The sequence below is a fragment of the Ectothiorhodospira sp. PHS-1 genome (assembly GCF_000225005.1).
In the GTDB taxonomy this organism is placed as follows: domain Bacteria; phylum Pseudomonadota; class Gammaproteobacteria; order Ectothiorhodospirales; family Ectothiorhodospiraceae; genus Ectothiorhodospira.
Genome location: NZ_AGBG01000020.1, coordinates 1 through 53,676, shown reverse-complemented (window position 1 = coordinate 53,676; position 53,676 = coordinate 1). Strand labels below are relative to the sequence as shown.

Sequence of the window (53,676 nt, the reverse complement as noted above, 5' to 3'; positions counted from 1 at the left end):
CTCCGGATAGGCATGCAGCCGATGCAGAAAAGCCTCGCCGGTGCCAGACTGATGCTGCTGGGCATCGATCTGGTAGGCGAGCATCTGCATCAGTAGGCGCTCCCGATCGCTACCGGGTGGATAGCCTGCCTTGCTCTCTCCCACCTTGAGCAGCAGATCGATGCGCTCGGGATCATCAAAATGCAGCAGATCGGAGAAACGACGCCCGAAATAGGCTTCCTCAGCACCCGTATCCTGGTTCAGCAACCCGGCATCACGCTTGAGATGGGTCCAGCCGGAGCGGCCACTTCGGCGATAAATATCTTCCAGTTCGATGGCTTGCTCCCGCAGGAAATCGACCAGACGGATATTGTTTCGGCCACGCAAGGCAGCATAGGTCTGCAATTCGGTGCGCAGGCGTCTCCAGTTTTGCTGCACCAGCCTTCTCAGGCTGTCTAGCACCTGTTCACGCGTTTTGCGTTGCAGATGCAGGTGGCAGCCTGGGGGGAGGGAGCCAAAGCCTTTTTCCACCGCGTCAATCAGTTCCCCACGAGGCAAACCGGTGAGGGAGGAAAGCAGTTGATCGAACCGGAATTCCTGACGGTGCCGCCCCACAAAATCCAGGATCAGACAGCTTTCCTTGCCGTGGGCCAGCCGCAAGCCCCTGCCAATCTGCTGCTGGAACAGCACGGGGCTCTGGGTAGGGCGCAACAGTAACAGGGTGTCCACCAGCGGTAGGTCAACACCCTCGTTGTACAGATCGCAGGTCACGATGGCGGAAACTTCGCCCCGCGCAAGAAGCTCCGGTGCACGCCGCCGCTCATCCGGCGCCGTGGCGCCGACCACACAGACGGCCTTGATGCCGGAAGCGTTGAGCCTGTCCGTCATGTATTGCGCATGGGCCACGGAAACGCAGAACACCAGGGTTCGGCCCCGCGCCGGGTCACCGGCCAGACGACGCCATTCATTCAGCACCAGCCGTGCACGCACGTCATTGCCGGTAATCAGATTGTCGATAGCCGCCAGTTCCCCGGGCTGATTCCACGGCACAGTGGAAAAGTCCGTGTCGTCGTCACAGGCGTAATACTCAAAGGGACAGAGCAGTTGCAGATCCAGGGCGTGCCAGAGCCGCAGCTCCACCGCCGGTGAGCCGTCGGGCCGATTATCAAAATAGTGCAGAATCGGCTGGCCGTCACTGCGCTCCGGGGTCGCAGTCAGGCCCAACAGGATATTGGGCTTGACTGCGCTGACAAAGTCGTGAAATCGCTGCGCCGCCAGGCGGTGGCATTCGTCCACGATCACCGTGTGCCAGTGCTCGGGACCAAACCGGTCCACTATATTCCTGGCAGTCACGCTGTCGATGGTGGCAAAGATGTGGTCGAACTGCTCGGGCTCGCGGCCACCGGCCAATATTTCACCAAAGCTGTGATCCCGCAGGACCTCCCTCCAGGTGCGCAATGCCTGTTTAAGGATCTCTTCCCGGTGCGCCACGAACAACAGCCGAGGCAAGCCTCCAGCCTTTGTGCAGGTACGTTTGTAATCGAACGCAGCCACCACAGTCTTGCCGGTGCCCGTGGCCGCCACTACCAGGTTGCGCCGGCGCCCGTGGTCCCGCTCGATCTGCAACTGATTGAGCATCTCCTGCTGATAGGTTTTCGGTTCGAGGTCGAAATAAGTGGGGCGAGCGATGATATCCTCGCCTGATTCCCGTTTCAGGGCCTCCCCCAGCGCTTCCCTATGCTGCTGATTGTACGGATCAAAGAGCTGAAACTCCCGATCCTCCCAAAGTGTTTCGAAATGGGCCTTGGCCCGTTCGAACAGATCGGTCTGCCCGCGCTCGGTGAACTTAACAGTCCACTCCAGGCCACCCATCAGCGCAGCGCCCGAGAGGTTAGCGCTCCCCACATAGGCTGTGCCGGAACCTGATCTCCGGTGGAACAACCACGCCTTGGCGTGCAGGCGGGTACGGCGACCGTCCAGGGAGACACGGATTTCGCAACCTGGCAGCCGGGCCAGTGCATCCAGGGCCTGGACTTCTGTGGCGCCGGTGTAGGTGGTGGTGAGGATACGCAGCCCGGTTCGCGGTCGGCCATCGGCCCCTACTGCAGTCGCAGACTGGAGGATATCCAAAAGCTTGCGCACCCCGGAAAGGGTGATGAAGCTGACCAGAATATCCACCTGATCGCAGGCAGAGAGTTCTCGGCGCAGTTCGGACAACAGGGATGGCGAGCCCTTGCCGGCTGTGAACAACCAGGGCAGGGCCAACCCCGTATCCGGCAACACGGGGGCAGAGGAATGCCGATGGACGGCCTGCAACAGTTGCAATGGCTCAACCAGGGCATCCCCCCTACCCTCATGACCATCAAGATGCTGGCGAGCATGTAACAGCACGGCGTTGGCAAGCGCCAGTTGGCGCTGGATTTTCTCCTGTCCGTCACCTTTCAGGTCGTCCAGTATGCGGCCAAGCTGGGATGTGATCGCTTCAACCAGCCGTTCAGAAGCATCCTCAGTGGACAGCCCTTTGAGTGTACGGCTCCGCTCGTCCGCAACACTGACGAGAGCATCCCTTAACGACTCAGTGAGCAGCCGGTCGTAGAGACCATCCGGCAATTCCATCGATTTTGCATTCCTGTTATTGATGGGTTTCGTAGATGGCTTTGCGTCATCTGTTAGCCCCCGAACACTACCACCTACTGAGGTAGGATGCCGCCCTCACTCCAGGGAACATTGATTGATTCCGCGCCTGCACTCAACCCAAGACGCGGCAGCGCCACTGAAAATATCTTTTGGCTAGCCTTTCACAGGCATGCATAGTGCTTTGAAGGAGGGCGCGGGGATAGGCACACAGCACCAATCCCATGTGACCAGGCAACAAAAAAGCCGCCCAGGATATCCTGTAAGCGGCTGTTTTGTTGTCTACTTTATGGCGCGCCCGACTGGATTCGAACCAGTGACCCCTGCCTTCGGAGGGCAGTACTCTATCCAGCTGAGCTACGGGCGCGTGAAAAAGGATGTTAGCACGTTTCAGGGCGAATGTGCGCCGGGAAACATCGCCTGCCGATGCGGGAAATTTCGACTGCGGCAAGGTGGCGCAGGATAGCCTAAACCGGGTCAGGTTCCAAGGGGGTGGCCTGAGAGAAGGGGGATCCGCGTTGGATCCCCCCTGGTACGGAATCACCGGGCGGCGGGAACCGCGTCGATGGCAAAGACCGTCGTTGTACAGGCGCGGATATACCCAGGAATATGCACAGCACGGGAAATACCTGATGCAGCGACATGACAACCCTAAGCTCTGCTCGGGTAGAACCGTAAACGAAATTAAAAAACTTCGAAATCAATCAATTAAAGACCTGGTCATTTCATGACCAATTCAGCCGCCCCCTGCTCTCATGCGCTCTTGACCCGGTTTCCGACATGCTCTCCACAGACTTATCCACAGCTTTTGTGGATAGTCGGCATTTTCCCTCTGACGCCGAGCAGTTAGCCGCTTCGCGGGAGAAATCCCGTGAGCTGTCGCCGGTAAGTGGGATATCGGCACGCATGGCTTCCGATCCGGGCTGGAAATTGAGATAGTTCCCGGGTGCGAAAATACCCGTCCAAACCCCGTCGCCGGTCCCTGTGGGGGCGCTTGCTGCGCTGGCTCCTGGCGAGCCTGGCGGCGCTGGTGCTGCTCAGCGCCCTGATCGTGGGCAGCCTGCGGTGGGTGGATCCCCCCACCACCGCCTTCATGCTGCAGCATCAGTGGTCTTCCCGCCCCGCCATCGGCACCATCCCGGTCAACCACGAGTGGGTGCCCCGGCAGCAAATTTCCGCCCATGCGGCCCTGGCCATGATCGCCGCGGAGGATCAGCGTTTTCTGGATCACCGGGGATTCGACTTTCGCTCCATCCGTGCCGCCATCGACGAATACCGGGACGGGGGGCGTCTGCGTGGCGCCAGCACCCTGTCCCAGCAGGTGGCCAAGAACGTGTTCCTGTGGCCCGAGCGCAGCCTGACCCGCAAGGTGACCGAGGCCTACCTGACCGTTCTGATCGAGGCCCTCTGGCCCAAGGAACGCATCCTGGAGGTGTATCTGAACGTGGCCCAGTTCGGACCCAACGTCTATGGGGTGGGGGCTGCCAGCAGGATCTATTTCGACAAACCGGCGGCGGAGCTCACGGCCGGGGAAGCGGCACTGCTGGCGGCAGTACTGCCCGGACCGGTGCGATACCGGGTGGCCGCCCCCTCGGATTACGTCCGTGCCCGGCAGGCCTGGATAGAACGCCAGATGGGGTATCTGGGCGGCACCGGCTTTCTGCAGGAGGTCTGGGACACCGCACCCTGAGCCGAAACGGTCTTACCCGGCGGCCCGATGACCACCACCACCGCCGCCGTCCGTGGGCGGTGTCCAGACATTGCGAAAGGGCTGGTGTACATGGGCCGGGATCTCCCGGGAGAAGCGCAGTTGCACCCCGTGGGCGGTCCGGACGCCGCTGATGCGCCCTTGGGTGAGACGATACATTCGCGCCACCTCATCGCAGCCACGCAGGAAACCGGGTGGCGCGGTCCCCCGCAAGGTCCGCGCCCTGCCCTTCTCCAGCGTGATGACGAAGGCGGTACGGGCATGCCATAGCAGCAGTACCAAGCCCAACAACAGGATCAACAGCATCACGGCAAGGGTCAGCAGCATCGTTTTCTCGTTCGGTCGTATTGGCTCAACATCATCAGAGCGGCAGCTCCATCTGCATGCCCCCGTCGGCCGGCGCGTCCTCGTCACCGAAACTCAGTCCCGACACACGCACTCCCAGCAAGCGAAGCCGCTGCTCCAGGGGCACCCGGCGCAGGCATTCCCCTGCCGCCCGGCGGATATCCATCGCCGCGGACACCGGACGCGCCAGGGTAATGTCACGGGTCAGGGTGCGGAAGTCCTCGTAGCGAAGCTTGATACCCACCGTGCGGCCCCGGCAGCCCTTGCGGGCCAGATCCTGGGATACCCGCATGCACAGGGCGGTGAAGATCTCCGACAGCTCGGCCCGGTCCTGACGAGGATGCAGATCCCGCTCGAAGGTCGTCTCCCTGCTGACCGAACGGGGTACCGAAACGGTTTCCACCGGCCGATCATCGATGCCCCGTGCCGCCTGATGCAACCAGGCCCCGTAGGTGGGGCCGAACTGCTCCCGCAACAGACCGGGGCCGCAGGCGGCCAGATCTCCCACCGTGAGGATACCCAGGGCTTCCAGCCGGGCGGCGGCCTTGGGTCCGATGCCGTTGACCTTTCCCACCGGCAGAGGCCAGATACGGGTCGGCACATCATCCGTGGTCAACAGGGTGAGACCATCCGGTTTGTCCAGCTCGGAACAGAGCTTGGCCAGAAGCTTGTTGGGGGCGATGCCGATGGAGCAGGTCAGGCCGGTAGCATCACGCACGGCCTGCTTGAGCCGCTGCCCCAGAGGTCCGGATGCGCCGGGAACGTGGGTGAGGTCGATATAGATCTCGTCGATGCCCCGGTCCTCGATGCAGGGGGCGATGGCGGCCACCGCCGTCTTGAAGCGACGGGAATAGTCCCGGTAGGCCTCGAAGTCAGGCGGCAACAGGATGGCTTCAGGGGCTTTCCGGGCCGCCTTCATCAGCCCCATGCCCGAAGACACACCCAGCGCCCGGGCCTCGTAGGTGGCCGTGGTGATCACTCCGCGTCCGGCATATTCTCCCAACCGCGCGGCAACGGCCTGCCCGGGTTCCCCCAAGGCGCGACGGCGGCCGCCGATCACCACGGGCCGGCCACGCAGCTCCGGGTGACGCAGCAGTTCCACGGAAGCATAGAAGGCATCCATGTCCAGATGGGCGATGCGTCGGGACAGGTCAGAGCGCGTATTCATGGGATGGGGCTCCCATGGCACGGGTCAGTAAAGATCACTCAGGGCCAGCCCGAAACCCAGGGTGTTCTGGCGCCAGTTATAGTCGATCATGCTCTCCCCGTAGCCGCTGAAAACCTGGGTATAGGCCCGTAGCGGCCCCAGTATCGGGGGACTCATCCAGGTGGCCTGGACGGCGCCCTTGCCGGTGGCGGGACGCCCCCTGAGCATCAGGGTGTAGCTGTGGCCGCCCTGCTGCCAGAAGGCGGTGAGGTCGCCGTACCCCAGATAATCGGTGATATCCGGATTGTCGTCCCGGGTGTCGCTTTCCTGAATCCGGTGCCAGACCCGGGCATTGAGGACAAGATCACCCCGCTCCACGCCTACTTCGGCAAAGAGCCGGTCCCAGCTGCGGGACAGGGGCTCGGCCCGGCCGTTGGACTGGTGGGTGTAACCCATGTTGAGCAGGCGCCAGTGGAAGCCCCCCAGGGACAGATCCGGCCGGTAGCTCAAGATCAGCTCCGGCATGTAGTTGGTTTCACGGAAAGGTCGCGACACCCCTTCCCGGTCGTTATAAACCTGCCACTGACTCTGCTGGGTATAGGCACCCCACAGACCCCAGCGGCGGTCATCCGTGGTCCAGAGCCGGGTCTTGAAACTGAATTGGAACCTGGCCTCCACCGAGTCCAGCTCCACCCGATCGGCATCGGCCAGTTCCGCCAGGGGCGAGAAGGGCTGTTCGTTGGGCCGGTCGCTGTAACGGGCCGGCAGCAGATAACTGGGGCGGTGGGAGGCGATCACGTAACGGCTGCTGTCCGGGGCAAACCCCCAGACGGCGTCGATGCGAGAGCCGGACCAGCGGGCCGGGTCGGAGCCCCGTGCCTCAGCCCCTCCGGGCAGTGCCAGGGTTCTGGCCCGTGGCGTTGTTGCTGGAATGTCACCATCCGCGCCGGGCTGTTCCGCCAGACGGTCGTAGCAGGCCAGGCGAGCATCGGCATCGGTGATGCCGGCGCAGGACTGCAGGGCTTCAGCCAACGGGGTCGCCGGCGCCGTGGCGGGCAGGAGCAGCAGAAGGGAAACAAGGGCAAGGAGACGGGGATTGTGTGCATGCATGGGAGAGGGAGGGGGTGGTGTGCCGGTTGTGAGCACTTTAGCAGAACCGCGCCCCCTCACCCCAACCCCTCTCCCGCAAGGGGAGAGGGGCGTGTTGGCGTTTACCTTACTGCACTTTGGGCGCCAGCTCGCCGGACTTGTAGCGCTTGACCATGGCTTCCAGGCTCACGGGCTTGATCCGGGAGGCCATGCCGGCGCAGCCGAAGGCCTCGTAGCGGGCCTTGCAGATGTCCTTCATGGCGGCGGTGGAGACCTTGAGGAACTTGCGGGGATCGAATTCCTTGGGGTTTTCCGCCAGGAACTTGCGAATGGCACCGGTGGAGGCCATGCGCAGGTCGGTATCGATGTTCACCTTGCGCACGCCGTGCTTGATGCCTTCCTGAATCTCTTCCACCGGCACGCCGTAGGTCTCGCCCATGTCGCCGCCGTGCTCGTTGATGATCTTGAGCCAGTCCTGGGGCACGGAAGAAGAGCCGTGCATCACCAGATGGGTGTTGGGGATGCGGGCATGGATCTCCTTGATGCGCTTGATGGCCAGGATGTCGCCGGTGGGCGGACGGGTGAACTTGTAGGCGCCGTGGCTGGTGCCGATGGCAATGGCCAGGGCATCCACTCCGGTCTTCTTGACGAAGTCGGCGGCCTCGTCCGGGTCGGTGAGCAGCTGGTCATGGGACAGCTGGCCTTCGGCGCCGGAACCGTCTTCCTCGCCGGCCATGCCGGTCTCCAGAGAACCCAGGCAGCCCAGCTCACCTTCCACGGACACGCCCAGCCAGTGGGCCATCTCGGTCACCTGGCGGGTCACTTCCACGTTGTACTCATAGGTGGAAGGCGTCTTCATGTCGGCCATCAGGGAGCCATCCATCATCACCGAGGTGAAACCGGACTGGATGGAGGACAGGCATACCGCCGGTTCGCTACCGTGGTCCTGGTGCAACACAATGGGGATGTGGGGATACTGTTCCGCCGCGGCAATGATGAGATGCCGCAGGAAGGGCTCGCCGGCATATTTGCGGGCGCCGGCGGAGGCCTGGATGATCACCGGGGCATCCACCTCGTCGGCGGCCTGCATGACCGCGTGCACCTGCTCCATGTTGTTGGCGTTGAAGGCGGGCATGCCGTAACCGTGCTCGGCGGCATGGTCCAGCAACTGTCTCAGAGAAATCAGGGCCATGAGGGACCTCCTGTGGGTTGTGGTCTTCGAATCGCGATGCGGTTCGGTATCGTTGTCGTTATGGGTTCGAGAATCAAGGGCGCGCCTATGGGGCAAAGTCCTGCAACGCCCCCACCTGGACGATCTTCATGGCGTTGGTGCCGCCCATGACGCCGGTGAGATCTCCCTTGGTGATGATGACCAGATCGCCATCCCTGACAACACCGGACTCCTGCAGCATGGCCACCACCTGACGGTTGTTGGCTGCGTGACTGGTATTGTCGCTCTCGAACAGAACCGGATAGACCCCCCGGTACAGGGCCATCCGGCGGCAAGTGCTTTCGTGACGGGTCATGGCGAAGATGGGGATGCCGGAACTGATGCGGGACATCCACTGGGCGGTGGAGCCGGATTCGGTCATGGCGGCGATGGCGCGCACATCCAGGTGGTTGGCGGTGTACATGGTGGCCATGGCAATGGCTTCGTCCACCCGTTCAAAGTAGCTGTCCATGCGATGGGTGGATACCCGGGCACTGCGCTGGCGCTCCGCTGCCTCGCAGATCCGCCCCATGGCCTCCACCGCCTTGTGAGGATAATTGCCGGTGGCCGTCTCACCAGAGAGCATGACCGCGTCGGTGCCGTCCAGCACCGCGTTGGCCACGTCGAACACCTCGGCCCGGGTGGGGATGGGGTTCTGGATCATGGACTCCATCATCTGGGTGGCGGTGATCACCACCCGGTTGCGGACGCGGGCCTGATGAATCAGGCGCTTTTGCACCCCCGGCAGTTCCGCGTCCCCGATCTCCACCCCCAGGTCGCCACGGGCAATCATGATCACATCGGTGGCGGTGAGGATCTCGTCGATGGCGTCCACCGCCTCGGCCCGTTCGATCTTGGCGCAGATCCCTCCCTGCCCGCCAGCCTCCCGCAACAGTTCCCGGGCGCGATTGACGTCGGCGGCGCTACGGGGAAAGGAGATGGCCAGAAAGTCCACGTCCAGCTCGGCGGCCAGGCGGATGTCCGCCCGGTCCTTGTCGGTGATGGCGGGGGCGGACAGGCCGCCCCCCTGACGGTTGATGCCCTTGTTGTTGGACAGGGTGCCGCCCACGGCCACGCGGGTATGGATCCGCGGCCCGTCCACCCGTTCCACCGTCAGCACCAGGCGACCGTCATCCAGCAGCAGGCTGTCGCCGGGGCTGACGTCGCCGGGCAGTTCCTTGTAAGTGATGCCCACCCGCTCCCGGTTGCCGGCATTGGAGTCCAGGTCCGCATCCAGCGTGAAGTCATCGCCTTCCTTCAGTTCCACGCTGCCCGAGGCAAAGCGGGCGGTGCGGATCTTCGGGCCTTGCAAATCCCCCAGCACGGCGACGATGCGGGAAGCTTCCCGGGCGGTCTCCCGCAACAGGGCCACCCGCTTGCGGTGATCGTCCGGATCGCCGTGGGAAAAGTTGATGCGCACCACGTCCACGCCGGCCTTCACCAGCGCGCGCATGGCGGACGGGCTGTCCGTGGCCGGTCCCAGGGTTGCTACGATCTTGGTTCTACGCATGTCAGGCCTTGTCCTTGCTCGGTAGGTACCGAAGATGGTGGGTGATGATCGCTCAGCCCTTGGCCCGGGCCTCCAGCATGGCGACGGCGGGCAGGGTCTTGCCTTCCAGGAACTCCAGGAAGGCACCTCCGCCGGTGGAGATATAGGAAATGCGGTCCGCCAGACCGTACTTGTCGATGGCGGCCAGGGTGTCGCCGCCGCCAGCGATGGAGAAGGCGTCGCTGGCGGCGATGGCCTCGCCCATGGCCTGGGTGCCGGCGGCAAACTGGTCGAACTCGAACACGCCCACGGGGCCGTTCCAGACGATGGTGCCGGCCTTCTTCAGCAGTTCGGCATAGCCGGCGGCGGTGTCCGGCCCCACGTCGAAGATCATGTCGTCATCGGCCACCTCCGCGACACCGCAGGTGGTGGCCGGGGTGGATTCGGAGAACGCCTTGCCCACGGTGACGTCGGTGGGAACGGGAATATCACCGCCCTTGGCCCGTGCCGCTTCCATCAGGCGCTTTGCCTCGGGGATCAGGTCGTTTTCACACAGGGATTTGCCCACTCCGTGACCCTGGGCGGCGATGAAGGTGTTGGCGATGCCGCCACCGACGATGAGCTGATCCACCACCTTGGACAGGGATTCGAGCACGGTCAGCTTGGTGGACACCTTGGAACCGCCGACGATAGCCACCAGCGGGCGCTTCGGATTGTCCAGGGCCTTGCCCAGGGCTTCCAGTTCCGCCGCCAGCAGGGGGCCGGCACAGGCCACCGGGGCGAACTTGCCGGCACCGTGGGTGGAGGCCTGGGCCCGGTGGGCAGTGCCGAAGGCGTCCATCACGTAGATGTCGCAGAGGGCGGCGTATTGCCTGGACAAGGCTTCGTCGTCCTTTTTTTCGCCCTTGTTGAAGCGGACGTTCTCCAGTAACACCACCTCGCCCTCGGCCACCTCCACCCCGTTCAGGTAATCGCGTACCAGGCGCACTTCCTTGCCCAGCAGACCGGAGAGATGGGCGGCCACCGGTGCCAGGGAGTCGGCCTCGCTGAACACGCCTTCCTCCGGGCGGCCCAGGTGGGACATCAGCATGACCCGGGCGCCGGCCTTCATGGCGTGCTCAATGGTGGGCAGGCTGGCGCGGATGCGGGCATCCGAGGTGACCTTGCCGTCCTTCACGGGGACGTTGAGATCCTCGCGGATCAGCACCCGCTGACCCTTCAGGTCCAGATCGGTCATCTTGATGACGGACATGCGCAACTCCTTGGATGGTTTTCGGATTGTTGTTCTGGGGGACTTGCAAAGTGTTCTGGCAAACCAAAACTTGCCGGAAAACTCTGGTTTTCTCTCCCTTCATCCCTGGCCCATCTCCCCCCGGGGGAGATGGGCTGGGGTGAGAGTTGACCGGTTACTGGCCGCCCACTTGCCGCGCCAGACGCAGCATGTTGCAGGTGTAGCCGTACTCGTTGTCGTACCAGGCCACCACCTTGACGAAGGTCTCGTCCAACTGAATGCCGGCTTCGGCGTCGAAGATGGACGGCAGGTTCACGCCGCGGAAGTCCGTGGCCACCACTTTCTCGTCGGTGTAGCCCAGCACGCCCTGCAGGTCACCGCTGGTAGCGGCGGACTTCATGGTCTGGCAGATGGTCTCGTAAGAGGCACCCTTTTCCAGTTCCACGGTCAGGTCCACCACGGAGACGTCGGAGGTGGGCACGCGGAAGGCCATGCCGGTGAGCTTGCCGTTCAGGGCGGGCAGCACCTTGCCCACGGCCTTGGCGGCGCCGGTGGAGGACGGAATGATGTTCTCCAGGATGCCGCGGCCACCGCGCCAGTCCTTCTGGGAGGGGCCGTCCACGGTCTTCTGGGTGGCGGTGGCGGCGTGGACGGTGCTCATCAGGCCGCGCTTGATGCCGAAGTTGTCGTTGAGCACCTTGGCCACCGGCGCCAGGGCGTTGGTGGTGCAGGAGGCGGCGGAGATGATGGCCTGACCGGCGTATTCCTTGTGGTTCACGCCGTACACGAACATGGGGGTGGCATCCTTGGACGGGGCGCTCTGGATGACCTTTTTGGCACCGGCGTCGATATGCTTCTGGCAGGTTTCCTCGGTGAGGAAGAAGCCGGTGGATTCGATCACCAGTTCGGCGCCGGCCTCGTTCCACTTGAGGTTGGCGGGGTCGCGCTCGGCGGTCAGGCGGATCTTCTTGCCGTTGACCACCATGTGGTTGCCTTCCACGGAGACTTCGCCGTCGAAGCGGCCGTGAACGGAGTCATAGCGCAGCATGTAGGCCAGGTATTCCGGATCCAGCAGATCGTTGATGGCCACCACTTCCAGTTCCGGGAATTCCTTGGAAATGGCCCGGAAAACCATGCGACCGATGCGGCCGAAACCGTTGATACCGACTTTGATTGTCATCGTTTGTTGTCTCCAGCTTTTGCTTTGAAAAATTCAATATCGGGCAAGGATTCAGCCCAGTACGGCTTCCACCGCACTGATCACATTGTCCGCCGTGAAGCCGAAATGTTTCATCAACTCGCCGCCGGGGGCGGATTCGCCGAAGCGGTCCATGCCCACCACGCGACCATCCAGACCCACATATTTGAGCCAGCCGACAGTCACGCCGGCCTCCACGGCCACGCGGGCGCGCACGGCGCCGGGCAGCACGGATTCTCGGTAGTCCGCATCCTGGGCATCGAACACTTCCTGGCAGGGCATGGACACTACCCGGACACGCTTGCCCCTGGATTCCAGCGCCTTGGCCGCCTCCATGGCAATCCCCACCTCCGAGCCGGTGGCCAGGATGATGGCATCCGGCTGACCGCCGGCATCGTGCAGCACATAGCCGCCCCGGGCGATGTCGGCCAACTGGGCCTGGGTACGGGTCTGGTGGGGAAGGTTCTGGCGGGACAGGCTCAGCAGACTGGGGCCGTCGGTGCGCTCGATGCCCGCTTTCCAGGCCATGGCGGTCTCCACCGCGTCGCAGGGACGCCAGACATGCATGTTGGGAATCAGCCGCAGGCTGGTGACCTGCTCCACCGGCTGGTGGGTGGGGCCGTCTTCACCCAGACCGATGGAATCATGAGTCATCACGTAGATCACCCGTTGCTTCATCAGGGCAGACATGCGCAGGCCGTTACGGGCATAGTCGCTGAAGATCAGGAAGGTGCCGCCGTAAGGGATGAAGCCGCCGTGCAGAGCGATCCCGTTCATGATGGCGGCCATGCCGAACTCCCGCACCCCGTAGAACAGGTAGTTGCCGTCGCCGTCCTCCTTGCTGATGCCCTTGGAGCCCTTCCACAGGGTGAGGTTGGAACCGGCCAGGTCGGCGGAGCCGCCCAGCAGTTCCGGCAGGGCCGGGGCATAGCCGCCGATGGCGTTCTGGGAGGCCTTGCGGCTGGCGATGGTCTCGGCCTTGGCCACGGTCTCCTCGATGAAGGCCTGGGCCTTCTGCGCCCAGTCGGCGGGCAGTTCGCCGCTCATGCGGCGGGTGAATTCGGCGGCCAGTTCCGGGTGGGCCTCGGCATATTCGGCAAAGCGGGCCTGCCAGGCGCTTTCGGCCTGGGCCCCCTTGTCACGGGCATTCCAGCCGGCGCGGATCTCGTCCGGGATCACGAAGGGTTCGTGGGACCAGCCAAGGGTCTCGCGCACCAGCGCGATCTCGTCCTGGCCCAGGGGCGCGCCATGGCACTCTTCCTTGCCCTGCTTGTTGGGGGAGCCAAAACCGATGATGGTCTTGCAGCAGATCAGGGTGGGACGATCCTTCACTGCCCGGGCCTGCTCGATGGCCTGCTTCACCGCCTCGGCATCGTGACCATCCACCCCCGGCACCACATGCCAGCCGTAGGCCTCGAAACGCTTGGGGGTGTCGTCGGTGAACCAGCCTTCCACCTCGCCGTCGATGGAGATGCCGTTGTCGTCGTAGAAGGCCACCAGCTTGCCTAGACCCAGGGTGCCGGCCAGGGAGCAGGCCTCGTGGGAGATGCCCTCCATCAGGCAGCCGTCGCCCAGAAAGGCATAGGTGTAATGATCCACCACTTCATGGCCGGGGCGGTTGAAGTGGGCCGCCAGGGCCTTTTCGGCGATAGCCATGCCCACCGCGTTGGTGATGCCCTGGCCCAGGGGACCGGTGGTGGTCTCGACACCGGGGGTGTAGCCGTATTCCGGGTGGCCGGGGGTACGGGAATGGAACTGCCGGAACTGCTTGAGCTCTTCGATGGGCAGGTCGTAGCCACTCAGATGCAGGAGGGAATACACCAGCATGGAACCATGACCATTGGACATCACGAAGCGATCACGGTCCGCCCACTGGGGATTGGCCGGATTGTGCTTGAGATAATCATTCCAGAGCACTTCGGCGATGTCGGCCATGCCCATGGGCGCACCGGGATGACCGGAATTGGCCTTCTGGACCGCGTCCATGGAAAGCGCACGAATAGCATTGGCTAGCTCTTTGCGGGAAGGCATGCAGATCTCCTGACAAGGGTGGAAATAAGGGTCTTCATGGTCTGCCGCGCTGACACCGTTTGGCGGTGTTCTGGTTATTCGGACGACTGGGAAAGACGCGGCACACCTCAAACTGGTCGCTGAAAAAGTCTTAGGGGGCAGCAAGTTGAGTCAACCCCGGGCATATCATGCCGGTCATGAATACCACATGGAATATGCATTGACCACAGCGTTATCGGCCTGCATTTTCCCTGACAGGGGGGCTTGTCGCAAGCCCGAGCGAAACGAAGGGCTTTTTGCTGCACTGCCCCATAAATCATTCAGATACAACGATAAATCGAATAAAGAAAGGCGAAATATATAAATAATGAGATTTCTCAAGCCGGCTCGACGCACCACAAGCACTGCATTCAGGGTAAAATCCGGCGCGGATCACCATCATCAATCCGTGGGTGGGCCGCCAGGCGGGCACCCGAGAGCCGGAGTAGCTGAAAAACATGAAAGATTCCCATCTGTTTACTTCCGAATCCGTGTCCGAGGGTCATCCGGACAAGATGGCCGACCAGATCTCCGATGCCATCGTGGACGCCATCCTGGCGGAAGACCCCCACGCCCGCATCGCCTGTGAAACCCTGGTGAAGACCGGCATGGTAGTGCTGGCCGGCGAGATCACCACCCCGGTGCACGTGGATTACGAGAACCTGGTCCGCGACGTGGTCAACGACATCGGCTACGACAACTGCGACACCGGCTTCGATGGTCACACCTGCGCCGTCATCAACGCCCTGGGCAAGCAGTCCCCCGACATCGCACAGGGGGTGGATCGCGACGTCAGCAACCGTCTGGAACAGGGCGCCGGCGACCAGGGCCTGATGTTCGGCTATGCCAGCAACGAAACCAGCGCGCTGATGCCCGCCCCCATCCACTACGCCCACGAACTGGTGCGCCGTCAGGCCCACGTGCGCAAGTCCGGTGAACTGGCCTGGCTGCGCCCCGACGCCAAAAGCCAGGTCACCTTCCGCTATGAAGGCGGCAAGCCAGTGGGCATCGACGCCGTGGTGCTGTCCACCCAGCACGCCCCGGAAATCGATCAGAAGGCCCTGCGCGAAGCGGTGATGGACTGCATCATCAAGCCGGTGCTGCCCGCCGAATGGCTGGCCACCTGCCGTGACGAGAACATCCACATCAACCCCACCGGCAAGTTCGTCATCGGCGGCCCCGTGGGCGACTGCGGCCTGACCGGGCGCAAGATCATCGTCGACACCTACGGTGGCATGGCCCGTCACGGCGGCGGCGCCTTCTCCGGCAAGGACCCCTCCAAGGTGGACCGCTCCGCCGCCTATGCCGGCCGCTACGTGGCCAAGAACATCGTCGCCGCCGGCCTGGCGGAGCGCTGCGAGATCCAGGTCTCCTACGCCATCGGCGTGGCCCGCCCCACCTCCATCAGCGTCGACACCTTCGGCACCGGCAAGATTTCCAACCAGCAGATCGTCGACCTAGTGCGCGAGCATTTCGACCTGCGCCCCTGGGGCATCATCAGCATGCTGGACCTGCTGCGTCCCATCTACCGGCAGACGGCGGCCTACGGTCATTTCGGCCGCGAGGACGTGGACCTGCCCTGGGAACGCACCGACAAGGCGGACGCCCTCAAGGCCGCGGCCGGTCTCTGATCGTCCCGACCACCCGCGCCTCAAGGGGCGCGGGTCTTCCCGGCGCATCCCCCGCCGATGCGTCATTCCGCAAGATATTCCCGGGCCACCGTCCACGTAAACAGGTCCGGCCCCCCATACCTGCCTCGGGCGGACCAGGAGTGACCATCATGCAAGCGCCTGCCCTCACCATCGCCGGTTCCGACCCTTCCGGGGGCGCGGGACTGCAGGCGGATCTCAAGACCTTCCACCAGTTCGGGCTCTACGGCATGAGCGTGGTGACCCTGCTGACCGCGCAGAACACCCGGGGTGTCACCGGCGTGCAGGGCATTGACCCCGCCTTCGTCCTGCGGCAGATCGACGCGGTGCTGGAGGACATCCCGCCCAAGGCCGTCAAGATCGGCGCCCTGGGCAGTGCCGCCATGGTGGAGACCGTGGTCGAACGCCTGTCACGGCCCGACGCAGCGGGTCTTCCCCTGGTGCTGGACCCTGTCATGGTCAGCAAGCATGGCGCTCCGCTGGTGGATGATGCCGCCCGCCAGGCCCTGTGCCGACGGCTGCTCCCGCTGGCCGACGTGGTCACGCCCAACCTGCACGAAGCCGCCGCCCTGACCGGCCTGACGGTGGATTCCGAAACCACCATGATCAAGGCCGCCGCGGCCCTGGCCGATCTGGGAGCGGCCCATGTGGTCATCACCGGCGGCGCCCTGGTCGATGCCGCCACGGACATCCTGTTCAGCAACGGCCAGGTCACCCGACTACCCGCCGTCCATCAAGACACGCCCCACACCCACGGCACCGGCTGCGTCTTTGCCGCCGCCGTCACCGCCGGCCTGGCCCTGGGCAAGGACGTGGAAAGCGCCGTCCGGCAAGCCAAGTCCTTCATCCACCGGGCCATCCAGAGCGCACCCGGCCTGGGACACGGGCGCGGGCCGGTCAACATGCATGTCCCCTGCACGGATTCGACCCGATGAAGATCCTCTTTCTCCACGGCTGGCAGTCCAGACCCGGCGGGCTCAAGCCGTCATACCTGCTGTCACGGGGTCACGAAGTCATCAACCCGTTGCTGGACGACGACGACTTCGAGGCCGCCGTCGACACGGCGCAATCCGCCCTGGAGATCCATCGTCCCCAGGTCATCGTCGGTTCCTCCCGCGGCGGCGCCGTGGCCATGGCCCTGAACAGCCACCGGATCCCGCTGGTGCTGCTCTGCCCGGCCTGGCGACTCTGGGGTACGGCCGACCGGGTGAAGGCGGGAACCCTCATCCTCCATTCCCCGGCGGACGAGGTCATCCCCTTCACCGATTCCCGGTATCTGGTCGACAACAGCCGGCCCGCGGTCGTCACCCTGATCACGGTCGGCTCGGATCACCGCCTGGCAGACCCGGACTCCCTGCAGACCATGCTGCGGGCCTGTGAAAACCACGGTACGCCTTGAACCCCTCACCAGAAGGACCTGACACATGCAGCCGCGCCCCAAGCCCCTCACCCACCTTGCCCACGAGCAGCTGGCCGAGATCCTCAAGCCCGGCGATCTGGCGGTGGACGCCACCGCCGGCAATGGACATGACACCCTGTTCCTGGCCCGGACGGTGGGTGATGCCGGTCATGTCTGGGCCTTCGACATCCAGACCGCCGCGCTGGACGCCACCCGCAAGCGCCTGGAAGCCGCCGGCGTGGCGGAACGGGTCACCCTGATCCGGGACGGACACCAGCACCTGGAGCGCCACCTGCCCGATCAGGCCCGAGGCCGGATCAGGGCGGTGACTTTCAACCTGGGCTACCTGCCTGGGGGGGATCATGGCATCATCACCCGGCCGGAGACGAGCCTGGCCGCCCTGGAGGCGGCTCGCGCCGTGCTGGGGCCGGACGGGATCATCAGCCTGATGATCTATCGCGGCCACAGCGGCGGCCTGGAGGAGTTCGAAGCCATCCGCGCCTGGCTGCAACAGGTCCATCCGGAACTGCACTGCTTCCCCCATCAACCCGCCGGAGATGACGGCCCGGTACTGGTCCTGCTGGGCAACAGCCTGCCCTGCCCGGATTGCTGAGTCATTGAGGTACCCCCCTGATGAATGAGCTTCGCAGCAGCACCCTGCGCCATGCCATCGGCCCCGGCCTGCTCATGGCCGGCGCGGCCATCGGTGTCTCCCACCTGGTACAGTCCACTCGGGCCGGTGCCGAATTCGGCCTGTTGCTGCTGCCGGTGGTGCTGCTGGCCTGTCTGCTCAAGTATCCCTTCATCGAGTTCGGCCCCCGCTACGCCGCCGCCACCGGAGAGAACCTGCTGGTGGGCTACCGCCGGCTCGGGCGCTGGGCCCTGGGCCTGTTCGCCCTGGTCACCCTGGGGACCATGTTCATCATCCAGGCCGTGGTCACCGTGGTCACGGCGGGCCTGTTCGGTCTGGTGTTCGGGCTGGATGCCTCGCCGGCCACCCTGTCGGCGTGGATCATGGGGACCTGCCTGCTGCTGCTGGCCATCGGCAATTACCGGGGGGTGGACCTGGGCATGAAGCTCATCATGGCAGCCCTGACCGTGTCCACCCTGGCCACCGTGGCGCTGGCCTTCGGCGGAGAGCCGGATTGGGCCCGGCTCTCCGGCTGGCAGGACGCGGGGCTGATCTGGAGCGCGGCCGGCTTTGCCTTCCTGCTGGCCCTGCTGGGATGGATGCCCATCCCCCTGGACGTGGCCGCCTGGCACTCCCTCTGGACCCTGGAACGGGCCCGGGAAACCCGGACCCGCCCCAGTCTGCGCCATGCACTGACGGACTTTCGCATCGGCTATGTCGCCGCCACCCTGATGGCCGCGGCATTCCTGCTGCTGGGCGCCCTGACCATGCACGCCAGCGGCGTGGGCTTTGCCAATTCCGCGGTGGGCTTTTCCGCCCAGTTGGTGGACCTTTATGCGGGCACCCTGGGTGAATGGAGCCGCCCCATCATCGCCGTGGCGGCACTGACCGCCATGTTCAGCACCACCCTGGCGGTGACGGATGCCTATCCCCGGGTCATCACCGCCCTGTTCGACGCCGCCCGGGCCGGCGACCGGGGTCGCACTCCCGGTCCCGAGGAACACCGGCGCGGCCCCTATCTGCTGGCCCTGATCACCGTCCTGGGCGGTGCCCTGATCATGATCTACTTTGCCGGGGCACGCTTTACCCAATTCATCGACTTTGCCACCACCGTTTCCTTCCTCTCGGCCCCCATCCTGGCCTGGCTCACCCTGCGGGTGGTCACCCACGAGCACGTCCCGGTATCCGCCCAGCCGGGCCGGGGCCTGCTGGCCCTGGCCTGGACAGGGCTGATCTTCCTGCTGAGCTTTTCCCTGGTCTGGCTGGGCTGGCGTCTGCTGGGCTGAGGCCCCCCCCACCGGATTCCACAAGGAGAAATTAACAGTTGCTTGATTTATTATCAAAGCAATCCATAATTACTCATTATGAGTAGCAGATACAGCATAGGTGAGTTTGCCAAGCGCATTGGGCGGTCAGTACAGACCGTGCGGCGTTGGGAGCGGGAGGGGAAGTTGCAGGCCAAGCGCTTGCCCTCTGGGCATCGGTATTTCGATGAGTCGGATGTTCGCCTGATGCTGGGCGGGGCACCCAAGACGCGCGATGTGGTGGTGTATTGCCGGGTCTCCAGCGCTGGGCAAAAAGCCGATCTTGCCTCCCAGGTCAAAGCACTGGAAACCTACTGCCTGAGCGCGGGGATCGCGGTGGATGAGTGGGTTCATGAGATCGGCGGGGGGCTGAACTTCAAGCGCAAGCGTTTTCTCGGCCTGGTCGATCGGATTCAGCGCGGGGAAGTGCGCCTGTTGCTGATCGCCCACAAAGACCGTCTGATGCGCTTTGGGTTTGATCTGTTTGCGCACATCGCCGAGGAAAACGGCTGCGAAATTGTGGTGGTCAATCAGGACTCCCTCTCCCCCGAGCAAGAGATGGTCGAGGATTTGCTGGCGATTGTGCATACCTTCAGTTGCCGGCTGTATGGAATGGGCAAGTACAAACAACAGATCAAGGAGGATTTTCCTGACGTGTCGATCCATGCGCCCAAGGACGCCTGCGAATGAAGGTCACGCGGATTCTGCATGCCAAGCGCCCGAACCCGGGCAAGGTCGCTGCCTTACGCGAGCAAGCGCGCAGGCTTGGGCAGGTGCGCTCCGAGGTCTGGCAGCGGTTTGGGTCTATCGGAGGTGTGGGCGTGTCGGATCGCCAGATTCGTGACCAATGGCTGAAGGACAAGCGCGTTTTTCCTGTCTCGGCCAATGCCTGGAAAGAGACTCTGCGCGATGCCAAGGGCGACATCACCGCTTGCATGGAAGCCGCCAAGGTCAAGGCGCGCCGCTGCATCTGGCACCACACCCAAGACAAGACCGAGCAAAAGCGCCTGTTCACCGCGCTCAGGGCCAACGACTGGACGAGCGACGCTTATCTGCGCCGGATCATGCGCCGGACTTGGGCGCGCGGGCACAACCACACCCACAACCAGATCATCGTCCGGTCGGACAACTACACCACCTTTCACCTTGGCGGGCGCGCCTGGATCAAGATTCCCGGCCTCGTCAAAGGCCAGCGTATCGCTATCCCGCTCAATACGACTATCGCGCCCACTGGCATGCTGCGGATCATCATCACTGATGATGACCGCATCGAAGTCCACTACGCCGTTGAAGTCGAGTCCAAAAAGGACTGCGGCGAGCGCACCATCGGCGTCGATAAAGGCTACTCCGAAGTCCTGGTGGACTCCGACGGCGACCACCACGGTCAGGAACTCGGCCAGGTGCTGACCGAGCAATCCGACCGGCTCAAGATCAAATACCAGCGTCGCGCCAAACTGCGCGCGCTGGCCAACAACACGCGCAACCCGCGTAAGCGTGAGCATATTCACCAATTTAACCTCGGGCGCAAAAAGCTCAATCGGCAGATGGGTAAAACCCATGCGCAGGTTCGCGACATCGTTTTTCAATCGGTTCACGCCGTTGTCGATAAAGCCGCCGTGATTGCGGCGGAAGACCTCACAGCCCCGATGGCGGGCAAGTCCTTCGGCAAGAACATCAATCGCAGGCTTGCAGCCTGGACGAAAGGTGTCATTGCCGAAGCGCTTGATAGCGTTTCGAGCCGCAGAGGTTCTGCGGTCGTTCTGGTCAATCCTGCCTACACATCGCAAATGGATTCCCGTAACGGCTGCCTGTTGGGTAAACGCCAAGGGGATCGGTTTCACTGTTTCGACGGGGTTGTGTTGCAGGCGGACCAGAATGCTGCGCAAAACGTGCTGGCAAGATTGTCCGACCCGGACATCGAGCGGTTCACGCCGCATCGAACGGTGAAGGCGATCTTGCAAGCACGGACTGAGCGCCTCCGGTTGGGACTGCTCAACCAGGACTCCAGTTGCTCGCCCGGATCAAACCGGGTGCTATCAACGGAGAGCGAATGACCGAAAAACCACCATGAGCAACTTTGTTTAGGTTTTTAGGAACAGTGACCCTTGGATACCTTCAAACTGGTAAGACCCGAACACCTGAATCACTACGGCTATCTCTTCGGCGGCTTCCTGCTCAAGTGGGTGGATGAGATCGCCTGGATTGCCGCCAGTCGCGACCACCCCGGCTGCCGTTTCGTCACCGTGGCCATGAACGGGGTGGAGTTCCACCGCGGGGTGCATCAGGGCGCGGTGCTGCGCTTCAACTCCCGTGAGCACAAACGGGGCAACACCTCGGTGCAGTACGCCGTGAGCGTCTTTTGCGATGACCTGGAAGGCGGCACGGAAGAACCCATCTTTTCCACCTGCATCACCTTCGTGCGCCTGGACAACGAGGGCAACAAGATCCCGCTGCCGACCGCCGATGACGCCGTGACGCAAGGGTGATTTTTTCAGGACATCCACCGGCAAAGACGGGATAATCCTCCTTTTCCAGGGGTTAAACCGTCATACACAAAAACCTGTCAGGGGGAGTCATGCTGAAAAAGACCACGTTATCGGCCGGCGCGCTGGCACTGCTCATGGGGATGGGCAGTGCGCAGGCCGGATGGGACTGGGGTGGGGACCTGCGGGTCCGGGTCACCGACCTGGACAGCATTCCCACCGCGGCCGGCTTCCAGTACGACCTGCTCTTCAATCGTACCCGCACCCGCCTCTGGGCCGGTTACCAGTTCAACCAGGATATCGCCTTCCGCGGGCGGCTGATGAACGAATTCCGCATCTACGAGCGGGAACAGAATGATGATCAGAAATTCCTCAGCGAAGTGGTGCCCGACCTGCTGTACATGGACTTCAACAACCTGGCAGGCGGTCTGCTGGATCTGCGCATCGGCCGCCAGGAGCTGATCTACGGCACCGGCAACATCATCCTCAACGGCACGCCCCTGGATGGTTCCCGCTCCCTGTTCTTCAATGCCGTCAAGGCCGGCCTGACGGTGAACGAAGGCCATACGCTGGACCTGCTGGCAATCTACAACTCGAAGCAGGACCCACTCACCATCAACAGCAAGTCCGGCCTGAGATTGATCGAACACAATGAGCGTGCCCTGGGCTTCTATGGCAAGAACAGCCAGTCCGAAGCCATGCCGTTCGAGTACTACTGGATCTACAAGGAAGAACTGGGCTCCGGCATGGCGGTCGGCGGCAGATCCGATGCGGATTTCCATACCCTGGGCGCCCGCCTCATGCCCCGGAGCGGCCCGATCTCGGCCAGCCTGGAGCTGGCGGCCCAGGACGGCAGCCATGGCGATGCCAACCTCAAGGGTCGGCTGCTGGATGCCTCGGTGACCCTGCGGCCGGCAATCTGGGGCCAGACTCGCCCGGCCTTCACCGCCGGCTATTACTATCTGTCCGGCAATGAGGCAGACACCGGCGACAACGAAGCCTGGTATCCGGTGTTCTCCCGCTGGCCCCAGTTCAGCGAGCTGTATGTCTACTCCTATGTGGGCACCCAATTCAGCATCGCCGGCTGGACCAACCTCAAGGCCCCCTTCATCGGCCTGGACCTGAACCCGTCCGGCAACACCTCCCTGAAGCTGCGCGCCCACCGTCTGTACGCGGACGAGAAGGACGGCAGCGGTGACGGCGACCACCGGGGGGATCTGTTCACCGCCGTGCTGGGCATCAACCTGAGTCCCAGCCTCCGGGCCCACCTGTGGGCGGAGTATCTGGATACGGGGGACTACTACCCGTCCGGGACTTCCGACGCCCACTTCCTGCGGGCCAACGTGGAGTACACGTTCTAATCACCGGAAAGCCTGCCGGCATCTCATTCGCCGGCAGGCAGGCTCCCACGGATACCCGGCTCCGTCACCAGGGCACTTCGGCGCTGTCCGAGCCGGAGAGCCCGAACAGTCCGTCCAGACGCGCCAGCAACCCTCGCATCTCGTGGATGAGCAGGGTGAACTCGGCATCGAACCGGGCGGCCGGGTCATCGGCCTCCAGCACGCCGCTGTCCTCGATCAGCTCATCGGTCAGGCGCAGACGCTTGAGGGACAGATCTTCCGCCAACACCAGGCTCAGACGCTGCTCCCACTCCAGGGCCAGCTGGGTCACCTGTTTGCCGGCCTGCAAATGGGTGGCGATCTCGTCACCGGCCAGGTCCTGGCCACGACAACGCACCACCGACTGCTTGTCCTTGGGATCCCTGAGTTCGCAGGCATCCCCCAGCTCGAAGCCCTGCTCGCCGCGACCTTCGGAAACCCAGCGGGTCATCAGGGTCGGCGGCGGCACCGAGGGACGCAGCAGACTGGCAGGCAATGTGCCCAGGGTCTCCCGCAGCAGGCTCACCAGATCCTCGGCCATGCGCTCGCTGGCGGCATCCACCACCACCCAGTGGGCCACCGTGTCCACATAGGCCAGGATGCGTCGTGAACGGGTGAAGGACTGGGGCAGCAGTTCGGCCGTCACCGCTTCCTTGAGCTGACGGCGCTCCGCGCGACCCACCGTGCGACCCTCGGCGGTCTCGATGTCCGAGACCCGCTCTTCCAGCACCTCCGCCACCACCGACGCGGGCAACAGGCGTTCCTGACGCTTGGCGCAGATCAGCAGGCAGCCGGCGGCCTCATGGACCAGGGCCTGCGTCTCGCCGCCCAAGGGCTCGGACCAGCCCATGGTGGACAGTGTCAGGGGGCCGCAAGGCTGGAAACGGCGAGTGGAGAGCTGCTGCTCCAGGGCCATGGCATCCTGGCCCAGGGCATCCTGGAGACGGAACAGGCGAGCATTCTTGAACATGAAGATTCCTGTGGCGACAAAAGGGGGGATTGTACTCTCTGCGGGACTGGCGGGGGGCTTCCCCCCTTCGTGGCCGAGGGCCGCTCCCACGGAGGGGACACACAGGCCATGTCCACAAGGGAAGCAGGACGGATATCGCCCGGTTCAGAGAGGCATCGAATCACACTCCTGCCGTCACTCCCGCGAAAGCGGGAGTCCGGAATGCCGGCCCGCGACTGGATTCCCGCTTGCGCGGGAATGATGGAGAGTCAGCGATGACTCAGGGCATCGTGGACCTGGGACAGGATCTCGGTGGCCACCATCAGGACATGATCCCGGGCAAAACCCGCCTGGATCATCTCGTCATACAGGGTATGGGCCATGAGGCGGGCGACCCGGGCCGGATCCTGGGTGATGGCGCCATCCTGACGCTGGGCCTCCCGCGCCAGGGCAAGCTGCATGAAGTTGGTCTTGAGCAGCCCCTTGAGGCGATGAATCTGCACCGACTTGGAAACCACCAGCGCCAGGATGGTGGCCAGACGCAGATCCGTCATGCTCAAGCGAGACCGATCCAGCGGGCTGTCCACGTTGATCACGCCGATCACCTGCGCCTCCAGACGAATGGGGACCGAGATCACATCCACCGTTCCCGGTTCTTCCCGCCGGGCCAGACCGGCATAGACGGAGCGGTGCAGATCCAGGATCAGCAGGGGCTTGCCGGTACCGGCCACCTGACCGGCGATTCCCGATCCCAGCGGCTGACGATGATCCCTCACCTCCGCCGGCAGGCCGCCGGAATGGGCCTCCACCCGCAGATGGGGTTCGGTGCTGTTGCCCTCGTCAGACACCAGCATGATGGAACAATGCCGGCAGGCCATGGCGTGGGCCACCAGGGTGGTGAGATGCTCCAGTCCCGCTTCCAGAGAACGAGTGGATTCCACAAAGCTGGCCAGTTCCGAGAGCTTGTTGATGAAATCGTCATCAGACATGGCTGGACACTCCAGGGTCAGGGGTACTTCAGTGGGACGACAGCCTGGGAAGCTGCAGGGTGAAACAGCCGCCCCCCAGTTCCCCCCCGTTGGACAGTTCGACGTATCCACGCTCGCCATTGCCGCCGTGCATGTCGGCAACAAGGGCACAGAAATAAAGCCCCAGGCCGGTACGGCCCCGCTGAGGGTCCAATTCGGCACCTTCCCGGATGGCCTGGCGCCCCAGCATGGCACTGGGAAAACCCGGACCGTCATCGGTCACCTGCACCAACAGCCAGTCACCCTCCGCACGGGCGGACATGCAGATCCTGTGACGCGTATAGCGCACTGTATTGTTGACCACGTTTTCCAGCAGACTGTTCACCAGATAGCGGTCCAGGGTCCAGATCAGATCCGGATCACAGTGGACGAGACACTCCACCCCGCGGTGGTCCATGAGAACCTTGTTGTTGAGCCAGTATTCTTCCAGCAGGTCGTGGATAGGCACAGGCATGAAACGGGGCTGATACAGGCCCTTGACACTGCGATACAAGGCCAGCAGCTGGATCAGTGTGTCATTGACGCGACGAGCCTCGTAACGCAGCATCGCCAGTCGCTCCGCATCCATCGAGGGACGCTGCTCCTCCCTCCGCATCAAATCATCCAGGGAACCCAGGAGTAGGTTGAGGGAGTTTTTCATGTCGTGGATGCTGATGGCCAGCACCGTACTGAAATCCAGCTTGCTCAAGTCTCCTCCTGGGCTCTACGTCGTCAGTCTGGAAGCTGCTGACGCAGCAGCTCCGCCCGTGTCACTTCCCCCAGGCGGCCGAGGGCATCGATCAATTGCCGGTGGATATCGATGGGGGGTATCGCCTTAAGCATAAGGGCATCCAGGGCGTCCAGGGCGGCCTCTCTGGTCCCCTGATCCACCGCGGCCATCCGAAGCCGCCCCAGCAGGAGCCACCAACGCACCGTGGGGTCGGATACCGACTGTTGCATATCTTCGAGTACATTGACGGCCTTGGCCGACTCGCCCATCTCCAGCAGGGTACAGACGAGATTGAAGAAGTCCTCGGCACACACCGTCCCGGAGGGCTTGCCCAGTTCGATCACCTGGCGCAGGGCGCCACGCGCCAGACCCCATTCTCCGTGCTGCATGGCCAACCAACCCAAGCGCCGCTGACGGGGCAGGGAGCGGGAGGATCTGCCTGCCGCCTCCTCCAGAACTTCCATTGCCTCCCGGGACCGGCCCTGCAACTCCAGCACGGCGGCCAGGTGATCATGAGCCGCCATGAAATACGGTGTCACCACAATCGCCTGCCGGAACAGGGTCTCTGCCCGAGGCAGTTCACCACGCTCCATGGCCGCCTGTCCCAGGGAAGTGATGGCCCAGGCCACCGGCCGCTCCCTGATGACGATTTCACAGACCTCCTGAACCAGGTCCAGAGCCCCCATGTTCAGGGCCAGCTCCGCCTTCAGGCGCAGGATGTCGGCACGCTCCCCGCGCCCGGCCGAGAGCATGGTATCGAGCAGCTGCAGGGCTTGCCCGGTATCCCCTTGCCTGAGCACCTGCGCGACGGGCAACATGGGCGCGCGCCGCCGCAGGGCCTTGAGCAGACGTGCATGGAGCAGTTCCTTGCTGATGGGTTTGGCCAGATAGGCATCCGGCCCGCTTTCCAGGGCCCCCATGACCATCTCCATGGAGTTTTCCGCCGTGACCATGATGAACACGGTGGCCACGTCCACCCACCCCTCGCGGCGGGCCAGATCGAGAATCTGCTGGCCGTGCATCCCTTCGCCCAGGTTGTAGTCGCACAGGACGATGTCATAACGCCGGGAACGCAGGTGCTCCACAGCCTCCTCGGCGGATGCGGCCATATCGGGCTTGCGCTCAACACCCAGAGACTCGAGCATCTGCACCAGCTGTGCCCGCATGTTCTGGAAGTCATCGATGATCAGTACCGCCTTGCGGCCCAGGGTGATGTCCATGGCGTTCCCGGCTAGGGCGTCTGGATTGACATTAGCATGAGACCTTCGGCATGGGGTGACCAGACCCTGTTCCTGTCGAAGTGGAAAACAGGCCGGGAAGTGGGTCTTTTCCCGGGCTGGGTCAACTTCATCGTCCCCACGCCGGTACAATTTTGCTACATTTTGTAAGAGATCACAGTATCAGGGGACAGGCCGGCAAACCCTTTTCACGAACAGGCCCATCCTCGACCCCAGTCAAGACCGTTCGCCGGGAGCATGTCGCCATGGGCAAACTCTGGATTACCCTGATCATCCTGCTGGCCCTGGGCCTGGTCGTCGCCGGCGGCGTGGGCGGGCATCACGTCTCCACCCAGAACGACTTCTGCATCACCTGCCATGCCTATGAGAAGGTTTCCTGGGACCATGGCAGCCACCCCCAGGTGGACTGCCTGGCCTGCCACACCAAGGGCTTCGTCACCGATAAGATCCAGGGCGCACGCAAGGTTTACCTGATGTTCAGCGGCCAGGTGAACCCTCATCACGACGCCCCCTCGCAGACCCATCCGGAAAAGATCTCGGAAAACTGCAGTGCCTGCCACCTGAGTGACTACATCCGGGAAAACGATCCGGATTTCTACCGGGAGCACACCGAAATCATGGCGGGGGGGCGCTACACCTGCCTGACCTGTCACGGCGATAATGGCCATGACCCGGCATTGCAGGCCCTGCGCTTCAAGGCCCCCCGCTACACCCAGTGATACCGCGCGCGGCAGGCGGGAGACGGCCCCCGCCGCCCCGCCTGCTCAGACATCCGGCGACGTCGCGCCGCCCTCTTCCCCGTTGAGTCGCGCCAGACGCGCCAGACGCCGGTTCACCGCCTTGCGGCGCTGCCGGAGCAGCACCATCTCGACCACCATTGCCAACAGGGCCACCCCGTAGGAACCCCACACATAGGGGGCGTGCCCCCCCATGGCAAGAAACTCGATCATGCCTTCTCTCCCGTCCGTTCCAGCACCCAGGCGGCCCGTCGCTCACGCTCCAGCAATTCCAGTCGCGCCCGCCACAACACCACCGCAATGGCATACATCCAGCAGGCAAAGGTCATGACCAGCAGGGCGACGAACATCACCGTCTCCATGGTCGGCGCACTGGTCACAGTGATCGAAGCACCCTGATGCAGGGTGTTCCACCAGACCACCGAGAAATAGATGATCGGCACGTTCACCACCCCCGCCAGGGCCAGGATGGCGCTGGCATTGGCCGCCCGCTGGCGGTCCTCGATGGCCGCGTGCAGGGCCATATAACCCAGATAGAGGAACAACAGGATCAATTGCGAGGTCAGGCGGGCGTCCCAGACCCAGTAGGTGCCCCAGGTGGGCTTACCCCACAGAGCACCCGACCACAGGCACAGAAAGGCGAACATCGCGCCGGTGGGGGCAATGGCCTTGGCCATCACCTCGGCGGTCTTCACCCGCCAGATCAGGCCGATGGCCGCGTACACCGCCATCAGCACGTAGAGGAACATGGACATCCAGGCCGTGGGCACATGGATGAACATGATCCGGTAGCTGTTACCCTGCTGATAATCCGGCGGCGCCAGGATAAAACCGATATAGAGACCCACCACGAACAGGATGGCCGCCAACCCACCGAACCAGGGGGCCAGGCGCCCGGCCAGGTCATAGAAATTGGGTGGCGATGCGAACTTGAACCACTGCACGCGCTGTTCAGCCACGTTATTCCTCCGTCAATCCAGCATGATTCTCAGCGCCGCGGCAATGGCCCAGGGCGCCAGCAACAGGGTCAGTATCAGCAAGGCGGCCATCAGGGAAAGATGGGCCTGGGCACTGGATCCGTACATGACCGCATCCACCGCCCCGGCGCCCAGCACCAGGGCGGGCACGTACAGGGGCAGGATCAGCAGGGAAATCAGAACACCGCCACCCCGCAGCCCCAGGGTCAGGGCCGCGCCGATGGCACCCACCAGACTGAGGATGGGTGTCCCCAGCAGCAGCGCCGTCATCAGGATGAGGATTTCCGTGCCGTCCAAGCCAAGCTGCATGCCCAGCAGCGGGGAGATCAGCACCAGGGGCAGGCCGGTGATCAACCAGTGGGCCAGGATCTTGCTCCCCACCAGCAGGCTCAGGGGCTGGGGCGACAGCAGGATCTGTTCCAGGGAGCCGTCGCGAAAATCGTCGGAAAACAGCCGTTCCAGGGAGAGCATGGTGGCCAGCAGGGCCGACACCCACAGCACGCCGGGGGCCATGCTGCGCAAAAGCTGAGGGTCCGGGCCGACGCCGAGGGGAAACAGGGACACCACGACGACGAAGAAGCCCAGCACCACCAGGGCGTCCTGGCGCCGGCGCAGGGCCAGGATGAGGTCACGCCGGAGCAGGGTGATCAGAGCGGTTGCCAGACCGTTCATGCCGCTTTCCCCAGGGTCAGGGTACGCTGCCGACCCTCAATGGGCACAGCCTGATGGGTGGTCAGGATGATCATGCCGTTGGCGGCCAGATGGGCCTCCAGGGCCGAGCGCAGCACCTCGATGACCTGCACGTCCAGGGCGGCAAAGGGTTCGTCCAGGATCCACAGCGGACGACGCACCAGCAACAGGCGCGCCAGGGCCACCCGGCGCTTCTGCCCCTGGGAAAGGAATTTCACCGGCAGATCCTCATGCCCGCCAAGGCCCATGCGTCCGAGCACTTCCCAGGCCTCGTCCCTTCCCACCCCGCGCCCCTGCAGCGCCGACTGGATGCGCAGGTTCTCCTCGCCGGACAATTCGTCCTTGAGGGCGTTGGCGTGTCCAAGGTAGGCCAGGTGGGCCGTGGGCCCCTCTTCCTGATGCTGAACCGGGACACCATCCCAGCAGACACGGCCTTCCAGGGGACGGGACAGTCCACACAGGATGCGTAGCAGGCTGGTCTTGCCGGCACCGTTGCGGCCGGCCACCTGCAACAGCTCACCCCCCGCCAGGGCAAACCCCAGATCCCGGATCAACAGGCGTTCACCTCGTTCAACGACGAGGCCTTCCACTTCCAGCCGATGGGCCGGAAAGACGACAGGGGAAGCATGACTCATGGACGGCACGGGTTACTCGGCGAACGGGTGATGGTACACGCAGCCCCCCGGGCTGTCAGCCTTCCGCGGGAGCGGCGCCGATCTGTCCCAGCCGATCCCGAACCGCCTGGGCCAGATCATCCGGGTGATACTTCTGGATGAACTTGTTGGCACCGGTACGGCGCACCATGTCCACATTGAAGACGCCGCTGATGGAGGAGTGCAACAGGATGTAGAGATCCTTGAGCCTGGGGTCCTGGCGGATGCGGGTGGTGAGCTGATACCCGTCCATCTCCGGCATCTCGATGTCGGAAACGATCATGGTGAAATAGCGGGCCACGTCCACGCCGTCCGCCTGCAGGCGCAGAATCAGCTCCATGGCGTGCTTGCCGTCGGTAACCAGGCTGCACTGTACCCCCAGCTGCTCCAGGGAGGCCCGGATCTGGTTGCGGGCCACGCTGGAATCATCCACCACCAGCACCTTGCAGTCCTGCGCCCGCACGGTCTCGCTCAGGTCACGGGAGACCTCCGTACTGGCATGCACCACCTGGTCCAGCACCTTCTCCACGTCCAGGATCTCGACGATCTGGTCATTCACCAGGGTCACGGCGGTCACGTAGGCATTTCGGCCGGTACCGCGTGGCGGGGGCTGCACCTTGTCCCACTGGGTATTGATGATGCGCTCCACTCGCCGGATCAGGAAACCGTGCACGGAGCGATTGTACTCGGTGATGATGATGTTGCCCTTTTCCGGTTCCCTGAGCGCCGGCCCTCCGATGGCCAGCGAAAGATCCATGATGGGCATGGTGATGCCGCGCAGGGTGGCGATCCCCTTCACCAGCGGGTGTGCTCCCGCCAGCCGCGACATCGGCTGGTAGGGGATGACTTCCTGCACCTTGAAGACGTTGATCCCGTAGAGCTGCCGCCCCTCCAGCTGGAACAGCAGCAACTCGAGACGGGTGCCGGCAACCCGATTGGATTCCAGGGATGACCCCCAGTGCTGATCCGCCATGAGCAGACTCCCGATGATCTGGACTTGCTCCCATGTTTAAGACAAACAGGAGCTGCCTTGGGTGAATTCATTGTGGACGGCGATAGCCCCGGCGGCTTGACGCAAATCAAGAACCGGTCCAGCGGTTTAGAACCAGGACAGCTTTCGGGTGTCACTAAAACAGCCTCGTGAAGCGGTAGCCGGGCCTTGTGGGCGCGGTTGCGGCTCCACCCGGATCGGTGATATCAATGGCCCGCTACCCGTCGGGCCGGTGAATCCTGCACCGACGCCCCGGCGGCAATCGGGGCACAGGCTCCCATCGCAAGACCCCTCAGCAGGCAGGAGAGTGCAATGACACCTCGACAGAAGAGACGGATGGCCGGCGTGGCGCTGGTGGTCCTGGCGGTATCCGGGGCATCCGCCCTGGCCCTGAGTGCCTTCCGGGAAAACCTCATGTATTTCTACGGCCCCACTCAACTGGTGGAAGGCGAAGCCCCCGGTGAGCGCATCATCCGTCTGGGCGGCCTGGTGGAAGACGGCTCCATCCGTCATGCCGAGGAGGGCCTGACGGTCTTCTTCAGCGTCACCGACACCAAGAACAGCATCCCGGTGGAATACGTGGGCCTGCTCCCCGATCTCTTCCGCGAAGGCCAGGGGGTGGTCACCCACGGTCGCATGGGCGCCGACGGCGTGTTCCGCGCCGAACGGGTACTGGCCCGCCATGACGAGAACTACATGGCACCGGAAGTGGCTGCGGCCCTGAAGGCGGCGGGCTACGAAGAACATCCCGGCAAGAAGGCGTACTGAGCATGATGCCCGAAATCGGCCAGCTCGCCCTCATTCTTGCCCTGCTCATGGCCCTGGTCCAGGGCACCATCCCCCTCATCGGCGCCCATCGCGGCACCACCTCCTGGATGGCCACCGCCCACACGGCGGTGGCGGGGCAGTTCCTGTTCCTGGCCATCGCCTACCTGGCGCTGACCTACGCCTTCATCACCCACGACTTCTCCGTGGCCTATGTGGCCAACCACTCCAACTCCGCCCTGCCCCTGGTGTACCGCATCTCCGGCGTCTGGGGCGGTCATGAAGGCTCCCTGGTCCTGTGGGCGCTGATGCTGGCGGGCTGGTCCCTGGCGGTATCCCTGTTCAGCAAGGGACTGCCGGCGGTGATGGCTGCCCGCACCGTGGCGGTGATGGGCCTGGTGAGCGTGGGCATCCTCTCCTTCACCCTGTTCACGTCCAACCCGTTCGAGCCCATCTTCCCGGTGCCGGCGGACGGACGGGATCTCAATCCCCTGCTGCAGGACCCGGGTCTGGTGATCCATCCGCCCATGCTCTACATGGGCTATGTGGGCCTGGCCGTACCCTTTGCCATCGCCGTGGCGGCCCTCATCGGCGGCCGTCTGGATGCCGCCTGGGCACGCTGGACCCGCCCCTGGGCCACCACCGCCTGGGCCTTTCTGGGCGCCGGCATCGCCCTGGGCAGCTGGTGGGCCTATTACACCCTGGGCTGGGGCGGCTGGTGGTTCTGGGACCCGGTGGAAAACGCCTCCCTCATGCCCTGGCTGGCGGCCACCGCCCTGATCCACTCCCTGGCGGTGACGGAAAAGCGCGGCGCCTTCCGCAGCTGGACCGTGCTGATGGCCATCCTGGCCTTCTCCCTGAGCCTTCTGGGCACCTTCCTGGTCCGCTCCGGGGTCCTGGTATCGGTGCATGCCTTTGCCACCGACCCCACCCGCGGGGTCTACATCCTCATGCTGCTGCTGGCGGTGACGGGGATCTCCTTCGCCCTCTACGCCTGGCGTGCCCCCACGGTGCGAAGTCACGCGGAGTTCGACCCGGTGTCCCGGGAAGGCGCCCTGCTGGCCAACAACGTCATCCTCATGGTGGCCTTGGCCGCCGTGCTGCTGGGCACCCTCTATCCCCTGCTGCTGGATGCCCTGGGCATGGGCAAGATCTCCGTGGGTCCACCCTACTTCAATGCGGTCTTTGCCCCCCTCATGGTGCCGCTGATCTTCCTGGTGGGCCTGGGGCCGCTGCTGCGCTGGAAGCATGTCTCCCCCCTGGAGGTGACCCGTCGCCTGTGGCATACCCTGCTGGCGGCCTTGGTGGCCGGGGTGGTGTTTCCCCTCGCCATGCAGGGGAGCGTCACCCTGATGGTGATCCTGGGCACCACCATGGGCTTCTGGATCCTGTTCACCATCGCCCGTGACCTTTACGGTCGCGCCACCCACCGGGGCGGCAACCCGCTGACCGCCCTGCGCAAGACCCCGGCCGGCTACTACGGCATGACCGTCAGCCACCTGGGCTTTGCCGTCCTGGTGATCGGCATCACCCTGCTGATGGCCTTCGAACAGGAGCAGGACGTGCGCCTGGGTTACGGCCAGAGCCACACCCTGGCCGGCTACACCTATGAACTGCGGGAAACCTACGGTGTGCGCGGCCCCAACTACGAGGCCATCGAGGCCCGGGTGGTCGTGACCCGGGACGGCGAGTTCGTCACCGAGCTTTTCCCCCAACGCCGGGTCTACCGGGTACAGACCCAGCCCATGGCACAGGCCGCCTATCAGACCCGCTTCACCCGCGACATCTTCGTCGCCCTGGGCGAGCCCCTGCCGGGCGACACCTGGTCCCTGCGCCTCTATCACAACCCGTTCCAGGTCTGGCTGTGGATCGGCGCCACCCTCATCGTCCTGGGCGGCCTGATGGCCGCGGCGGACCGTCGCTACCGGGTGTTCGCCCGCCGCGCCAGCGAAAGCCGCGCCGACGACACCGGCAGGGAAAGCACCGAAGACCTGTCCGAAGCTGCCGGTAGGAGTTCCGCCTCATGAAGCGTCTACGTTATCTGCTGCCCCTGATCCTCATCATGGTCCTGGGGGGATTCATGATGGTCGGACTGACCCTGGACCCCCGCCGAGTCCCCTCGCCGCTGGTGGATCAACCCGCACCCCGGTTCCAGCTGCCCGCCCTGGAGGACCCCGAGCGGCTGGTGGGCAGCAGCGACTTCGACGGCGAAGTGGTGCTGCTCAACATCTGGGCCAGCTGGTGCGTCTCCTGCCGGCAGGAGCACCAGGTGCTGGTGGCCATGGCCAACCGGGGTGTCCCCATCTACGGCCTCAACTACAAGGATGAACGCAGCGACGGCCTGAATTACCTGCGCAGCATGAGCAATCCCTATGTCTGGAACGCCCATGACCTGGAAGGGCGGGTGGGCATTGACTGGGGTGTCTACGGCACCCCGGAGACCTTCATCATCGATCGCCAGGGACGGATCCGCTACAAGCACATAGGCCCCCTGAGCTGGCAGGACGCCCAGAACACGATCCTGCCCATGGTGGAACAATTGCGGAGGGAGTCCCTGTGAAGTCCCTGCTCACCACCCTGAGCCTGTGTCTGGCACTCTGTCTGTCCGGCCCGACCCTGGCCGGCGGGATCAATCCCACCGATTTCGACGACCCGGTGCTGGAACAGCGCTACCGGGCCATGCTCCACGAACTGCGCTGCACCGTGTGCCAGAACCAGTCCCTGGCGGACTCCGACGCCGGGCTGGCACGGGACCTGCGCCGGGAGCTACGGGACCAACTCCGGGCCGGTGCCACCGACGAGCAGATCATCGACTACATGGTGGCCCGCTACGGTCAGTTCGTGCTCTACCGCCCGCCCCTCTCCGCCGCCACCTTCCTGCTCTGGACCGGGCCGTTCATCCTGCTCCTGATCGGTCTGGCGGCCCTGTACCTTACCGCTCGCAAAAGCCGCCAGCGGGATGAACAGCCCATTGCCGATGCCGCCGCGCGGGAGCGTGCCCGCCGCCTGCTGAACGAAGGAAAAGACGCATGAGTATTGGATTCTGGATCGGTGCCGTCCTGCTGTTCTCCCTGGCGGCCCTGGTGATCCTCTGGCCCTTCATCCGTCGCCGGCAACAACAGGCCGACGTGGCCTTCCGGGGCCTGAACCTCACCATCTACCGCCAGCGCATGGCCGAGTTGGACCAGGAACTGGCCAACGGCCTGCTCACCCGCGAGCAGTACGAGGCCGCCAGGGCGGAGCTGGAAGACAACCTCATCACCGATGTGGAACAACCGGAGGAAACCCCGGCCACCCCCTCACCCGCCCCGCGCCAGGGCATGGTGCTACTGGGCATCACCGCCGTGCTGGTGCCCATGGCGGCCCTGCTGATCTATTTCCAGCTGGACACCGCCCCCCGCATGTCGCCCACCCAGACCCTGGCCATGGGCCAGGAACCCAGCCACGACATGATGGACATCGAACGCATGATCGTGCAGCTGCGGGAGCGCCTGGAGATGGACCCGGATAATACCGAGAACTGGCTGTTCCTGGCCCGCACCTACGGCTTCGTCGAACAGTTCGAGGACGCCGCGGCAGCCTTTGACGAGGCCTACCGGCGACTGGGCGACCAACCGGACCTGAACGTGGACTACGCCGAAGCCCTGATGATGGCTGCCGACGGCCGGGTGACCCGCCAGGTGACCCGTCTGCTGGATCGCGCCCTGGAACTGGACCCGGATCACCAGAACGGTCTTTGGCTGGGGGCCATCGCGGATTTTCAGCAAGGGGATTACCCTCGCTCCGCCCTGCGTCTGGATCGTTTGCTGAGCCAGTTGCCGGAAGGCAGCGACTCTGCCCGCTCCGTGGCCGAGGCCCTGCGTGATGTCCGGGCCATGACCGGTGGCACGGCGGCCGGTGATCAGGCTGCCACGGCTGATGCGGGTGCCGATGCCGACACCCTGGCCATCGAGGTGGAAGTGGTGCTGGACGAATCGCTGGCGGAGCGGGTGAGCGGCGAAGAATTCATCATGGTCTTCGCCCGTCCGGCCCAGGGCTCCCGCATGCCCCTGGCCATCGTCCGCGCCCGGGCGGACGCCTTCCCCATGACCCTGCGCCTGGAAGACGAGGGCGGCATGGTGGCAGGCATGTCCATGCGCGAGTTCGGTGAAGTGCAGGTGGTGGCCCGCCTCAGCCGCACCGGCATGGCCCAGGCCGAGAGCGGCAACATGGAAGGCGTCAGCGAGCCGATCACCGTCAGTGCCGACGCCCCCGCGCCGAAGGTCAGGCTGACCATTGACCGCATTCTGCCTTGAGTTTGATGCGTCGCCCCCGGTTTTTTCGAAACACGAAAATCCAGAGATCCAGTGCCGTGACCGAAGCCGCCGCCATCCCCCACCGCGACCTGTGTACCGACTGCGGCCTCTCCCGCACCGCCGATCCCCGGCGCTGCGGCCGGGCCTGCCAGTTCATCCACCCCCGATATGACCGGCTGGAGACCCAGGTTCATGGCCGGGCACGGAACCCGGACCAGGAAGACGAACTGTTCTTCGGCCCCTATCGCCGGATGCTGCAGGCGGCCATGAACACCCCGCGAGATGGCGCCCAGTGGACCGGCATCACCACCCGCATCGGCGAACGCCTGCTGGAGACCGGTCAGGTGGATGCGGTGCTCACCATGACCGCCGACCCCCAGGACCGCTGGCGCCCCCAGCCGATACTGGTCACCCGCGCCGAGGACATGGCCCGGTGCCGGGGCATGCGCATGGGCTACGCCCCCCTGCTGGCCCACCTGGAACCGGCCCTGGCCCAGGGCTATCGGCGTCTGGCGGTGATCGGCCTGCCCTGTCAGATCTATGCCCTGCGCGCCATCGAACCCGAACTGGACCTGGATGCGCTCCACGTCATCGGTACCCCCTGCTCCGACAACACCACCACCGAGCATTTCCATGAATTCCTGGCCCTGCTGGCGGACCGTCCGGAAACGGTGACCTACCTGGAATTCCGTGCCGATTACCATGTGGAACTGAGGTTCGAGGACGGCCGGGTACAGACCATCCCCTTCCTCAAGCTCCCCATCTCCAAGCTGCCCCGGGATTTCTTCCCCCTCACCTGCCAGACCTGTGTGGACTACACCAATGTGCTGGCGGACATCACCGTGGGTTACATGGCGGGACGGGGAGAACAATGGCTGGTGGTGCGCAACGAAAAGGGCGAAGCCCTGCTGGATCTCCTGGGTGATGAAGTGCGCACTGCGCCCTGCACCAGTGCCGGCAAGCGGCAGGGGCCGGTGAAGGGATTCATGAAGAATACCGAGCGGGCGGCGGGCGGCCTGCCCCTGCGCGGCATGCCCGACTGGGCACGCCCCCTGGCGGCCTTTCTCATGCCCCGTATCGGACCCCGGGGTCTGGAATTTGCCCGGGCGCGGGTGGAGATGAAGGCGGTGGAGACGGTGCTGCACCTGCGCCGGGCTCAGCCCGGACGGATGAAACACATGATCCCGGACCACGTGTGGCAACTGGTGAAGCCCTATGAACTCGAACCACGGCCGGGGGAGCGGGGAACCTAGTCCGCCTTTCCGGACAAGGCATCCAGGCGCTCCCGCGCCAGTCGCCGCCCCAGATCGATCACGGGGCGGGCACGATGGAACTCGTGAATCATGCAGACGTTCTTGGGCACGCTGATGACCACGTCCGGACGGAACACCGCCAGGTGCTGGCGGGTGATGGCCGCCTGCATGGTTTCCAGGGAACGCATCAGCACCTCGGTCAGGGCCAGCCCGTCCTCCTTGGCGCCGCTGTCGCCGCCGAAGGATTCCACGTAGCCGCGCATGCGTTGCAGCAGGCCTGACTGCCCCGCCTCCGGCTCCCGGCCCAGTCGCTCGGATTCGGGAGTGTCTTCCTCCGCTTCCGGCGCCGGTCCGTTCACGTCCACCACAATGGTCAGGTCCGTCAGCGTCCTCAGGGTGGGCGCCACCGGCACCGGATTGAGCAGGCCGCCGTCCACCAGGGTACGCCCCCGGTAACGATGGGGCGTGAACACCGCCGGGATGGCAATGGAGGCGCGGATGGCATCGAACAGCGGACCGTCGCTCATCCAGACCTCCTTGCCCCGCTCAATGTCCACCGCCACCGCGGTATAGCTGATGGGCAGGTGCTCGATATCGCTGCAACCCACCAGTTCCTTGAGCTTGCGGATCAGCTTGTCCCCCCGGATGATCCCTCCGCCCGACAGGGACCAGTCCACCAGGGCCAGCACGTCCGTCTGATCCAGTCCCGTCACCCAGTCCGTGTAGGTCCCCAGTTCGCCCAAGGCATGAATCCCGCCCACCAGCGCCCCCATGGAACTGCCGGCAATGGCCTTGATCTCATAGCCCCGGGCCTCCAGTTCCTGAATCACGCCGATGTGTGCCAGCCCCCTGGCCCCGCCCGAGCCCAGTACCAGCGAGACGGTGCGATGATCCTGTTTATCTTTGTCTACCATGAACGTTCCGCTCAAGCCCTGACCACTGACGCAAGCCCCCCAACTGGGGCACAATAGGCACTCAGGGGTGCACGCCCCGATCCTACTGCCATTGTACGGCAGAACACAGCCCGACATCCAGCACCCTCGCAGGATACCCAGAGGTCCGTCTTTTCATGTTCACCCACCAGCGCCTGACAACCCGGCTACTGCTCATGCTTGCCCTGTGTTTCGGGCTCGGAATGCCCGTCCTGGCTCAGGAGGCCGGCGTGGCGCCGCCGACAGGTTCGGCGCCGGTCACCCAGATGGAACTGGATGCACAGCGGGAAGCCCTTAACCAAGGCATCACCCGCGTCCGTCCTCAGGTTCAGGCCATCGATAACGGACCGGCCGAGGCCTGGCTGAGGGCCAGCCCCGAACAGCGCCTGAGCCAGCGAGCCGGTGACGGGGAACTGTCCGACGCGGAACGCGCCCTCTGGCAGACAGCCCTGGAACAGGAACGCTCCGCGGCGGAGCGACTGCGCGGCGCCCTGGATCGTGCCGGCATCGCCAAGTCGGCTGTCGAGCGTCTACAGGAGGCCCGTCAACGGCTGGATCAGAACCTGCGCCTGCCCTACACCCCGGGTCAGGAACGCAGCATCAGCCAGATCGAGGACGACATCGGTCTGCTGGAGCGGCGCCGGGACCAAACCGCTCTGGAACTGGATCAGAGACGCGCCACCCTCACCCGCCTGGAAGAACAGTCCCGTACCCAGGCCGAAACCCTGGAGCGCCTGCAGCGCCAGCGCGCCGAGGAACTGGCGGCTCTGCCGCCCGATCCGGAAGACGCCGAACTGGCCAGTGCCGTGGAGGCCACCCGACAGGCCATCACCCGACGCGCCGATGCCCGCGTCATCGCCGCCCAGCTGGACGGCCAGGGTCTGCCCCCCCGCATCGAAGTCCTGCGCCATGAGATCCCATCCCTGGAACTGGAGCTACGCTGGCTGCGGGCCACGCTTTCCGCGCTGGAACAGGAACTCAACGAACGGGCATCGGAGGAGTTGCGGACCCTGCAACAGGGTCTGCAGCGGCTGGTGGAACGGGAACCGGAGGCCCGAACCCGCTTTGCCGGGGAAATCCAGGCCCTGCGGGACCGTTTCGACCGCATCGCCGAGACCCAGACCCGCATTCGCACCCTGCAACAGGAACGGGATCGCTATACCCGCATCGAACGGGAATTGACCCAGACCCTGGCGAACGTGCGTGAACGCCTGGAAGTCGGCGGCCTCACCGAGGCACTGGGCAGTCTGTTCCTGGAGGAACAGCGACGGCTGCGGGACCTGGACGAGGCCCGCTTTGCGGTCCGGGGCATCGAACGGGAACTGGCACAGTCCAGGCTGCGAGCCATCACCCTGCGGGAACAATTGAGTGCCCAGCCCAGGGCCTTGTCCCTCAACGGCGACGATCTGGGTCAGAGTGAGCTGCAGCGACTGCGGGAACAGGCCCTGACCATCCAGCTCCACGCCGAGGAGAGCCTGGCCGACCAGCTGCGCCAGACCGACCTGCGCCTGCGAGCGGTGGTGGTGCTGGTGGACGAACTGGACCAGATTCTGAGGGAAACCCTGCTCTGGTGGCCCAGCCATGTGGCCGTGGGCACGGACTGGATCGCCCGCATCCCCACTGCCTCCCTGGCCCTGCTGGACCCGGCGGCCTGGCAGGAGGTGCGCCATGTGCTGCGGGAAGTGACCCTGGGTAGCCCGATCCCTCTGGGGCTGACCCTGCTGCTCTCGCTGGTGCTCTACGGGCTGGGACGGGGAACACCCGGCCATCTGGAAGAGCTGGCCGCCCGGACCCGGCACCGCTTCACCGACAGCATCAAGCTGACCCTGCAGGCTCTGGGCTGGAGCCTGCTCCGGGTGCTGCCGGTCCCCGTCCTGCTGATGGCCACCTCCCTGCGCCTGGAGGCCATCCCGGAAGTGGGTCACGGAGTGGAAGTCCTGGCCACCATCTTCTTCAGTACCTCCATCTGGTGGCTGGCAGGTCATCTTCTGATCCTGCTCACCCACAAGAACGGGGTCGGCACCGCCCACTTCAAGTGGAACCCGCTCATGATCAGACGGCTGCGTCGCCACCTGGCCTGGTTCCTGCCCACTCAACTGCTGCTGATCCTGTTCCTGGCCCTTGCCTTCAGTCATCCATCCGAACTGGTCTTCGACATTTTTGGTCGCATGGCCCTGCTGGCCTCGGTGGTGATCAGCGCCCTGTTCGGCTGGTGGCTGCTCGGCCCCTTCCCCGAAGGCGAGGAGCCCCCCCTGAAGGAACGCCGGCGGCGCCTGCTGCGGACGATGATCGGCGTGGCGGTACTGGTGCTGGCAGGACTGACTCTGGCGGGCTACCTGCTGACGGTGGCCGAACTCATGAGCCGCAGCATCGACACCCTGGTGGTCGTGGGCATCGTCTGGCTGGGCTACAACCTCGCCGCCCGGGCCCTGATCCTGAGCGAGACCCGGCTGCGGGTACGGCGCATGCGTGAGCAGCGGGCCAAGGCGGCGACCATGGAAAGCAGCAGTGCCGGCACCGGCGCGGAAGGTGGACTGGATATCCCGGAACCCCACCTGAGCATGGAAGATGTGAACCTGCAGACCCGCACCCTGATGCGCATCACCGTGTGGGCGGCCGTGGCCCTGGCCCTGTTCTGGGCCTGGTCCGATGTGCTGCCGGCCCTCACCTGGCTGGACGGCATCACCCTGTGGTCGCGCACCATCATGGTGGGTGAGGCCGAGGTGCTCAGCCGCGTCAGTCTGCTGAACTTCCTGATGGCCATTTTCCTGGGGGTGGTCTTCACCCTGGCGGCCCGCAACCTGCCCGGTCTGGTGGAGATCCTGCTTTCCCGCAGCACCCAGATGGATGCCTCCGGTCGTTACACCGTCACCATGCTGCTGCGCTACGCCCTCACCGTGGTGGCCATCATCAGCGTGTTCTCCCTGCTGGGGCTGCGCTGGAGCGAGTTGCAATGGATGGTCGCGGCCCTCACCCTGGGCCTGGGCTTCGGCCTGCAGGAGGTGGTGGCCAACTTCGTGTCGGGCCTGATCATGCTGTTCGAGCGCCCGGTGCGGGTGGGTGACACCATCACCATCGGCGAGTACAGCGGCACCGTGGCCCGCATCCGCACCCGCGCCACCACCATCGTGGACTGGGATAACCGGGAGGTGGTGATTCCCAACAAGAACTTCATCACCGAACGGCTGATCAACTGGACCCTCTCGGACACGGTCACCCGGCTGGTGATCCCGGTGGGGGTCAGCTACTCGGCGGACGTGGACCTGGTGCGGGAAACCCTACTGAAGATCGCGTCGGAAAACCCCCAGGTACTCAAGGAACCGGCTCCCAGCGTGTTCTTCATCCACTTCGGTGACAGCGCCCTGAACTTCGAGCTACGGGTCTACGTGAGCCAGTTGCGGGAACGTCTGATGACCACCAGCGAACTGCACACCACCATCATCAAGCGTTTCCGGGCACTGGGTATCGAGATCGCCTTCCCGCAGATGGATCTGCACATACGGGACATGGTCCCCGCACCCGGCGGTCCCACCCAGTCGCCCGCCGCCGGTCAGCCGCCCCGCGCGCGCAGCGCGGCGGATATGGACCCGGGCCTGGAGTTACCGGAAACCGCACCGGAAAATCCGGGTGCCGAACCATCGTCCAGTGGCGAACCCGGCGAACGCAGCGATTGATCCCCACGCCGGTCGGAGGCCATTCGGTCAACCGGGAAGAGTCGAGGTTGAAAAAGGCCATGGAAGGCCCTGTCACCTGCACCGAATCACGCACGAATTGCCCGGCATTGGTGCATTCCGATGACCGATGCCCGGTCCGCGCCCGTCTTCCAGTGTCTTTCCCCCTGAAATCCGCACGGATCTGGCACGTAGATTGATATGGAACAGGGATGACGGAAAAAACGCACCACCAATGGCCCCGGATTCCGTTAAAAGCACAAAAATTGCTCAAAAAGCGCCCCAAAATAGTTCATAAGCGCACCAAAGCAGTGCATTTTTGCAAGTTCCTGATGGAAGCGCCCGCCGCCCTCTGGCGTCTCGGACACTTTCGCTTTAATCTCCCCAACCCGCCGGAATTCGGCGTATTCACGGAAAGTCAATAGCAGGAGATCGGCGACGGCAATACCGCCCCGATCCCCCGGCACCAGACCGCCGCGGATGCCGGCCAGCGACCAGATACCAGCGAGGTCAATGATGAGCTTTCATGCCTTACCGCCCGAGCAGGGCCTCTATGATCCAGCCCACGAGCGCGACGCCTGCGGCATCGGCTTTGTCTGTCATATCAAGAATCAGAAAAGTCATCGGATCGTCCAGCAGGGTCTGGAGATTCTGGAGCGGATCAATCACCGCGGCGCCGTGGGCGCCGATCCCAAGGCCGGTGACGGCGCCGGCATCCTGGTGCAGATTCCCGATGCCTTCCTGCGCGCCCAGGTGAGCTTCGACCTGCCCGAGACCGGAGACTACGGCGTCGGCATGATCTTCCTGCACCAGGACGCGGACATCCGCGCCCGGATGCAGGCCATCATCGAAAAGCACATCCTGGAAAGCGGCCAGACCGTCCTGGGCTGGCGCGACGTGCCCACCGACAACAGCGACCTGGGCGAAAGCGTGCTACCCAGCGAACCCAGGGTGCGCCAGGTGTTCATCGGCCGCGGCGACCACTGCGCCGACCAGGATGCCTTCGAACGCAAACTGTTCGTCATCCGCAAGCGCATGGACAACGAGATCCGCGACGCCGGCCACGGCTTCGAGGCCTGCTACATCGCCTCCATGTCCTCCCGTACCCTGAATTACAAAGGCATGTTGCTGGCCGGCCAAGTGGGCCAGTACTACCTGGACCTGCAGGACGAGACCTTCGTCAGCGCCCTGGCCCTGGTGCACCAGCGCTTTTCCACCAACACCTTCCCCACCTGGGACCTGGCGCAGCCGTTCCGCATGATCTGCCACAACGGCGAGATCAACACCCTGCGGGGCAACGTCAACTGGATGGCAGCCCGCCGCCATACCATGCGTTCCGAGATCCTGGGCGACGACCTGGACACCATCTGGCCCCTGATCCCGGAAGGCCAGTCCGACTCCGCCTGCTTCGACAATGCCCTGGAACTGCTGGTGATGGGAGGCTACTCCCTGGCCCATGCCATGATGATCCTCATCCCCGAGGCCTGGTCCGGCAACACCCTGATGGACGAGAAGCGCCGCGCCTTCTATGAGTACCACATGGCCCTGATGGAGCCCTGGGACGGCCCCGCCGCCATGGCCTTCACCGACGGCCGCCAGATCGGCGCCACCCTGGACCGCAACGGCCTGCGTCCCGCCCGTTATCTGGTCACCAAGGATGACCTGGTGATCCTGGGGTCCGAAATGGGCGTGCTGGACATCCCCGAAGAACAGATCGTCAAGAAGTGGCGCCTGCAGCCGGGCAGGATGCTGCTGATCGACCTGGAAGAAGGCCGCATCATCAGCGACGACGAGATCAAGACCCAGCTGGCCGAGGCCCGTCCCTACGGCGAGTGGCTGAAGAAGACCCAGATCCGCCTGGAAGACCTGCCCACCGGCGTCGGCCCCATGGCCCCCGATGACGCCACCCTGCTGGACCACCAGCAGGCCTTCGGCTATACCCAGGAAGACCTGAAGTTCCTGCTCACCCCCATGGTCCTCACCGGCCAGGAAGCCGTGGGCTCCATGGGCGCGGACAACCCGCCCTCGGTGCTGTCGGCCCGGCCCAAGCACCTGTCCACCTATTTCAAGCAGAACTTCGCCCAGGTGACCAACCCGCCCATCGACCCGATCCGCGAGGAACTGGTGATGTCGCTGGTGTGCATGATCGGTCCCCGCCCCAACCTGCTGGGCATCAACGAGGCCGGCCGGCACTGGCGTCTGGAGACCCCTCAGCCGGTACTGACCAATCAGGACCTGGAGCGCATCCGTCACATCGAATACCACTCCGGCGGTGCCTTCCGCACCCGCACCCTGGACGTGTGCTATCCCGCCGCCGAAGGCGCCGAGGGCATGGGCGCCGCCCTGGACCGCCTGTGTGCCCAGGCGGAACAGGCGGTGCTGGATGGCTTCAACATCCTCATCCTGTCCGACCGCGACACCAACCGGGACCGGATCCCGATCCCCATGCTGCTGGCCACCTCGGCCGTGCATCATCACTTGATCGAGAAGGGGCTACGCACCGCCTCGGGCATCGTGGTGGAGACTGGCGCCGCCCTGGAAGTGCATCATTTCGCCACCCTGGAAGGCTACGGCGCCGAGGCCATCAACCCCTATCTGGCCTTCGACACCATCCAGTCCATGCTGCCGCATCTGCCGGAGCGCCTGAGCTTCGAAGAGGCGCAAAAGCGCTACATCAAGGCCGTCGGCAAGGGCCTGCTCAAGGTCATGTCCAAGATGGGCATCTCCACCCTGGAGTCCTATTGCGGCGCCCAGATCTTTGATGCCATCGGCCTCAACACGCCGTTCGTGGACCAGTACTTCTCCGGCACCCACAGCAAGATCGAAGGCATCGGTCTGCCCCAGGTGGCCGAAGAGGCGGTGCGCTGGCACCGGCAGGCTTACGGCAACGCGGAGATCTACCGCAAACAGCTGGACGTGGGCGGCGACTACGCCTTCCGCATCCGAGGCGAGGACCACATCTGGACCCCGGACAGCATCGCCAAGCTGCAACACGCCACCCGCGCCAACGACGCCGGGAGTTTTGCCGAGTTCTCGCGGCTCATCGACGAGCAGTCCGAGCGCCTGCTGACCCTGCGCGGACTGATGGACTTCAGGTTCGCCGACACCGAAATTCCCCTGGACGAAGTGGAACCGGCCGCCGAGATCGTCAAGCGCTTCGCCACCGGCGCCATGTCCTTCGGCTCCATCTCCTACGAGGCCCATTCCACCCTGGCCAAGGCGATGAACGCTATCGGCGGCAAGTCCAATACCGGCGAGGGTGGCGAGGAACCGGAACGCTTCCTGCCCCTGGCGGACGGTTCCATGAACCCGGAACGTTCCGCCATCAAGCAGGTGGCCTCCGGCCGCTTCGGCGTCACCACCGAGTACCTGGTGAATGCCGACGACATCCAGATCAAGATCGCCCAGGGCGCCAAGCCCGGCGAGGGCGGCCAGCTGCCCGGCCACAAGGTCAATGCCCAGATCGCCCGGGTGCGTCATTCCACGCCTGGCGTGGGCCTGATCTCGCCGCCGCCCCACCACGACATCTATTCCATCGAGGACCTGGCGCAGCTGATCCACGACCTCAAGAACGCCAATCCCAAGGCCCGCATCTCCGTGAAGCTGGTCTCCGAGGTGGGCGTGGGCACCGTGGCCGCCGGCGTCTCCAAGGCCCATGCGGACCATATCACCATCGCCGGTTACGACGGCGGCACCGGGGCCAGCCCGCTGACCTCTATCAAGCACGCCGGCAGCCCCTGGGAAATCGGCCTGGCCGAAACCCAGCAGACCCTGGTGCTCAACCGTCTGCGGGGCCGCGTGGCCCTGCAGGTGGACGGCGGTCTGCGCACCGGCCGCGACGTGGTCATCGGCGCCCTGCTGGGGGCCGACGAGTTCGGCTTCGCCACCGCGCCGCTGATCGTGGAAGGCTGCATCATGATGCGCAAGTGCCATCTGAACACCTGCCCGGTGGGCGTGGCCACCCAGGATCCTGAACTGCGCAAGAAATTCACCGGCAAGCCGGAATACGTCATCAACTATTTCTTCTTCGTGGCCGAGGAAGTCCGCCGCCTGATGGCCAAGCTGGGCTTCCGCACCATGAACGAGATGATCGGGCGTTCCGACCTGCTGGAGATGCGCAAGGCCATCAGCCACTGGAAGGCCCAGGGTCTGGACTATACCCACCTGCTGGCCCGGCCCCAGGTGCCGGCCGAGGTGGCCATCTACAACACCGAGACCCAGGATCACGGTCTGGACAAGGCCCTGGATCACGAACTGATCCGGCAGGCCCAGCCGGCCCTGACCGAGGGCAAGCCGGTGAAGATCGAAACCCGGATCCGCAACTTCCACCGCACCGTGGGCACCATGCTCTCCGGTCAGGTGGCGGCCCGCTACGGTCATGCCGGCCTGCCGGATGACACCATACACATCAAGGCCCATGGCACCGGTGGCCAGTCCTTCGGCGCCTGGCTGGCCAAGGGCGTGACCCTGGAGATGGAAGGCGAGGCCAATGACTACGTGGGCAAGGGCCTGTCCGGCGGCCGCATCATCATCTATCCGCCGGCCCATGCCGCCATCGACCGGGCCGAGGACAACATCATCGTCGGCAACACCGTGCTCTACGGCGCCATCAGCGGCGAAGTGTTCTTCCGCGGCGTGGCCGGTGAGCGTTTCTGCGTGCGTAACTCCGGTGCCACCGCCGTGGTGGAAGGCGTGGGCGACCACGGCTGCGAATACATGACCGGCGGCATCATGGTGTGCCTGGGCCGCACCGGCCGCAACTTCGCCGCCGGCATGTCCGGCGGGGTGGCCTACGTGCTGGACGAGGATGGTGATTTTGCCCAGCGCTGCAACCTGGCCATGGTGGAACTGGAGCCCATCGCCGCCGAGGACGATGCCCTGGAGGCCCTGGATCACCAGGGCGGGGATCTGGAAACCCACGGTCGAGTGGACCTGAGCCACGACATGACCAACCACGATGCCCGGCGCCTGAAGACCCTCATCGAGCGTCATCTGGCCTACACCGGCTCGGCCCAGGCCGAACGCATCCTGGCGGACTGGAACAACTTCCTGCCCCGCTTCGTCAAGGTGATGCCGGTGGATTACCGCCGTGCCCTGGAAGAGCTCCAGGCCCAGAAGGCCCGCCCGCCGGGTGCCAACCGACCACTGACCGCCAACCAGCCGCTTGAGGGGAGCGCCGCTCATGGGTAAGCCAACCGGATTCCTGGAATTTGCACGCCGCGACCGGCGCTATGCGCCGGTGAGTGACCGTATCGTCCACTATCGGGAGTTCGTCATCCCGCTCAGCGTGGAACAGCTGCGTGAGCAGGGTGCCCGCTGCATGGATTGCGGCATCCCCTTCTGTCACCAGGGCTGCCCGGTGAACAACATCATTCCGGACTGGAATGACCTGGTGTACAAGAGCGACTGGAAGCAGGCCATCGAGGTGCTGCATTCCACCAACAACTTCCCCGAGTTCACGGGCCGCATCTGCCCCGCCCCCTGCGAGGCCGCCTGCACCCTGAACATCGACGACACCCCGGTGACCATCAAGACCATCGAGTGCGCCATCGTCGACCGGGCCTGGGAAGAAGGCTGGATCCGGCCCCAGGTGGCCCAGCGCCGCACCGGCAAGCGGGTGGCGGTGGTGGGCTCCGGCCCCGCGGGCCTTGCGGCCGCCCAGCAGCTGGCCAGGGCCGGTCACCATGTGGAAGTGTTCGAGAAGGCGGATCGCATCGGCGGCCTTTTGCGTTACGGCATTCCCGACTTCAAGCTGGACAAGGGCCACATCGATCGCCGTATCGCACAGATGCGCACGGAAGGGGTGCAGTTCCACACCCTGACCCATATCGGCGTGGACATCCCGGTGGCGAAGCTGCAGGCGGAGTTCGACGCGGTGGTGCTGGCGGGCGGTTCCGAGAAACCCCGGGATCTGCCGGTGCCCGGTCGTGAACTGCAAGGCGTACACTTCGCCATGGATTTCCTCACCCGCAACAGCAAGCGGGTGCAGGGCGTATTCGTGCCCGACGAGGACTTCATCAGCGCCCAGGACAAGCACGTGCTGGTCATCGGCGGCGGCGACACCGGTTCCGACTGCATCGGCACCTCCAACCGTCATGGTGCGATCCATGTCACCCAGGTGGAGATCCTGGACAAGCCGCCGGTGAAGGAAGACAAGGGACTCACCTGGCCCAACTGGCCCAACCGCATGCGCACCTCCAGTTCCCAGGAAGAAGGCTGCACCCGGGAGTGGAATGTGGCCACCAAGGCCTTCATCGACGACGGCCATGGCCGGGTCAAGGCGGCACGGGTGGTGTCGGTGAAGTGGGAAAAGGATGCCCAGGGCCGTTTCCAGATGAGCGAAGTGCCGGGCACCGAGCGGGAAATCCGCTGTGATCTGGTGCTGCTGGCCATGGGCTTCGTGCATCCGGTGCAGGAGGGCATGCTGGCCCAACTGCAACAGGAGTCCGGCCTGGAGCTGGATGCCCGGGGCAACGTCAAGGGCGTGACCGAAGGCGCCAAAGCCTACCACACCAGCGTGGATGGCGTTTTCGCCGCCGGCGACATGCGTCGCGGCCAATCCCTGGTGGTCTGGGCCATCCGCGAAGGGCGTCAGTGCGCCCGGGCGGTGGACGAATGGCTGATGGGGAGTTCCGACTTGCCCCGGTGAGGCATCGGGTTTGGTGCAGGCCCGGCATGGCCGGGCCTGCACCACGGCCTTTCCGGACCCACGGTCCGTATTGATTCATCATGGTACCTGCCGAATGCCGTCGGCAGCACCTATACTCTTCCTTGATCTGATGATTCACGCCTGATCAAGAAGCCCCCTTCATGCCCGCACCCTTCAAACTGACCCCCGCAGGCATCGCGCTGAGCTACGCGCTCTTTGCTGCCCTGTGGATCATTGCCTCGGGCATGATGCTGGGTCTCGCCCTGTCGGAACCCCTGGCACAGACCCGGATCGAGATGCTCAAGGGTCTGGTCTTTGTCGGCGTCACCAGCGGGCTGCTCTACCTGTTGCTTCGATTTTGGGAAGTTCGCCGCTCGGCTGACGACATCGACCCTCGGGCCGGGAGGCTATCCCGGCGGATGTCCGGCAGCACCCTGCGCCTGGGCGTGATCCTGCTGGTCCTGGCCCTGCTGGCTCCCGGCATGGGCCTGCTGGTCACCACCCTGCAACAGCCCAGGCTGGAGCAGGAGGCGATCGAAAGCCTCGACAACATTGCCTACCTGAAAGCCCGACAGATGGAACACTGGCTGATGGAACGGCAAAGCGATGCCATGGTTCTGGCCGAGCATCAGCATTTCCTGGACAAGGTGCAAGCCCTGTCGGAGCCGGGGGGCGCGGCGCTACGGGCGGAAATCCTCAGCCGTCTCGGTACTGTCCAGGCCCATTATGAATACCGATGGCTCATGCTGCTGGACCCGGAAGGCACACTGCTGATCAGCACCGGTGACCTGGAAACCCCCTCGCCGGCCACGCTGGCGCTGCTGCCCAGGGCCAAAGCCCAGGGCGGCCCCATCCACAATCAGATGATGCATGATGATGCCGGGCGCATCTGGCTGGATTTCGTGGTTCCGCTGCCTCCCGCTTCCTTACACGACGGCACGGACTTCCTCGGTTTCATCCTGATCCGGATCGACCCGGAGAAATTCATTTTCCCCACCCTGGATTTCTGGCCATCAGCCACACAGAGCGGGCGTACGGAACTGATCCGCCACCACGACGATCATGTGGAGGTGTTCCGGTCCAGCCGACACACCCGTTCCCCGGACAAAGACGACCGCCGGGGAGAGAAGCGTCCCGCGCCCCTGTGGGATGCCGTTGCCAGCCAGGGAGAAGCGGTCGGTACCCTGCGGGGCATTGACCAACGGGGCATGGAAGTTCTGGCCGCCTTCAGACCGATCGACGGCAGTGAATGGACCCTGATCGCTCAGGTTGATCGCGAAGAAGTCCTGGACCCCCTGCAACACCTGCTGTTCTGGAGCATCATCATCACCCTGATGGCGGTAGCCATCATCAGCGCCATGCTGCTGTTGGTGTGGTATCAGCAGCAGCGCCTGCAAAGCCTGGCGCTCACGGCCGAACAGATGCGGGCGGATCGCATCCTTGATCACTTCTATCGCCAGCCCTTCATCGGCATGGCCATCATCACTCCGGCGGGAAACTTCGAGCGTTGCAATGACCGGCTCCGCGAGATCCTGTCACTGAACTTGCAGCAGATGAAAGTCACCCTCTGGCAGGACCTGATTCATCCGGATGACCTCCCGGTCTGGCGGGCAGCCCTCCAGGGAATCCGTGAAGGGACGCCGGACACCCGCACCCTGGAGCAACGCCTGCTGCGAGAGGACGGCAAACCGGTGTATGCCTCGATCAATGTGAAGGGCATCCCCGCCCCTTCGGGGGCGGAACCCGCGCTGCTCATCACCGTGGAGGATATCTCCGGCCGCATGGAAGCCGAAGCCTCGTTACGGGAAAGTGAAACCCGCTACCGCAGCCTGTTCGAGAACAATCATACGGTCATGCTGCTGGTCGATCCGGAGAACGGTGCCATCATCGATGCCAATCCCGCCGCCTGTCAGTTCTACGGTTGGGATCGCGAGCAGATGCGACGGATGAAAATCAGCCAGATCAACCCGCTCTCCCCGGAAGACATCCAGAAGGAAATGCAGAAGGCCCGCCAGCAGGAACGCAAGTACTTCCAGTTCCGGCACCGGCTGGCCGATGGCAGTATCACCCATGTTGAGGTATACAGTGGCCCCATCAGCATGCAGGGACGCCAGCTACTATATTCCATCATTCACGACATTACTGAAAAGGTCCTGACCCAGCAGAAGCTGGGAGAGACGGAAAGCCTGATGCAAATGGCCTCCACTCTGGCCAGACTGGGGAGCTGGCAGGCAGACCTTGCCAATGGCAAGGTCTACTGGTCGGACGAGGTCTGCAGGATTCATGACATGCCGCCGGGCACCACCATTGCACTGGAAGACGGCATCCGTTTCTACGCCCCGGAATCACGCCCGAGGATCATTGAGGTCTTTCGCGCCTGTGCCGAAGCAGGTACCCCCTACGACGAGGAGTTGCAGATTCAGACGGCCAAGGGACGTCGCCTCTGGATCCGGACCATCGGCACCCCGGTCCGGGATGAGAAGGGGAATATCATTCGGGTGCAGGGGGCTTTCCAGGACATCACTGAACGCAAGCAGGCGGAGGAGCGTCTGCAACAATCCGCCACGGTTTTCGAGGCCACCAGCGAAGGCGTCATCATCACCGATGCTGGCACGCGCATCCTGGCCGTGAACCGTGCCTTCACCAAGATCACCGGCTACAGTGAGGAGGAAGCCCTGGGCCGCAATCCCAGCCTGCTCAGCTCAGGGCGCCATTCACAGTCGTTCTACGAGCAGATGTGGGCCAGCCTGCACAATGCCGGCCACTGGCGGGGGGAGATCTGGAATCGCCGCAAGAATGGCGAGGTGTATCCTCAATGGGCCACCATCAATGCAGTCCACGGCGATAACGGCACCATCACCCACTATGTCGCCGTATTTTCCGACATCAGCGATATCAAGCGGACCCAGGAGGAAATCCAGCGCCTGGCTTACCGGGACCCGCTGACCAATCTGCCCAACCGACTGCTGTTTCGCACCCGCCTTGAACAGGCTCTGCTACGCGCCGAATCCCGACATTCGGACCTGGCGGTGCTGCAACTGGATCTGGATGAATTCAAGCACATCAACGACAGCCTGGGACACAGCGAGGGAGATCAAATCCTGAGCGAGGTGGCCGATCGCCTGGAAACGGTGCTGCAGAAGGACGAAACCCTGGCACGCATGGGGGGAGACGAGTTCGCAATCCTGGTGGAAGACTCCAGCAAGAGCCGGACACGTCCGGAGATTGTGGCCGAATCGGTCCTGCAGGCCCTGCAGGCGCCGATCCAGTTACGGAACCAGGAAGTCTTCGTCACCGCCAGCATCGGCATCGCCACCTATCCCCATGACGGCCAGGACGTGGAACAACTGCTCCAGCACAGCGATGCCGCGACTTACCGGGCCAAACACGCCGGTGGCAATACCTATCGCTACTATGCCCAGGATCTGACCGAATATGCCCGGGATCGGGTGGTCATGGCGACCGAACTGCGTCATGCCATCCAACGCAATGAACTGATCCTCCACTACCAGCCGCAAGTGGATCTATCCACCGGAGAGATCCACGGGCTGGAGGTGCTGGTCCGGTGGGAACACCCCAGTCAGGGCCTGATTCCCCCCAACCGGTTCATCCCCATGGCCGAGGACACCGGCCTCATCCTGCCCCTGGGGCGATGGGTACTCGAACAGGCCTGCCGACAGGCCCTGCACTGGGATCGGGAGGGGCTGGTGTTCGGCCGTATTGCCGTCAACGTCTCGGGCATCCAGATCCAGCGTAGCAACATGGTGGAAACCGTGGCCACGGTGCTGCAAGACACCGGGCTGGATTCCAGACTGCTGGAACTGGAAGTCACGGAGAGTTTCATCATGGATCGGCGGCAGGGTGCCCATGAGCTGCTCGAAGCACTCAAGGCCCTGGGGGTGACGCTGGCAGTGGATGATTTTGGTACCGGCTACTCGTCCCTGTCCTACCTCAAATCCCTGCCCTTTGACTGTCTGAAGATCGATCAGAGCTTCATCCGGGGCATTCCGGAAGACACCCACGACCTGGCGATTGCCAAGGCCATCATCACACTGGGCACGAACCTGGGATTTCAGGTCCTGGCTGAAGGCGTGGAAACCGAGAGTCAGCGGGATCTGCTGACCGACCTGGGATGCCATCAGGCCCAGGGCTATCTCTTCAGTCGTCCCCTGCCGGCGCATCAAATACACGAATTCCTGCGGGAAAGACCCGAAACAACCTGAGCGCCCATACGCCGGCTTGTCCATCACGAAAAGAGAGAATCCATGCCTGCAGCCTCCTGTCCGCTCTGTACCCCACAAGATGAAACCCTGATCTGGCAGGATGAGAGCTGCCGGGTCATCCAGGTGGATGATCCCGATTATCCCGGTTTTTGCCGGGTGATCTGGCATGATCACGTGACTGAGATGAGCGACCTGCCCTCGCTGGAGCAGCAGCACCTGATGAGCGTCGTCCTGGCCACGGAACGGGCGCTGCGGGCGCTGATGAAACCCGACAAGATCAATCTGGCCAGCTTCGGCAATCAGGTCCCTCATCTTCATTGGCACGTGATCCCCCGCTATCGGGAGGATGCTCACTTTCCCGAATCGATCTGGGGTCGCCGGCAGCGGGAAAGCAGTCCGGGACAGGCACCGGAGCGGGAAATCCTGGCCCACTGGATCACCTCCATCCTGGGACACCCGGGGAAACCGACCGGCGGCACCGTGGTCTGAAGGCGGACATAGCCGTCTTTGGAAATCATCACCATGCTGACTCCCTGTATCAAGATCTGCCGGGCGGAAAACGGCCGCTGCATCGGCTGCGGACGGACACTGGAAGAAATCGGGATCTGGCGGGATCTGGGAGACATGCAACGACGCCGGATCATGGCTAGACTCTTGATGGAAGGCTATCCGGGATCTGCCGGAACCCGGCCTGAGACTACCTCGACATCCCGCCCCCCCAGGGAACAAGGACAACACGACACGCTCGGGGCTCAGCCGGGTCCGGAAATCACGTTCAGACCAGCCTGCAGACGCTATCCCAGAGCGGTCTTGATCGATGGCATTCCCTACGGTGAACGAGTTGTCGCGCTGGTGGAGGCGCTGCAGAAGATCGCGGACGGCGACCTTGCGGCAAAGACCTGTGAGTCCATCGCTCGCCGGGCCTTGGGAAGACAAGGCTGACACGCCCGCACCCTTTCGTCACTCCCGCGCAAGCGGGAGTCCAGGGTTTT

The 53,676-nt window shown here is 64.1% G+C and carries 43 protein-coding genes and 1 tRNA gene; 24 read left to right on the top strand and 20 right to left on the bottom strand.

All coding sequences use genetic code 11. The features are described from left to right. Together ECTPHS_RS09540 and ECTPHS_RS09535 are read right to left on the bottom strand one after the other, a co-directional pair. Positions 1-2,595 (bottom strand): DEAD/DEAH box helicase family protein (locus ECTPHS_RS09540; RefSeq protein ID WP_040405721.1); only part of this gene is annotated, 2,595 nt, incomplete at its 3' end. Positions 2,596-2,903: 308 nt separating this feature from the next. Beyond that, positions 2,904-2,980, bottom strand: a tRNA-Arg gene (locus ECTPHS_RS09535). A 627-nt stretch (positions 2,981-3,607) separates the two neighbouring features. Between ECTPHS_RS09535 and mtgA the strand changes: the two genes are divergently transcribed. After that, positions 3,608-4,303: a monofunctional biosynthetic peptidoglycan transglycosylase gene (gene mtgA / locus ECTPHS_RS09530; protein WP_008932527.1), complete on the top strand. Its 696-nt coding sequence runs from the start codon at positions 3,608-3,610 to the stop codon at positions 4,301-4,303. A gap of 12 nt (positions 4,304-4,315) precedes the next feature. Here mtgA and ECTPHS_RS09525 read toward each other — a convergent pair whose 3' ends face one another. From ECTPHS_RS09525 to tkt, 8 genes are all read right to left on the bottom strand, one after another. After that, positions 4,316-4,648, bottom strand: coding sequence for a DUF3634 family protein (locus ECTPHS_RS09525; protein ID WP_008932526.1), 333 nt, complete (start codon positions 4,646-4,648; stop codon positions 4,316-4,318). Between the two features lie 34 nt (positions 4,649-4,682). After that, positions 4,683-5,834, bottom strand: coding sequence for a DNA polymerase IV (gene dinB / locus ECTPHS_RS09520; protein WP_008932525.1), 1,152 nt, complete (start codon positions 5,832-5,834; stop codon positions 4,683-4,685). Between the two features lie 24 nt (positions 5,835-5,858). After that, entirely contained in the window at positions 5,859-6,845 is a 987-nt protein-coding gene (locus ECTPHS_RS09515; protein ID WP_246828348.1) for a phospholipase A, read from the bottom strand. A gap of 184 nt (positions 6,846-7,029) precedes the next feature. Then, positions 7,030-8,094, bottom strand: a complete 1,065-nt coding sequence (gene fba, locus ECTPHS_RS09510) for a class II fructose-bisphosphate aldolase (protein ID WP_008932523.1) — start codon at positions 8,092-8,094, stop codon at positions 7,030-7,032. Between the two features lie 85 nt (positions 8,095-8,179). Continuing rightward, complete coding sequence (gene pyk / locus ECTPHS_RS09505) at positions 8,180-9,622, bottom strand: pyruvate kinase (RefSeq protein WP_008932522.1); 1,443 nt, start codon at positions 9,620-9,622, stop codon at positions 8,180-8,182. Between the two features lie 52 nt (positions 9,623-9,674). Continuing rightward, positions 9,675-10,853 (bottom strand): phosphoglycerate kinase, encoded by a 1,179-nt coding sequence (locus tag ECTPHS_RS09500; protein ID WP_008932521.1) that lies wholly within the window; start codon positions 10,851-10,853, stop codon positions 9,675-9,677. 154 nt (positions 10,854-11,007) lie between these two features. Then, positions 11,008-12,012 carry a type I glyceraldehyde-3-phosphate dehydrogenase gene (gene gap / locus ECTPHS_RS09495; RefSeq protein ID WP_008932520.1) on the bottom strand — a complete coding sequence of 335 codons (1,005 nt, stop codon included), beginning with the start codon at positions 12,010-12,012 and terminating at the stop codon, positions 11,008-11,010. 51 nt (positions 12,013-12,063) lie between these two features. Beyond that, positions 12,064-14,061 carry a transketolase gene (gene tkt, locus ECTPHS_RS09490; protein ID WP_008932519.1) on the bottom strand — a complete coding sequence of 666 codons (1,998 nt, stop codon included), beginning with the start codon at positions 14,059-14,061 and terminating at the stop codon, positions 12,064-12,066. A 476-nt stretch (positions 14,062-14,537) separates the two neighbouring features. Between tkt and metK the strand changes: the two genes are divergently transcribed. The 9 genes from metK (at position 14,538) to ECTPHS_RS09445 (ending at position 22,906) form a co-directional block, all read left to right on the top strand. Continuing rightward, positions 14,538-15,710 (top strand): methionine adenosyltransferase, encoded by a 1,173-nt coding sequence (gene metK, locus ECTPHS_RS09485; RefSeq protein ID WP_008932518.1) that lies wholly within the window; start codon positions 14,538-14,540, stop codon positions 15,708-15,710. A gap of 149 nt (positions 15,711-15,859) precedes the next feature. After that, on the top strand, positions 15,860-16,663 hold the full coding sequence (gene thiD / locus ECTPHS_RS09480; protein WP_008932517.1) for a bifunctional hydroxymethylpyrimidine kinase/phosphomethylpyrimidine kinase: 804 nt from the start codon (positions 15,860-15,862) through the stop codon (positions 16,661-16,663). Next, positions 16,660-17,127 (top strand): alpha/beta hydrolase, encoded by a 468-nt coding sequence (locus ECTPHS_RS09475; RefSeq protein ID WP_008932516.1) that lies wholly within the window; start codon positions 16,660-16,662, stop codon positions 17,125-17,127. The genes thiD and ECTPHS_RS09475 overlap by 4 nt, the downstream gene beginning before the upstream one ends. 25 nt (positions 17,128-17,152) lie before the next feature. Beyond that, a complete protein-coding gene (locus ECTPHS_RS09470; RefSeq protein WP_008932515.1) occupies positions 17,153-17,740 on the top strand; it encodes a class I SAM-dependent methyltransferase in 588 nt (195 codons plus the stop codon). A gap of 20 nt (positions 17,741-17,760) precedes the next feature. Further along, positions 17,761-19,044, top strand: a complete 1,284-nt coding sequence (locus ECTPHS_RS09465; protein WP_008932514.1) for an NRAMP family divalent metal transporter — start codon at positions 17,761-17,763, stop codon at positions 19,042-19,044. Between the two features lie 78 nt (positions 19,045-19,122). Next, on the top strand, positions 19,123-19,752 hold the full coding sequence (locus ECTPHS_RS09460) for an IS607 family transposase (RefSeq protein ID WP_040405704.1): 630 nt from the start codon (positions 19,123-19,125) through the stop codon (positions 19,750-19,752). Further along, positions 19,749-21,116 (top strand): RNA-guided endonuclease TnpB family protein, encoded by a 1,368-nt coding sequence (locus ECTPHS_RS09455; protein ID WP_008932512.1) that lies wholly within the window; start codon positions 19,749-19,751, stop codon positions 21,114-21,116. The genes ECTPHS_RS09460 and ECTPHS_RS09455 overlap by 4 nt, the downstream gene beginning before the upstream one ends. A gap of 51 nt (positions 21,117-21,167) precedes the next feature. Then, positions 21,168-21,548: an acyl-CoA thioesterase gene (locus ECTPHS_RS09450; protein ID WP_008932511.1), complete on the top strand. Its 381-nt coding sequence runs from the start codon at positions 21,168-21,170 to the stop codon at positions 21,546-21,548. 89 nt (positions 21,549-21,637) lie between these two features. Next, a complete protein-coding gene (locus ECTPHS_RS09445) occupies positions 21,638-22,906 on the top strand; it encodes an alginate export family protein (RefSeq protein WP_008932510.1) in 1,269 nt (422 codons plus the stop codon). A gap of 64 nt (positions 22,907-22,970) precedes the next feature. On the opposite strand, the gene ECTPHS_RS09440 is transcribed toward ECTPHS_RS09445, so the two are convergent. The 4 genes from ECTPHS_RS09440 to ECTPHS_RS09425 all read right to left on the bottom strand — a co-directional run bounded on the left by ECTPHS_RS09440 (position 22,971) and on the right by ECTPHS_RS09425 (position 26,830). Next, entirely contained in the window at positions 22,971-23,894 is a 924-nt protein-coding gene (locus tag ECTPHS_RS09440) for a recombination-associated protein RdgC (protein ID WP_008932509.1), read from the bottom strand. Positions 23,895-24,142: 248 nt separating this feature from the next. Beyond that, positions 24,143-24,862, bottom strand: a complete 720-nt coding sequence (locus ECTPHS_RS09435; protein WP_008932508.1) for a GAF domain-containing protein — start codon at positions 24,860-24,862, stop codon at positions 24,143-24,145. Positions 24,863-24,890: 28 nt separating this feature from the next. After that, entirely contained in the window at positions 24,891-25,589 is a 699-nt protein-coding gene (locus ECTPHS_RS09430) for a sensor histidine kinase KdpD (RefSeq protein WP_008932507.1), read from the bottom strand. A 23-nt stretch (positions 25,590-25,612) separates the two neighbouring features. Next, on the bottom strand, positions 25,613-26,830 hold the full coding sequence (locus tag ECTPHS_RS09425) for a response regulator (RefSeq protein WP_008932506.1): 1,218 nt from the start codon (positions 26,828-26,830) through the stop codon (positions 25,613-25,615). A 263-nt stretch (positions 26,831-27,093) separates the two neighbouring features. Here ECTPHS_RS09425 and ECTPHS_RS09420 point away from each other — a divergent pair, with 263 nt between their 5' ends. Further along, entirely contained in the window at positions 27,094-27,567 is a 474-nt protein-coding gene (locus ECTPHS_RS09420) for a NapC/NirT family cytochrome c (protein ID WP_008932505.1), read from the top strand. A gap of 45 nt (positions 27,568-27,612) precedes the next feature. On the opposite strand, the gene ccmD is transcribed toward ECTPHS_RS09420, so the two are convergent. From ccmD to ECTPHS_RS09395, 5 genes are read right to left on the bottom strand one after another with little or no spacing between them, the layout of a single operon-like run. Beyond that, on the bottom strand, positions 27,613-27,798 hold the full coding sequence (ccmD, locus tag ECTPHS_RS09415; protein ID WP_008932504.1) for a heme exporter protein CcmD: 186 nt from the start codon (positions 27,796-27,798) through the stop codon (positions 27,613-27,615). Continuing rightward, the gene (gene ccmC, locus ECTPHS_RS09410; protein WP_008932503.1) at positions 27,795-28,544 is read right to left on the bottom strand and encodes a heme ABC transporter permease CcmC; all 750 of its coding nucleotides are present in this window, start codon (positions 28,542-28,544) and stop codon (positions 27,795-27,797) included. Before ccmC ends, ccmD begins: the two co-directional genes overlap by 4 nt. Before the next feature lie 12 nt (positions 28,545-28,556). Beyond that, positions 28,557-29,234, bottom strand: a complete 678-nt coding sequence (gene ccmB / locus ECTPHS_RS09405; protein ID WP_008932502.1) for a heme exporter protein CcmB — start codon at positions 29,232-29,234, stop codon at positions 28,557-28,559. Beyond that, the gene (gene ccmA, locus ECTPHS_RS09400) at positions 29,231-29,887 is read right to left on the bottom strand and encodes a cytochrome c biogenesis heme-transporting ATPase CcmA (RefSeq protein WP_008932501.1); all 657 of its coding nucleotides are present in this window, start codon (positions 29,885-29,887) and stop codon (positions 29,231-29,233) included. The genes ccmB and ccmA overlap by 4 nt, the downstream gene beginning before the upstream one ends. Before the next feature lie 55 nt (positions 29,888-29,942). Continuing rightward, entirely contained in the window at positions 29,943-30,878 is a 936-nt protein-coding gene (locus tag ECTPHS_RS09395; protein WP_008932500.1) for a chemotaxis protein, read from the bottom strand. A gap of 330 nt (positions 30,879-31,208) precedes the next feature. Here ECTPHS_RS09395 and ccmE point away from each other — a divergent pair, with 330 nt between their 5' ends. From ccmE to ECTPHS_RS09365, 6 genes are read left to right on the top strand one after another with little or no spacing between them, the layout of a single operon-like run. Then, positions 31,209-31,664 (top strand): cytochrome c maturation protein CcmE, encoded by a 456-nt coding sequence (gene ccmE / locus ECTPHS_RS09390; RefSeq protein WP_040405702.1) that lies wholly within the window; start codon positions 31,209-31,211, stop codon positions 31,662-31,664. A 2-nt stretch (positions 31,665-31,666) separates the two neighbouring features. Then, the gene (locus ECTPHS_RS09385; protein ID WP_008932498.1) at positions 31,667-33,688 is read left to right on the top strand and encodes a heme lyase CcmF/NrfE family subunit; all 2,022 of its coding nucleotides are present in this window, start codon (positions 31,667-31,669) and stop codon (positions 33,686-33,688) included. Further along, positions 33,685-34,221, top strand: coding sequence for a DsbE family thiol:disulfide interchange protein (locus tag ECTPHS_RS09380; RefSeq protein WP_008932497.1), 537 nt, complete (start codon positions 33,685-33,687; stop codon positions 34,219-34,221). The genes ECTPHS_RS09385 and ECTPHS_RS09380 overlap by 4 nt, the downstream gene beginning before the upstream one ends. Then, the gene (locus tag ECTPHS_RS09375) at positions 34,218-34,694 is read left to right on the top strand and encodes a cytochrome c-type biogenesis protein (RefSeq protein WP_008932496.1); all 477 of its coding nucleotides are present in this window, start codon (positions 34,218-34,220) and stop codon (positions 34,692-34,694) included. The genes ECTPHS_RS09380 and ECTPHS_RS09375 overlap by 4 nt, the downstream gene beginning before the upstream one ends. Beyond that, positions 34,691-35,956, top strand: coding sequence for a c-type cytochrome biogenesis protein CcmI (gene ccmI, locus ECTPHS_RS09370; RefSeq protein ID WP_008932495.1), 1,266 nt, complete (start codon positions 34,691-34,693; stop codon positions 35,954-35,956). Before ECTPHS_RS09375 ends, ccmI begins: the two co-directional genes overlap by 4 nt. A gap of 56 nt (positions 35,957-36,012) precedes the next feature. Continuing rightward, the gene (locus ECTPHS_RS09365; RefSeq protein ID WP_008932494.1) at positions 36,013-37,209 is read left to right on the top strand and encodes a Coenzyme F420 hydrogenase/dehydrogenase, beta subunit C-terminal domain; all 1,197 of its coding nucleotides are present in this window, start codon (positions 36,013-36,015) and stop codon (positions 37,207-37,209) included. On the opposite strand, the gene ECTPHS_RS09360 is transcribed toward ECTPHS_RS09365, so the two are convergent. After that, entirely contained in the window at positions 37,206-38,123 is a 918-nt protein-coding gene (locus tag ECTPHS_RS09360) for a patatin-like phospholipase family protein (protein ID WP_008932493.1), read from the bottom strand. The genes ECTPHS_RS09365 and ECTPHS_RS09360 overlap by 4 nt on opposite strands. Positions 38,124-38,278: 155 nt before the next feature. On the opposite strand from ECTPHS_RS09360, the gene ECTPHS_RS09355 reads away from it, so the two are divergent. The 7 genes from ECTPHS_RS09355 (at position 38,279) to ECTPHS_RS09325 (ending at position 53,626) form a co-directional block, all read left to right on the top strand. Continuing rightward, on the top strand, positions 38,279-41,815 hold the full coding sequence (locus tag ECTPHS_RS09355) for a mechanosensitive ion channel domain-containing protein (protein WP_008932492.1): 3,537 nt from the start codon (positions 38,279-38,281) through the stop codon (positions 41,813-41,815). A 209-nt stretch (positions 41,816-42,024) separates the two neighbouring features. Next, positions 42,025-42,237, top strand: coding sequence for a hypothetical protein (locus tag ECTPHS_RS14615; protein WP_141565325.1), 213 nt, complete (start codon positions 42,025-42,027; stop codon positions 42,235-42,237). Positions 42,238-42,328: 91 nt separating this feature from the next. After that, positions 42,329-47,002, top strand: a complete 4,674-nt coding sequence (gene gltB / locus ECTPHS_RS09345) for a glutamate synthase large subunit (RefSeq protein WP_040405711.1) — start codon at positions 42,329-42,331, stop codon at positions 47,000-47,002. Continuing rightward, on the top strand, positions 46,995-48,461 hold the full coding sequence (locus ECTPHS_RS09340) for a glutamate synthase subunit beta (protein ID WP_008932489.1): 1,467 nt from the start codon (positions 46,995-46,997) through the stop codon (positions 48,459-48,461). The genes gltB and ECTPHS_RS09340 overlap by 8 nt, the downstream gene beginning before the upstream one ends. Before the next feature lie 161 nt (positions 48,462-48,622). Further along, on the top strand, positions 48,623-52,684 hold the full coding sequence (locus ECTPHS_RS14025) for an EAL domain-containing protein (RefSeq protein WP_008932488.1): 4,062 nt from the start codon (positions 48,623-48,625) through the stop codon (positions 52,682-52,684). Between the two features lie 42 nt (positions 52,685-52,726). Further along, positions 52,727-53,173, top strand: a complete 447-nt coding sequence (locus tag ECTPHS_RS09330; RefSeq protein ID WP_008932487.1) for an HIT family protein — start codon at positions 52,727-52,729, stop codon at positions 53,171-53,173. 33 nt (positions 53,174-53,206) lie between these two features. Beyond that, on the top strand, positions 53,207-53,626 hold the full coding sequence (locus ECTPHS_RS09325) for a DUF1289 domain-containing protein (protein ID WP_008932486.1): 420 nt from the start codon (positions 53,207-53,209) through the stop codon (positions 53,624-53,626). Positions 53,627-53,676: the final 50 nt, after the last annotated feature.

Coding starts and splice junctions, on each gene's coding strand:
- thiD (WP_008932517.1), top strand. CDS start 15,860: ATGCAAGCGCCTGCCCTCACCATCGCCGGTTCCGACCCTTCCGGGGGC.
- ECTPHS_RS09380 (WP_008932497.1), top strand. CDS start 33,685: ATGAAGCGTCTACGTTATCTGCTGCCCCTGATCCTCATCATGGTCCTG.
- ECTPHS_RS09355 (WP_008932492.1), top strand. CDS start 38,279: ATGTTCACCCACCAGCGCCTGACAACCCGGCTACTGCTCATGCTTGCC.
- ECTPHS_RS09500 (WP_008932521.1), bottom strand. CDS start 10,853: ATGTCCGTCATCAAGATGACCGATCTGGACCTGAAGGGTCAGCGGGTG.
- ECTPHS_RS09455 (WP_008932512.1), top strand. CDS start 19,749: ATGAAGGTCACGCGGATTCTGCATGCCAAGCGCCCGAACCCGGGCAAG.
- ECTPHS_RS09470 (WP_008932515.1), top strand. CDS start 17,153: ATGCAGCCGCGCCCCAAGCCCCTCACCCACCTTGCCCACGAGCAGCTG.
- ECTPHS_RS09445 (WP_008932510.1), top strand. CDS start 21,638: ATGCTGAAAAAGACCACGTTATCGGCCGGCGCGCTGGCACTGCTCATG.
- ECTPHS_RS09460 (WP_040405704.1), top strand. CDS start 19,123: ATGAGTAGCAGATACAGCATAGGTGAGTTTGCCAAGCGCATTGGGCGG.
- ECTPHS_RS14615 (WP_141565325.1), top strand. CDS start 42,025: ATGACGGAAAAAACGCACCACCAATGGCCCCGGATTCCGTTAAAAGCA.
- ccmI (WP_008932495.1), top strand. CDS start 34,691: ATGAGTATTGGATTCTGGATCGGTGCCGTCCTGCTGTTCTCCCTGGCG.
- pyk (WP_008932522.1), bottom strand. CDS start 9,622: ATGCGTAGAACCAAGATCGTAGCAACCCTGGGACCGGCCACGGACAGC.
- ECTPHS_RS09440 (WP_008932509.1), bottom strand. CDS start 23,894: ATGTTCAAGAATGCTCGCCTGTTCCGTCTCCAGGATGCCCTGGGCCAG.
- ECTPHS_RS14025 (WP_008932488.1), top strand. CDS start 48,623: ATGCCCGCACCCTTCAAACTGACCCCCGCAGGCATCGCGCTGAGCTAC.
- fba (WP_008932523.1), bottom strand. CDS start 8,094: ATGGCCCTGATTTCTCTGAGACAGTTGCTGGACCATGCCGCCGAGCAC.
- ECTPHS_RS09525 (WP_008932526.1), bottom strand. CDS start 4,648: ATGCTGCTGACCCTTGCCGTGATGCTGTTGATCCTGTTGTTGGGCTTG.
- ECTPHS_RS09425 (WP_008932506.1), bottom strand. CDS start 26,830: ATGGACATCACCCTGGGCCGCAAGGCGGTACTGATCATCGATGACTTC.
- ECTPHS_RS09325 (WP_008932486.1), top strand. CDS start 53,207: ATGCTGACTCCCTGTATCAAGATCTGCCGGGCGGAAAACGGCCGCTGC.
- ECTPHS_RS09385 (WP_008932498.1), top strand. CDS start 31,667: ATGATGCCCGAAATCGGCCAGCTCGCCCTCATTCTTGCCCTGCTCATG.
- ECTPHS_RS09435 (WP_008932508.1), bottom strand. CDS start 24,862: ATGTCTGATGACGATTTCATCAACAAGCTCTCGGAACTGGCCAGCTTT.
- metK (WP_008932518.1), top strand. CDS start 14,538: ATGAAAGATTCCCATCTGTTTACTTCCGAATCCGTGTCCGAGGGTCAT.
- ECTPHS_RS09475 (WP_008932516.1), top strand. CDS start 16,660: ATGAAGATCCTCTTTCTCCACGGCTGGCAGTCCAGACCCGGCGGGCTC.
- ccmE (WP_040405702.1), top strand. CDS start 31,209: ATGACACCTCGACAGAAGAGACGGATGGCCGGCGTGGCGCTGGTGGTC.
- ECTPHS_RS09420 (WP_008932505.1), top strand. CDS start 27,094: ATGGGCAAACTCTGGATTACCCTGATCATCCTGCTGGCCCTGGGCCTG.
- ccmA (WP_008932501.1), bottom strand. CDS start 29,887: ATGAGTCATGCTTCCCCTGTCGTCTTTCCGGCCCATCGGCTGGAAGTG.
- tkt (WP_008932519.1), bottom strand. CDS start 14,061: ATGCCTTCCCGCAAAGAGCTAGCCAATGCTATTCGTGCGCTTTCCATG.
- ccmD (WP_008932504.1), bottom strand. CDS start 27,798: ATGATCGAGTTTCTTGCCATGGGGGGGCACGCCCCCTATGTGTGGGGT.
- gap (WP_008932520.1), bottom strand. CDS start 12,012: ATGACAATCAAAGTCGGTATCAACGGTTTCGGCCGCATCGGTCGCATG.
- ECTPHS_RS09360 (WP_008932493.1), bottom strand. CDS start 38,123: ATGGTAGACAAAGATAAACAGGATCATCGCACCGTCTCGCTGGTACTG.
- ECTPHS_RS09330 (WP_008932487.1), top strand. CDS start 52,727: ATGCCTGCAGCCTCCTGTCCGCTCTGTACCCCACAAGATGAAACCCTG.
- dinB (WP_008932525.1), bottom strand. CDS start 5,834: ATGAATACGCGCTCTGACCTGTCCCGACGCATCGCCCATCTGGACATG.
- ccmB (WP_008932502.1), bottom strand. CDS start 29,234: ATGAACGGTCTGGCAACCGCTCTGATCACCCTGCTCCGGCGTGACCTC.
- ECTPHS_RS09465 (WP_008932514.1), top strand. CDS start 17,761: ATGAATGAGCTTCGCAGCAGCACCCTGCGCCATGCCATCGGCCCCGGC.
- ECTPHS_RS09395 (WP_008932500.1), bottom strand. CDS start 30,878: ATGGCGGATCAGCACTGGGGGTCATCCCTGGAATCCAATCGGGTTGCC.
- gltB (WP_040405711.1), top strand. CDS start 42,329: ATGAGCTTTCATGCCTTACCGCCCGAGCAGGGCCTCTATGATCCAGCC.
- ECTPHS_RS09340 (WP_008932489.1), top strand. CDS start 46,995: ATGGGTAAGCCAACCGGATTCCTGGAATTTGCACGCCGCGACCGGCGC.